Origin of the sequence: Cribrihabitans pelagius (assembly GCF_048820915.1) — a bacterium.
Lineage (GTDB): Bacteria > Pseudomonadota > Alphaproteobacteria > Rhodobacterales > Rhodobacteraceae > Cribrihabitans_A > Cribrihabitans_A pelagius.
Window position 1 is genome coordinate 157,112 of record NZ_JBMERR010000004.1, and the last position, 55,129, is coordinate 212,240.

Annotated in this window: 52 protein-coding genes, 2 tRNA genes, 1 pseudogene and 1 riboswitch (1 of these 56 only partly in view); of the genes and pseudogenes, 32 read left to right on the top strand and 23 right to left on the bottom strand. The window is 68.5% G+C overall.

Going from position 1 to position 55,129, the window contains the following annotated elements; all coding sequences use genetic code 11:
* The 4 genes in view from cobG to cobJ are tightly spaced (at most 3 nt apart) and all read left to right on the top strand, a layout consistent with a single transcriptional unit that may run on beyond the window.
* On the top strand, positions 1–313 hold the end of the coding sequence (gene cobG, locus ACOHX0_RS05420) for a precorrin-3B synthase (RefSeq protein ID WP_420675667.1). Its footprint begins 854 nt before the window's first position; the window shows 313 of its 1,167 coding nt (coding positions 855–1,167); its start codon lies beyond the left edge, outside the window; it ends in the stop codon at positions 311–313.
* 1 nt (position 314) lies between these two features.
* On the top strand, positions 315–944 hold the full coding sequence (locus ACOHX0_RS05425; protein WP_420675668.1) for a precorrin-8X methylmutase: 630 nt from the start codon (positions 315–317) through the stop codon (positions 942–944).
* Positions 945–947: 3 nt separating this feature from the next.
* Entirely contained in the window at positions 948–1,664 is a 717-nt protein-coding gene (cobI, locus tag ACOHX0_RS05430) for a precorrin-2 C(20)-methyltransferase (protein WP_420675669.1), read from the top strand.
* Positions 1,661–2,428, top strand: coding sequence for a precorrin-3B C(17)-methyltransferase (cobJ, locus tag ACOHX0_RS05435; RefSeq protein WP_420675670.1), 768 nt, complete (start codon positions 1,661–1,663; stop codon positions 2,426–2,428). Before cobI ends, cobJ begins: the two co-directional genes overlap by 4 nt.
* Here cobJ and ACOHX0_RS05440 read toward each other — a convergent pair.
* The gene (locus tag ACOHX0_RS05440; protein WP_420675671.1) at positions 2,425–3,165 is read right to left on the bottom strand and encodes a cobalt-precorrin-6A reductase; all 741 of its coding nucleotides are present in this window, start codon (positions 3,163–3,165) and stop codon (positions 2,425–2,427) included. The two genes, cobJ and ACOHX0_RS05440, sit on opposite strands and share 4 nt — an antisense overlap.
* Between ACOHX0_RS05440 and cbiE the strand changes: the two genes are divergently transcribed.
* The 10 genes from cbiE (at position 3,164) to cobF (ending at position 10,600) form a co-directional block, all read left to right on the top strand.
* On the top strand, positions 3,164–4,363 hold the full coding sequence (cbiE, locus tag ACOHX0_RS05445) for a precorrin-6y C5,15-methyltransferase (decarboxylating) subunit CbiE (protein WP_420675672.1): 1,200 nt from the start codon (positions 3,164–3,166) through the stop codon (positions 4,361–4,363). The two genes, ACOHX0_RS05440 and cbiE, sit on opposite strands and share 2 nt — an antisense overlap.
* Positions 4,360–4,737 (top strand): cobalamin biosynthesis protein, encoded by a 378-nt coding sequence (locus ACOHX0_RS05450; RefSeq protein ID WP_420675673.1) that lies wholly within the window; start codon positions 4,360–4,362, stop codon positions 4,735–4,737. Before cbiE ends, ACOHX0_RS05450 begins: the two co-directional genes overlap by 4 nt.
* A complete protein-coding gene (gene cobM, locus ACOHX0_RS05455) occupies positions 4,734–5,528 on the top strand; it encodes a precorrin-4 C(11)-methyltransferase (protein WP_420675674.1) in 795 nt (264 codons plus the stop codon). The genes ACOHX0_RS05450 and cobM overlap by 4 nt, the downstream gene beginning before the upstream one ends.
* 16 nt (positions 5,529–5,544) lie before the next feature.
* Positions 5,545–6,861 carry a cobyrinic acid a,c-diamide synthase CobB gene (locus tag ACOHX0_RS05460; protein ID WP_420675675.1) on the top strand — a complete coding sequence of 439 codons (1,317 nt, stop codon included), beginning with the start codon at positions 5,545–5,547 and terminating at the stop codon, positions 6,859–6,861.
* Positions 6,858–7,616 (top strand): uroporphyrinogen-III C-methyltransferase, encoded by a 759-nt coding sequence (gene cobA / locus ACOHX0_RS05465; RefSeq protein WP_420675676.1) that lies wholly within the window; start codon positions 6,858–6,860, stop codon positions 7,614–7,616. Before ACOHX0_RS05460 ends, cobA begins: the two co-directional genes overlap by 4 nt.
* Complete coding sequence (locus ACOHX0_RS05470) at positions 7,613–7,948, top strand: DUF1636 family protein (RefSeq protein WP_420675677.1); 336 nt, start codon at positions 7,613–7,615, stop codon at positions 7,946–7,948. Before cobA ends, ACOHX0_RS05470 begins: the two co-directional genes overlap by 4 nt.
* A 136-nt stretch (positions 7,949–8,084) precedes the next feature.
* Positions 8,085–8,291: riboswitch (cobalamin riboswitch) on the top strand.
* A gap of 35 nt (positions 8,292–8,326) precedes the next feature.
* Positions 8,327–8,497 (top strand): CbtB domain-containing protein, encoded by a 171-nt coding sequence (locus ACOHX0_RS05475; protein ID WP_420675678.1) that lies wholly within the window; start codon positions 8,327–8,329, stop codon positions 8,495–8,497.
* A gap of 4 nt (positions 8,498–8,501) precedes the next feature.
* The gene (locus ACOHX0_RS05480) at positions 8,502–9,194 is read left to right on the top strand and encodes a CbtA family protein (protein ID WP_420675679.1); all 693 of its coding nucleotides are present in this window, start codon (positions 8,502–8,504) and stop codon (positions 9,192–9,194) included.
* A gap of 64 nt (positions 9,195–9,258) precedes the next feature.
* Entirely contained in the window at positions 9,259–9,765 is a 507-nt protein-coding gene (locus ACOHX0_RS05485) for a hypothetical protein (RefSeq protein ID WP_420675680.1), read from the top strand.
* Between the two features lie 76 nt (positions 9,766–9,841).
* The gene (cobF, locus tag ACOHX0_RS05490; RefSeq protein ID WP_420675681.1) at positions 9,842–10,600 is read left to right on the top strand and encodes a precorrin-6A synthase (deacetylating); all 759 of its coding nucleotides are present in this window, start codon (positions 9,842–9,844) and stop codon (positions 10,598–10,600) included.
* Here cobF and ACOHX0_RS05495 read toward each other — a convergent pair.
* The 5 genes and pseudogenes from ACOHX0_RS05495 to ACOHX0_RS05515 form a co-directional block, all read right to left on the bottom strand.
* Positions 10,573–12,111 (bottom strand): CHAD domain-containing protein, encoded by a 1,539-nt coding sequence (locus ACOHX0_RS05495; protein ID WP_420675682.1) that lies wholly within the window; start codon positions 12,109–12,111, stop codon positions 10,573–10,575. The two genes, cobF and ACOHX0_RS05495, sit on opposite strands and share 28 nt — an antisense overlap.
* A gap of 1,094 nt (positions 12,112–13,205) precedes the next feature.
* Positions 13,206–13,946, bottom strand: a complete 741-nt coding sequence (locus tag ACOHX0_RS05500) for a protein NO VEIN domain-containing protein (protein WP_420675683.1) — start codon at positions 13,944–13,946, stop codon at positions 13,206–13,208.
* Positions 13,947–13,988: 42 nt separating this feature from the next.
* On the bottom strand, positions 13,989–14,588 hold the full coding sequence (locus ACOHX0_RS05505) for an alkaline phosphatase PhoX (protein ID WP_420675684.1): 600 nt from the start codon (positions 14,586–14,588) through the stop codon (positions 13,989–13,991).
* Positions 14,491–15,225, bottom strand: a pseudogene (locus ACOHX0_RS05510) (PhoX family protein); the annotation flags it as partial. The pseudogene ACOHX0_RS05510 and the gene ACOHX0_RS05505, both read right to left, overlap by 98 nt.
* Positions 15,226–15,687: 462 nt before the next feature.
* Positions 15,688–15,777, bottom strand: a tRNA-Ser gene (locus ACOHX0_RS05515).
* Between the two features lie 252 nt (positions 15,778–16,029).
* On the opposite strand from ACOHX0_RS05515, the gene ACOHX0_RS05520 reads away from it, so the two are divergent.
* From ACOHX0_RS05520 to ACOHX0_RS05555, 8 genes are all read left to right on the top strand, one after another.
* Positions 16,030–16,986, top strand: coding sequence for an SPOR domain-containing protein (locus ACOHX0_RS05520; RefSeq protein WP_420675685.1), 957 nt, complete (start codon positions 16,030–16,032; stop codon positions 16,984–16,986).
* Positions 16,970–18,238: a D-alanyl-D-alanine carboxypeptidase family protein gene (locus tag ACOHX0_RS05525; protein WP_420675686.1), complete on the top strand. Its 1,269-nt coding sequence runs from the start codon at positions 16,970–16,972 to the stop codon at positions 18,236–18,238. Before ACOHX0_RS05520 ends, ACOHX0_RS05525 begins: the two co-directional genes overlap by 17 nt.
* Complete coding sequence (tmk, locus tag ACOHX0_RS05530) at positions 18,235–18,906, top strand: dTMP kinase (RefSeq protein WP_420675687.1); 672 nt, start codon at positions 18,235–18,237, stop codon at positions 18,904–18,906. Before ACOHX0_RS05525 ends, tmk begins: the two co-directional genes overlap by 4 nt.
* Positions 18,903–20,021 carry a DNA polymerase III subunit delta' gene (locus tag ACOHX0_RS05535; RefSeq protein ID WP_420675688.1) on the top strand — a complete coding sequence of 373 codons (1,119 nt, stop codon included), beginning with the start codon at positions 18,903–18,905 and terminating at the stop codon, positions 20,019–20,021. Before tmk ends, ACOHX0_RS05535 begins: the two co-directional genes overlap by 4 nt.
* Before the next feature lie 56 nt (positions 20,022–20,077).
* Complete coding sequence (locus tag ACOHX0_RS05540; protein WP_420675689.1) at positions 20,078–20,911, top strand: TatD family hydrolase; 834 nt, start codon at positions 20,078–20,080, stop codon at positions 20,909–20,911.
* The gene (locus ACOHX0_RS05545; protein ID WP_420675690.1) at positions 20,911–21,708 is read left to right on the top strand and encodes an MBL fold metallo-hydrolase; all 798 of its coding nucleotides are present in this window, start codon (positions 20,911–20,913) and stop codon (positions 21,706–21,708) included. Before ACOHX0_RS05540 ends, ACOHX0_RS05545 begins: the two co-directional genes overlap by 1 nt.
* Positions 21,709–21,821: 113 nt before the next feature.
* Positions 21,822–22,754 carry an AEC family transporter gene (locus ACOHX0_RS05550; protein ID WP_420675691.1) on the top strand — a complete coding sequence of 311 codons (933 nt, stop codon included), beginning with the start codon at positions 21,822–21,824 and terminating at the stop codon, positions 22,752–22,754.
* 127 nt (positions 22,755–22,881) lie between these two features.
* The gene (locus ACOHX0_RS05555) at positions 22,882–24,123 is read left to right on the top strand and encodes an NAD(P)/FAD-dependent oxidoreductase (protein WP_420675692.1); all 1,242 of its coding nucleotides are present in this window, start codon (positions 22,882–22,884) and stop codon (positions 24,121–24,123) included.
* 158 nt (positions 24,124–24,281) lie between these two features.
* Here the strand turns inward: ACOHX0_RS05555 and ACOHX0_RS05560 are convergent.
* Positions 24,282–24,368: transfer RNA gene (locus tag ACOHX0_RS05560), tRNA-Leu, on the bottom strand.
* Between the two features lie 289 nt (positions 24,369–24,657).
* A complete protein-coding gene (locus ACOHX0_RS05565) occupies positions 24,658–26,607 on the bottom strand; it encodes a peptidoglycan-binding domain-containing protein (protein ID WP_420675693.1) in 1,950 nt (649 codons plus the stop codon).
* 147 nt (positions 26,608–26,754) lie between these two features.
* Here ACOHX0_RS05565 and lipB point away from each other — a divergent pair, with 147 nt between their 5' ends.
* Positions 26,755–27,408 carry a lipoyl(octanoyl) transferase LipB gene (lipB, locus tag ACOHX0_RS05570; RefSeq protein ID WP_420675694.1) on the top strand — a complete coding sequence of 218 codons (654 nt, stop codon included), beginning with the start codon at positions 26,755–26,757 and terminating at the stop codon, positions 27,406–27,408.
* A 45-nt stretch (positions 27,409–27,453) separates the two neighbouring features.
* On the opposite strand, the gene ACOHX0_RS05575 is transcribed toward lipB, so the two are convergent.
* The gene (locus ACOHX0_RS05575) at positions 27,454–29,145 is read right to left on the bottom strand and encodes an alpha/beta fold hydrolase (protein WP_420675695.1); all 1,692 of its coding nucleotides are present in this window, start codon (positions 29,143–29,145) and stop codon (positions 27,454–27,456) included.
* Between the two features lie 355 nt (positions 29,146–29,500).
* Positions 29,501–29,935 carry an HIT family protein gene (locus ACOHX0_RS05580; protein WP_420675696.1) on the bottom strand — a complete coding sequence of 145 codons (435 nt, stop codon included), beginning with the start codon at positions 29,933–29,935 and terminating at the stop codon, positions 29,501–29,503.
* A gap of 318 nt (positions 29,936–30,253) precedes the next feature.
* On the opposite strand from ACOHX0_RS05580, the gene ctaD reads away from it, so the two are divergent.
* A complete protein-coding gene (gene ctaD, locus ACOHX0_RS05585; RefSeq protein WP_420675697.1) occupies positions 30,254–31,927 on the top strand; it encodes a cytochrome c oxidase subunit I in 1,674 nt (557 codons plus the stop codon).
* A 150-nt stretch (positions 31,928–32,077) separates the two neighbouring features.
* Positions 32,078–32,557 carry a DUF2244 domain-containing protein gene (locus ACOHX0_RS05590; protein WP_420675698.1) on the top strand — a complete coding sequence of 160 codons (480 nt, stop codon included), beginning with the start codon at positions 32,078–32,080 and terminating at the stop codon, positions 32,555–32,557.
* Positions 32,558–32,823: 266 nt separating this feature from the next.
* On the opposite strand, the gene ACOHX0_RS05595 is transcribed toward ACOHX0_RS05590, so the two are convergent.
* Positions 32,824–33,297: a GatB/YqeY domain-containing protein gene (locus ACOHX0_RS05595; protein ID WP_420675699.1), complete on the bottom strand. Its 474-nt coding sequence runs from the start codon at positions 33,295–33,297 to the stop codon at positions 32,824–32,826.
* A gap of 252 nt (positions 33,298–33,549) precedes the next feature.
* Here ACOHX0_RS05595 and carA point away from each other — a divergent pair, with 252 nt between their 5' ends.
* Positions 33,550–34,710, top strand: a complete 1,161-nt coding sequence (carA, locus tag ACOHX0_RS05600; RefSeq protein WP_420675700.1) for a glutamine-hydrolyzing carbamoyl-phosphate synthase small subunit — start codon at positions 33,550–33,552, stop codon at positions 34,708–34,710.
* A 172-nt stretch (positions 34,711–34,882) separates the two neighbouring features.
* Positions 34,883–36,763: a glycosyltransferase gene (locus ACOHX0_RS05605; protein WP_420675701.1), complete on the top strand. Its 1,881-nt coding sequence runs from the start codon at positions 34,883–34,885 to the stop codon at positions 36,761–36,763.
* Here the strand turns inward: ACOHX0_RS05605 and ACOHX0_RS05610 are convergent.
* A complete protein-coding gene (locus tag ACOHX0_RS05610; protein ID WP_420675730.1) occupies positions 36,717–37,367 on the bottom strand; it encodes a GntR family transcriptional regulator in 651 nt (216 codons plus the stop codon). The two genes, ACOHX0_RS05605 and ACOHX0_RS05610, sit on opposite strands and share 47 nt — an antisense overlap.
* A gap of 155 nt (positions 37,368–37,522) precedes the next feature.
* Here ACOHX0_RS05610 and ACOHX0_RS05615 point away from each other — a divergent pair, with 155 nt between their 5' ends.
* The 3 genes from ACOHX0_RS05615 to ACOHX0_RS05625 all read left to right on the top strand — a co-directional run bounded on the left by ACOHX0_RS05615 (position 37,523) and on the right by ACOHX0_RS05625 (position 39,833).
* A complete protein-coding gene (locus ACOHX0_RS05615) occupies positions 37,523–38,167 on the top strand; it encodes a pyrimidine 5'-nucleotidase (protein ID WP_420675702.1) in 645 nt (214 codons plus the stop codon).
* A 129-nt stretch (positions 38,168–38,296) separates the two neighbouring features.
* Positions 38,297–38,545, top strand: coding sequence for a hypothetical protein (locus tag ACOHX0_RS05620; RefSeq protein ID WP_420675703.1), 249 nt, complete (start codon positions 38,297–38,299; stop codon positions 38,543–38,545).
* Positions 38,546–38,636: 91 nt separating this feature from the next.
* A complete protein-coding gene (locus ACOHX0_RS05625; RefSeq protein ID WP_420675704.1) occupies positions 38,637–39,833 on the top strand; it encodes a UbiH/UbiF family hydroxylase in 1,197 nt (398 codons plus the stop codon).
* A gap of 87 nt (positions 39,834–39,920) precedes the next feature.
* Here the strand turns inward: ACOHX0_RS05625 and ACOHX0_RS05630 are convergent, their stop codons facing one another.
* The 3 genes from ACOHX0_RS05630 to ACOHX0_RS05640 form a co-directional block, all read right to left on the bottom strand.
* Complete coding sequence (locus tag ACOHX0_RS05630; RefSeq protein WP_420675705.1) at positions 39,921–41,045, bottom strand: aminotransferase class V-fold PLP-dependent enzyme; 1,125 nt, start codon at positions 41,043–41,045, stop codon at positions 39,921–39,923.
* A gap of 155 nt (positions 41,046–41,200) precedes the next feature.
* Positions 41,201–41,659, bottom strand: coding sequence for an Lrp/AsnC family transcriptional regulator (locus ACOHX0_RS05635; RefSeq protein ID WP_420675706.1), 459 nt, complete (start codon positions 41,657–41,659; stop codon positions 41,201–41,203).
* On the bottom strand, positions 41,656–42,111 hold the full coding sequence (locus ACOHX0_RS05640) for an Lrp/AsnC family transcriptional regulator (protein WP_420675707.1): 456 nt from the start codon (positions 42,109–42,111) through the stop codon (positions 41,656–41,658). The genes ACOHX0_RS05635 and ACOHX0_RS05640 overlap by 4 nt, the downstream gene beginning before the upstream one ends.
* A 132-nt stretch (positions 42,112–42,243) precedes the next feature.
* Between ACOHX0_RS05640 and ilvC the strand changes: the two genes are divergently transcribed.
* A complete protein-coding gene (gene ilvC / locus ACOHX0_RS05645) occupies positions 42,244–43,266 on the top strand; it encodes a ketol-acid reductoisomerase (RefSeq protein WP_420675708.1) in 1,023 nt (340 codons plus the stop codon).
* 99 nt (positions 43,267–43,365) lie between these two features.
* Positions 43,366–44,274 (top strand): DMT family transporter, encoded by a 909-nt coding sequence (locus ACOHX0_RS05650; protein WP_420675709.1) that lies wholly within the window; start codon positions 43,366–43,368, stop codon positions 44,272–44,274.
* A gap of 9 nt (positions 44,275–44,283) precedes the next feature.
* Here ACOHX0_RS05650 and glmM read toward each other — a convergent pair whose 3' ends face one another.
* From glmM to ACOHX0_RS05690, 8 genes are all read right to left on the bottom strand, one after another.
* Entirely contained in the window at positions 44,284–45,630 is a 1,347-nt protein-coding gene (gene glmM, locus ACOHX0_RS05655; protein ID WP_420675710.1) for a phosphoglucosamine mutase, read from the bottom strand.
* A gap of 93 nt (positions 45,631–45,723) precedes the next feature.
* Positions 45,724–46,719: a dihydropteroate synthase gene (gene folP / locus ACOHX0_RS05660; protein WP_420675711.1), complete on the bottom strand. Its 996-nt coding sequence runs from the start codon at positions 46,717–46,719 to the stop codon at positions 45,724–45,726.
* A complete protein-coding gene (locus ACOHX0_RS05665) occupies positions 46,716–47,636 on the bottom strand; it encodes a dihydroneopterin aldolase (RefSeq protein ID WP_420675712.1) in 921 nt (306 codons plus the stop codon). Before ACOHX0_RS05665 ends, folP begins: the two co-directional genes overlap by 4 nt.
* Positions 47,637–47,767: 131 nt before the next feature.
* Complete coding sequence (locus ACOHX0_RS05670; protein ID WP_420675713.1) at positions 47,768–48,415, bottom strand: cell wall hydrolase; 648 nt, start codon at positions 48,413–48,415, stop codon at positions 47,768–47,770.
* Between the two features lie 171 nt (positions 48,416–48,586).
* Positions 48,587–51,163: a putative PEP-binding protein gene (locus tag ACOHX0_RS05675; RefSeq protein WP_420675714.1), complete on the bottom strand. Its 2,577-nt coding sequence runs from the start codon at positions 51,161–51,163 to the stop codon at positions 48,587–48,589.
* 175 nt (positions 51,164–51,338) lie between these two features.
* Positions 51,339–53,462 carry a glycine--tRNA ligase subunit beta gene (gene glyS / locus ACOHX0_RS05680; protein WP_420675715.1) on the bottom strand — a complete coding sequence of 708 codons (2,124 nt, stop codon included), beginning with the start codon at positions 53,460–53,462 and terminating at the stop codon, positions 51,339–51,341.
* A gap of 75 nt (positions 53,463–53,537) precedes the next feature.
* Complete coding sequence (locus ACOHX0_RS05685) at positions 53,538–54,071, bottom strand: DUF6446 family protein (protein WP_420675716.1); 534 nt, start codon at positions 54,069–54,071, stop codon at positions 53,538–53,540.
* Between the two features lie 16 nt (positions 54,072–54,087).
* Positions 54,088–55,029: a glycine--tRNA ligase subunit alpha gene (locus ACOHX0_RS05690; protein WP_420675717.1), complete on the bottom strand. Its 942-nt coding sequence runs from the start codon at positions 55,027–55,029 to the stop codon at positions 54,088–54,090.
* Positions 55,030–55,129 lie beyond the last annotated feature (100 nt).

The window sequence follows — 55,129 nt, forward strand, 5'->3', positions numbered from 1 at the left end:
CCTGGATGCCACGGATCCGCGCCTGCTGGTGAGTGTGTGCACAGGAGCGCCCGGGTGCCTGCAGGCGCTTTCGGCCACAAGGGCTCTGGCCCGCGATCTGGCGCCGTCCCTGCCTGCGGGCGCACGGCTGCATGTCTCCGGCTGCGCCAAGGGCTGCGCTCATCCCGGTCCCGCGCCGCTCACCCTCACCGCGACCGGCAGGGACGAGTTTGCCCTGATCCGCAACGGCTCCGCCGCGGACGCTCCGCTGAAGTCTCACCTGAGCGCGCGCCAATTGCGCGCCGCACCCACCATCCTGACAGAGGGCAGCTGACATGCTCCACACCTATGAAACCGACGGCGCCGCGATCTATGCCGAGAGCTTTGCCACCATCCGCCGCGAAGCCGATCTTGCCCGCTTCAGCAAGGACGAGGAAAGCGTGGTGGTGCGGATGATCCACGCGGCCGGAATGGTGGGGCTGGAGGAGCACGTGCGCTTCTCGGACGGCATGGCCAAGACCGCCCGCGCCGCGCTGGCGGATGGCGCGCCGATCCTGTGTGACGCTTACATGGTGAGCGAAGGCATCACCCGCCCGCGGCTGCCCGCCGAGAACGAGGTGATCTGCACCCTGCGCGACCCGCAAGTGCCGGAGCTGGCCAAGGAGATGGGCAACACCCGCTCGGCCGCGGCGCTGGAGCTGTGGCGGCCCAAGCTGGCGGGTGCTGTGGTGGCGATCGGCAATGCGCCAACCGCGCTGTTTCACCTGCTGAACATGCTGAAGGACCCCGCTTGCCCGCGCCCCGCCGCCATCATCGGCTGCCCGGTGGGCTTTGTCGGCGCGATGGAATCGAAGGAGGCCTTGATGCAGGACCTGCCGGTGCCGTCGATGATCGTGAAGGGGCGCCTCGGCGGCTCGGCCATCACCGTGGCGGCGGTCAACGCGCTTGCCAGCTGGAAAGAGTGAGCGATGGGCAAGGTTATCTGCACAGGGCTCGGCCCCGGGGATCCCGACCTGATGAGCGTGCGGTCGCACCGGCTGATCGGGTCGGCGCGCCACATCGCTTATTTCCGCAAGGCGGGCCGCCAGGGCCAGGCCCGCGCCATCGTCGAGGGGATGCTTGCGGAGGGCGTGACCGAACACGCGATGGAATATCCGGTGACGACCGAGATCCATTTTTCCGACCCCGAGTACAACCGGCTGCTGGCGGAGTTCTATGACCGCTGGGCGGAGACGCTGGCCGAGATCGCGCAGACCGAGGACGTGGTGGTCTTGTGCGAGGGCGACCCGTTCCTCTATGGCTCCTACATGCACCTTTACACCCGCCTCCAGGGCCGCGCAGAGCAGGAGATCGTGCCCGGCATCACCGGCATGTCCGGGTGCTGGACCGCCTCGGGCCGGCCGATCACTTGGGGCGACGATGTGCTGACCGTGGCGATGGCGACTCTCGGCGAAGAGGAACTGGCCGAGCGCGCGGCCTCCACGGACGCGCTGGTGGTGATGAAAATAGGCCGCAACCTGCCCAAGCTGCGCCGGGCGCTGGAACGTGCGGGGCGGGCCGAAGACGCCTGGCTCGTGGAGCGCGGCACCATGCCGGGGGAAAGCGTGCGGCGGCTGTCGGAGGTGAATGGCGAGGTGCCCTATTTCTCCATCGTGCTGGTGCATGGACAGGGGCGGCGGCCATGAGTGTTTCGCAAGGCGGCTGGCTGGTGATTGCGGGGCTGGGCCCCGGCGACGAGGCGCTGGTGACGCAGGAGGTGCGCGACGCCATCGGGGACGCCACGGATATCGTTGGCTATTTCCCTTACGTGAAACGCATCGCGCCGCGCGCGGGGCTGACCCTGCACGCCAGCGACAACCGGGTCGAGGTGGACCGCGCGACCCATGCGCTGGAAATGGCGGCGGCGGGCCAGCGCGTTGTGGTGGTGTCCTCGGGTGATCCCGGGGTGTTTGCCATGGCCTCGGCGGTGTTCGAGGCGCTGGAGACGGGCGCGCAAGCCAATCCGGCGTGGCTGGATCTGGAGATCCGGGTGCTGCCGGGCATCACCGCGATGCTGGCGGCGGCGGCAGCCATTGGCGCGCCCCTGGGCCATGACTTTGCCGCCATCAACCTCTCCGACAACCTCAAGCCCTGGAGTCTCATCGAAAAACGCCTGCGGCTGGTGGGCGAGGCGGGGCTGGCGATGGCCTTCTACAACCCGCGCTCCAAGTCGCGGCCGCATCAGTTTGCCCGCGCGCTGGAGATCCTGCGGGAGGCCTGCGGCGAAGACACCCTCATCACCTTTGCCCGCGACGTGACCAAGCCGGGGCAGGAGCTGCTGACCGTGCCCCTGCGCGACGCAACCCCCGAGATGGCGGACATGCGCACGGTGGTGATTGTCGGCAACCGCGACACCCGGCGGGTTGGCAACTACGTCTACACCCCCCGCTATGCGCAGGACGAGGCCTAGTCCGCGGGATGAGCGATCCAGTCCATAACCTCTGCCACGCTGGCCTTGACGGGCCGGGCGGGCACCTCTGGGCGGGCGATCATGATCACCGGCAGGCCGAGCGTGCGCGCGGCGGTCAGCTTGGCCGCGGCACCGGCGCCGCCTGCGTTCTTCGCCACGATGTGGGTGATGCGGTGGCGCTGCATGAGCGCGGTGTCGCCGGCCGCATCAAACGGGCCGCGGGCGATTTCCACCGCAGTACCGGGCAGCGGCAAGGGCGCCTCGGGCGCGTCCACCAGCCGCAAGAGGTAGTGGTGCTGCGGTTTCACGGCGAAGGCCGGGAGGTTCTGCTTGCCGATCGCGAGGAACACCCGCGCCGGGGTGTCCGGCAGGGCATCGGCCGCCTCCGTAACGCTGTCCACATGCAGCCAGTCATCGCCCTCGCCCGCCTGCCAGGCCGGGCGTTCGAAGGCGCAGAGCGGCACCCCCGCCAGCTCGCAGGCGTAGGCCGCGTTGGCGCTCATCTGCGCGGCGAAAGGGTGGGTCGCGTCGACCACATGGGTGATTCCCCCGGCCTGGATGTAAGCCGCAAGCCCCTCCGCCCCGCCGAAGCCGCCCACCCGGGTCGGCAGCGGCTGGCTGACGGGCTGCGCGGTGCGGCCCGCGTAGGAGAACACCGCGTCGAGGCCGGATTCCGCGAGGGCGCCCGCCAGCCGCGAAGCTTCGGTGGTGCCGCCCAGAAGCAGGATGCGTGTCATGTCTGAATGTCCTTCCAAGCCCTGGCTCACGATCATCGGTCTTGGCGAAAATGGACTGGAATCCTTGAGCGGCGCAAGCCGGAAGGCGCTGGCGGAGGCCGAGGTGATCTTTGGCGGGCCGAGGCATCTGGCGCTGGCGGAGGCGGGCAGCCGGGGCGCGCCCTGGCCGGTGCCCTTCTCGGTCGCGCCGGTGCTGGAGCTGCGCGGGGGCAAAGTGGTTGTGCTGGCCTCGGGCGATCCGTTTTGGCACGGCGCGGGCGGCTCGCTGGCGCGGCACTTGGAGGATGGCGAGTGGGTGTCGCACCCGGCGCCGCCGGCCTTCGCGCTGGCGGCGAACCTTTTGGGCTGGAAGCTGGAAGACGTGCTGTGCCTCGGGCTGCATGCGGCACCTTATGCGCGGTTGCGGGTTTTGCTCGGGGCCGGGACACGCGTAATTTGCACCATGCGCGACGGCGGCGCACCGGCGGAGCTGGCGGCGTGGCTCACGGCGCAGGGCTTTGGCGCTTCGCAGCTCACCGTGGCGGAATGCCTCGGCGGGCCGCGGCAGCGGGTGCGGGTGACCGGGGCGAAAGACTTCGATTTGCAGGACGTTCAGGCGCCTGTTGCCGTGGCCATCGAGGCCGCGGGCAGCAGGGGCCTGCCGCGCGCCTCGGGGCTTGCGGATGAACTGTTTTCCAGCGACGGGCAGATCACCAAGCGGCCTGTCCGCGCGCTGACGCTTTCGGCGCTGGCGCCGCGCGCGGGCGAGCTGTTGTGGGATATCGGCGGCGGCTCCGGCTCGGTCTCGGTCGAGTGGTGCCTGGCCGCGCCCGGCGCGCGGGCCATGACGTTTGAGCCGAGGGAAAGCCGGCTGGAGAACATCCGCGCCAATGCCGCGGCCTTCGGCATCGAGCACCGGATGACAGCGGTTCTGGGCAAGGCGCCGGAGGTGCTGGCGGGCCAGCCCCTGCCCGATTGCGTCTTCATCGGCGGCGGCGGCAGCCAAGCCTTGCTGGACCACCTGTGGGAGGTGCTGCCCGCAGGTGCGCGGATCGTGGCAAACGGCGTGACGCTGGAGACCGAGACCCTGCTGATGCAGGCCCACGCGGCGCGCGGCGGGCATCTGTTGAAGGTGGAGATTGCCGAGGCCGGGCCATTGGGCACAATGCGCGGCTGGGAGCGGGCGCGGCCGGTCATTCAGTGGAGCGTCACGCGATGAAGGTGGCAGGCATCGGGTTTCGCGCCTCTGCCACCGCGGCGGATTTGCAGGCGGCGCTGGCGCTGACCGGAGCGCGGGTGGATGCGCTGGCCTCGGTCGCGGAGAAAGCCGCAGCACCTGCCATGCTGGCGTTTGCAGACGCGGCCGGCCTGCCGGTGATCGCGCTGGAAGAACACGAAATTGCCGGGGAGCGGACGCTGACCTGCTCGCCCCGGATCAAGGCGCGGTTCGGCACCGGATCGCTGGCCGAAGCGGCGGCGCTGGCAGGCGCGCGCCATGGGGCGCCGGGCAGCACTTCGCGCCTTCTCGCCCCCCGAGTTGTCACCGCGGATGGGCTTGCCACCGCGGCCATAGCAGAAAGACTTGAGCCATGACCGTTCACTTCATTGGCGCCGGACCGGGCGCTGCCGACCTTCTGACCCTGCGCGGGCGCGACATCATCGCGTCCTGCCCGGTGTGCCTTTATGCAGGCTCGCTGGTGCCGGAGGAAATCCTGAGCCACTGCCCGGCGGACGCGAAGGTGGTGAACACTGCCGCGATGGATCTCGATGCCATCGTGGCGGAAATCAAGGCGGCGCATGAAGCGGGTCAGGATGTGGCGCGGCTGCACTCCGGCGATCTGTCGGTGTGGTCGGCAATGGGCGAGCAGATCCGGCGGCTGAAGGCGGAGAGCATCCCGGTGTCCGTCACCCCCGGCGTGCCATCGTTTGCGGCCGCCGCCGCGGCGCTGGGGACCGAGCTGACGCTGCCTGGCCTTGGCCAGTCCGTGGTGCTGACACGGACGCCGGGGCGCGCGTCCTCGATGCCCGAAGGCGAAACGCTGGAGAACTTCGCGCGGACCGGCGCGACGCTGGCGATCCACCTGTCGATCGGCAACCTGGATCACGTGGTGGAGAGCCTGACGCCCCACTATGGCGGCGACTGCCCGGTGGCCGTGGTCTACCGCGCCAGCTGGCCGGACCAGCAGATCATCCGGGCCACGCTTGCGACGCTGAAGGCCTCGCTGGACGAGAAGATCTCCCGCACCGCGCTGATCCTGGTGGGGCCGGTTCTGAAGGGCGAAGGCTTTGACGAGAGCTGTCTTTATTCCACCGAATACGACCGCCGCTACCGCCCGCAAAGCGCGGACAGCCCGTGGTCGAGCTGGAGCCACGGGGATGACTGAGGCGATGACTGGACCGATGACTATGCCCCCTCCCGGACTGATGATCTCGGCGCCCTCCTCGAGCACCGGCAAGACCACGGTGATGCTGGGCCTGTTGCGGGCCTTGGCGGAGGACGGTCTGACCGTGCAGCCTTACAAGAGCGGGCCGGACTATATTGACCCCGCCTTCCACCTGGCTGCGGCGGGGCGGCCGTCCTTCAACCTCGACACCTGGGCGATGGACGGCAAGCTGCTGGACGCGGTCGCGGGCCAGGCGTCAGGGGCGGAGATTTGCGTCGGCGAGGGCTCGATGGGGCTCTACGACGGGGTGGCGACGCGCGGGCAATCGGGCTTCGGCTCCTCGGCCGAGACGGCGAAGCGCATGGGCTGGCCGGTGGTGCTGGTGGTCGACGTCGGCGGCCAGGCGCAGTCGGCGGCGGCCACGGCGCTGGGATTCAGGGCCTATGATCCGGAACTGCCCTTTGCCGGGGTGATCCTGAACCGCGTTGCCAGCCCGCGCCACGAGCGTCTGACCCGGCTGGGCATGGAGAAGGCGGGCATCAGGGTTCTGGGCTCCCTGCCCCGGCGCGGCGATCTGACTTTGCCGGAGCGGCATCTGGGCCTGATCCAGGCGGTTGAGCATCCCGATCTGGAAGCCGCCATTGCAGGCTATGCCGCCTTCCTGCGCGAGCATGTCGATCTGGAGGCGATCAAGGCTGCGGCGCTGGCCGGCCAGGCGCCCGCCCCGGCCAGCCTGCCCGCGCCGCCGGCCCAGCGGATTGCGCTTGCACGGGATGCGGCATTTTCCTTCACCTACCCGCACCTGCTGGAAGGCTGGCGCGCGGCGGGCGCGGAGATCCTGCCGTTTTCGCCCCTTGCCGACGAGGCGCCCGCGCAGGACGCCGATCTGGTCTGGCTGCCCGGCGGCTACCCGGAGCTGCATGGCGGTACGCTGGCGGCGGCGGAAACCTTCCGCGCGGGCCTGCGCAGGCACGCGGAAACCAGGCCGGTGCATGGCGAATGCGGCGGCTACATGGCGCTGGGCGAGGCGCTGATCGACAAGGCGGGCAACCGCCACCGGATGGCGGGGCTATTGGGGCTGGTGACCTCCTACGAGAAGCGCAAGTTCCATCTCGGCTACCGCCGTGCGGTGCTGCAATCGGCGATGCCGGGCTTTGCCGCGGGCCAAGCCTTGCGCGGGCATGAGTTCCACTATTCCACCATCCTGGACGAACCCGACGCGCCGCTCGCGCAGGTGATGGACGCCGACGGCAGGCCGGTGCCCGAGACCGGCTCGGTCAAGGGGCATGTCACCGGCACCTTCTTCCACCTCATCACCGGAGAGCGGACATGAGCGGTTTTGTCAGCTTCGTCTCCTCCGGCCCGGGCGATCCGGAGCTGTTGACCATCAAGGCGGTGAAGCGGCTGGAGACGGCGGACGCGGTGCTGTTCGATGATCTGTCTTCGGGGCCGATCCTGTCCCATGCCCGTCCGGATGCCGATCTGGTCGGCGTCGGCAAGCGCGCCGGCCGCCCCTCGCCCAGGCAGGACCACGTGAGCCAGCTCCTGGTGGAATACGCATCATCGGGTGCGCATGTGGTGCGGCTGAAATCCGGTGACTCGGGCGTCTTCGGGCGGCTGGAGGAGGAGATCACCGCCCTGCGCGCGGCCGGAATCGGTTTTGAGATCGTGCCCGGTGTGACCGCGGCCTCGGCGGCGGCGGCGGCGGCGAACATCCCGCTCACCCGGCGGATGACGGCACGGCGGCTGCAGTTCATCACCGGCCATGACGTGACCGGCGGGCTCCCGGACAACCTGAACCTCGCGGCGCTGGCGGATCCGGAGGCGACCACCGTGGTCTACATGGGCAAGCGCACCTTCGCAGCCCTGGCGGAGAAGCTGATGCAGGCCGGGCTGCCGCCGGAAACCCGCGCGCTGCTGGCGCTGGGTGTCTCGACGCCTGCGCAGTCGCTGCATTGCCACACGGTGGGCGAGCTGCCGCAGGTGCTGCGCAAGATGGAGACCGGCGCGCCGGTGCTGATCCTCTACGGGCCGCTGGCCGGCAGCGATCTGCCCGCTGCGCCTGCAAACCCGCCACCAGGCGCATGAGCACACCCGCGATCACCCTCTGCCGCACCTGCCGGGACGCCGACCCGCAGCTGCCGGATCAGCTCGCGGCGGCCTTGCAGGACGCCGGGCTGAGGGCGGAACTGGCGCAGGCGGACTGCATGTCCGGCTGCCGCCGTCCGCAAACGCTGGCGGTGCGGCAGAGCGGCAAGACCGCCTATCTGTTTGGCGAGATCACTGCCGCCGACCTGCCGGACCTGATGACCTTCCTGCAGATGTATGGCGCGAGTCCCGACGGCAATTTCGCCGATGCGCGCCCGCTCGGGGCGTTGCGCTTCAAGGCGCTGGCCCGAATTCCGGCGCAAAACAGCTGAGCCCGCGCATGCGGCGGGCGGAACAAAATTCCCGCACGGAATTTTGGCCGGAAAATCTCCATTTTCCGGTTCCCTGCCGCGAAGCTTGCGCAACAGGACGGTTTCAGCCTTGACCGGAGCGGCCCGCGCCGGGCACAACAAAGCGATACGGTGTCCAGTGGTGCCAAGCGCCAGGACTGAAACGGGAATGAGGAACGGCGGACCAAATCGCGGCGCCGAAGCTTCAACCGCCCCCGCGACTGTGAGCGGCGAGCGGCCGTCCAATGCCACTGGCGCAAGCCGGGAAGGAGGACAGCCGCAGCGACCCGCGAGTCAGGAGACCGGCCGTGTCGGAACAGAAAACTTGTGCCGTCGGGTGTGACGGCTAGGAGGAAAGACATGACGACGAAAACGCATCTGGCATCTGCCGCCGGCACCAGCCTGATTCCGGCCCTGTTTGCCGTGGTCCTGGGACTGGGCATTGTCACGCTGACCGGCCACGTGCAGGCCTCTGCCCTGCATGACGCGGCGCATGACGTGCGCCACGCCACCGGCTTCCCCTGCCACTAGGGCCATGTTCAGCCGCATTCTGACCAGCGGGTTGTTCGCTGGCGCTGCAGCAGGGTTGATTACCGCCCTGCTGCAGCTCGTTTTCGTGCAGCCGGTGCTGCTGCATGCGGAGCTCTACGAATCCGGTGAGCTGGTGCATTTCGGCGGTGCCGCGATCTCGGCGCATCCCGAGCTGCCCGGCATCGACGTGATGCGCGACGGGCTGAGCATCATCTTCACCATGCTGACCTACACCGGCTATGCGCTGGTGATGGTGGCGCTGATGTCGCTGGCCGAGCGCCAGGGCCATGCCGTCACCGCGCGCACCGGGCTGTTGTGGGGGCTCGCGGGATTCATCACCTTCCACTTCGCGCCCGGCCTGTCGCTGGCGCCCGAGGTGCCGGGAGTGGCGGCGGCCGATGTCGGCCTGCGCCAGGTCTGGTGGACGCTGACGGTCGCGGCGGCGGGGGTTGCCATGTGGCTCATTGCCTTTGGCGGCGGGCTGACCGCCTATCTGATCGCCGCGCTGCTGCTGCTCGCACCGCATGTGGCGGGCGCGCCCGAGCCCGAGAGCTTCTCCGGCCCGGTGCCGACCGAAATCGGCGCGCTGTTCGCCGCCCGCGCCTTTGGCGTGGGGATGGCGGCCTGGGTGCTCTTGGGCACCTTCGCAGGCCACTTCTGGCAAGCCGAAGGCAAACGCGAAGCGGCCGCGGCCTGACCCGCAGCACTTCCCGCCCCGCCGGTGCAGACCGGCGGGGCGCTCTTTTGACGAGGATAAGAAGATGTCCCGCTCTCTTGCTCTTTTTGCCATCGGGCTGGTCTTCGGCGGCGGCGCGGGCTTTGTGACTGCGGCCGGGAATGGCGTGACCTTCGACGGCCACGACCACGGCAGCGCGGCGCTTCACGGCGGCGGCCATGCGGAAATGGCAGGCCACGCCCATGAGGCGGTGCTGGACCTTCCCGCGGGCAGCGATGCGCCCCGGGTTGCGCTCAAACTGCTGAAGGACCCGATGTCCGGATGGAACCTGCAGGTCACGCCGGAGAACTTCCGCTTTGCCCCGCAGAATGCCTCCGCCGCGGATGTGCCCGGCGAGGGTCATGCGCATGTCTATGTGAACGGCGGAAAGATCGCCCGGCTCTATGCCGAGTGGCTGCATATCCCCTCCCTGCCCGCGGGCGGAGCCGAAGTGACGGTCTCGCTCAACTCCAACAGCCACAGCCCGCTGACGGTCGAGGGTGAGCCGGTCTCGGCCAGCGTCACCGTGCAGGGTGATGGCGAAGGCTCCTGAGCCTGTTCCCAGACGAGCGGAATACACGCGCGCTGCCCTTGTCCGGGGGCCGCGCTTCCAGCGAGAAGGCCCCGGCATGATTGAGCTCTCCCTGATCGGCATCGGCACCGGCAACCCCCAGCACATGACCTTGCAGGCGATTGCGGCGCTGAATGCGCAGGACGTGGTCCTGATCCCCACCAAGGGCGCGGGCAAGGATGACCTCGCTGGCCTGCGCAAGGATATCTGCGCGCAGGCGATCGAGGGGGACGGCCCGCGAATCGTGGAGTTCGCCCTGCCCCGGCGCGACGAGGCAACCCGCGATTACCGCCAGCGGGTGGATGACTGGCACGACGCCATCGCGGAGATCTGGTGGCAGACGCTGTGCGAAGCCCTGCCCGAGGGCGGCAAGGCGGGGTTCCTGGTCTGGGGCGACCCGTCGCTTTACGACAGCACCATGCGGATTGCCGCCCGGCTTAAGGCCCAGGCGGATCTGCGGCTCACGGTGATCCCGGGCATCACTTCGATCCAGGCGCTGACGGCGGCACATGCGGTGCCGCTCAACGACATCGGCGCGCCCTTCACCATCACCACCGGGCGGCAGTTGCGCGAGGGCGGCTGGCCCGGCAGCGCCGATACGCTGGTGGTGATGCTGGATGGCGAATGCTCTTTCCGCGCGATCGCTTCCGAGGGCGTGGATATCTGGTGGAGCGCCTATGCAGGGATGGCAAACGAGATTTCCATTGCCGGGCCGCTGGGCGACGTCGCGGCGGATATCGTGGAGACCCGCGCGGCGGCCCGCGCCGCGCATGGCTGGATCATGGATATCTACCTGTTGCGCCGCGCCGGGGCCTGAGCGGCGCAGCCGCCATTGCACAGCGTAAGGACACGCGCCTGTGCGGCGGAGCTGGTGAAGGCGTCGAGCCGCTCGCCAAGCCGGGCGCGCGCCGCCTGCTGCTCCTTGTGCAGCAGCGCGATCATCGCGCCGGCAGCCAGCGCGGCCTTGGCCTCGGCGGAGTCGGATTTCCCTTTCGGAGTGGTGAGGCCCCGGGCGGCCAGTTCCAGGAGCGTCGCTTGCTGCTGGGCACAATCGTTGAAGCGGCCAAGCCTCTCCTGGAGGCGCTTCAGCGGTTTCAGCGCCTGGCTCAGTTCGGCGGCGGGAAACAGCGGCGCAAAGAGCTCCATCAGGTAGCGCAGCTTCTTGCAGCCGATGCGCAGTGCGTGGATCTCGGCGTCGGGGCTTTGAGCGGTGATGCGCGCGGCGGCGCGGCAGAGCTTGGCGTGGCGGCGCGCGATGAGCTGCCGGGCCAGCGCGCCGGCCGGCAGCGCCGCGCCGGAGCCTTGCGGGCGGGCAGCGGCGGCTTCAGCGGTGAGCCCGGCCATGTGCCAGCGGTAGGCCGCGCCGCCGAGGCGGGCCGCCAGCTCGCGCTGGCAGGCGGCACGCCTGGCGCGGATGGCGGCAAACAGCGCGGAGAGCCCCGGGTGCAGCGATGCGGGCAGCATGGCGCGGAAGCGGTCCTGCTCCAGCAGCCAGACATCGAGGTCGCGCAGCCCGTTAGTCTGGGTCATCAGCGCCTTGAGATCGCGGCGCAGGCGGGCGGCGTCCTCGGCGGGCAGCACATCTTTCAGCCCTGAAAGCAGCGCCCGGATGCGGCGCAGGGCGATGCGGTAGTCATGCAGGAACTCGGTGTCCAGATCGGAGATGATGCCAGGCTCATTCTGCCGCGCGGCGGCCAGATGGGCGGCGAGGATCCGGCCTGCGGCCTCATGCGCGGGCTGCCCGGGGGAAAGCGGCAGCACCGGCTTGGCGCTGTAGCGCGGCCGGTCCGGCACCAGCAGGGCAAATAGCGCGGCGGGCGCCGCAGGCTCTGCGCGCAGCGCCTTGAGGTGGCGGTCCAGCGCGGGCGCCGCTTTGCGGCCCTTGAGCTGGCTGCAGAGAAGGCTGGCCGTGCCGCGCGGTGTCTCGACGCCGTAGACCGTCAGCGCCCCGCGCGGCCTGCCCCGGCGGGCAGCGCGAAGGTTGTGCCGGGTGAGGCGGCCCTCGGCCTGGGTCAGCAGGCGGCGCAGCGGGCAAAGCTGTTTGAGCACCTGCTGCACAGGGCCTTCCGGCAGCTCGCTGACCAGCCCGCCGCCGCCTGCGGGCTGGCTGAGGCTGGCGCGCGGCCCGAACAGGTGGAGCGTGCCCGCGCTCTCCAGCAGAAGGCGGCCGCTGTGGTGCAGGGTGCCGTCGAAACTGTCCAGCAGCCGCACCGGCACCGGGTTGCGGGTTGATGTGATGGAGAGCGTGAGCGCCGCGCTGCCGCAACCCAAGTCCTGCGGGCCGGGGATTCGGCCGGGGAGGAGGTGGTGGCGGAGGGAATTCGGCATGGGGCTGCGGGCCGGGATTGGGAAACGGCTGGGCCGCGGCTGGGCCGCGATCGCGGCGCCGGCGGGCGGCGGATGGGTTTAAGGGCAACCTAGGCCGCCTGCCCGCCCCGGCCAGCGCAGGCCCCTCCCCCACCCCGGCCGGCCCGCCCCGCGCAGCCCTCCAGCACGGCGGCGATCCGCGCGGCGGGCCAGTCCCAGGGCAGAGCCCCGGCCGCGCGGCGGCGGCGGTTAAGGCTGGTGGTGAAACGGCGCGCGGGCAGTGGCTGCGGGCAAAAGGCGAGCCCGTGCAGCCCTGCCCCCGCCGCCGCCCTCCGCGGCGGCGGGCGGGCGAAGCAGCCACCCGGCGGCGGCGGCCCCGACCGCCCCGCTGCTCATCGGCCCGGCCTTCGAAACCGCCGGCCAGCGAGACCAGGCGGGGACCGGCACCGCAGAAGACATCGGGCGTTTGCGGCGGGCTGTCCAAGGGGGCGGGCGCAAAGAATGTGACGCAATCGTCCTCGAACAGCGGCGTCTCCGGCAGCCATGGCGCGGGGGGACGAGCGCGGCGAGGATGTCCAGCCGGCCGGTTTCGAGCGCCGTGAGCGCCTCCTCCCGGTCGAAGCTATTGATGCGGACGCGCGGCCCGGCGCATTGCGGTTGCCGGGTCCGGCGGGCGGGCCGGGGCCGCAGGCTTGGCCGTGGCGGAGGCGGCGCGTTTGCACGGGCTGGCGTGGGGTATGATGGATGAGGCTTCGCTGGCCGCCAGGGTCGAGAAGTTTCCTGAGGGCCTGGACCATTTTGCAGTCAGTGCTTCGCAAGCGGCGTCTTGCGGCTTTGCCGGCCTGCCGGCGGCACGCGCCGCGGCGATGATGGAGAGCAGGTTCCTTGCCCCTGCCGCGCGGCCAGGGCGCTGCTGCCGGTCCTGCGGCCGGGGGGCCTTGAGGACGTCTTCACCAAGATCGGCATCGGCCGCAAGCACTGCAAGGCGGTGGGATTGGCGGAGGACAGCGTGGGGCAGCTCACCCGCAGAGAGCTGCCTGCCCCCGGGCGCCAAGGCGGCCAGGGTGCAGGATCAGGCTGGGGCGTGATCAGGCGGGGCGGGCTGCTGCTGTCTGTTATTGAAAGCTCGCCTGAAAGGACGCCGCCGTCAGCGGGACATGCGCGTCCAGCGGCGGGTGCAGTTCGAACGCTTTCGGCGCCCGGGAGAAGTTCCAGATCCGGAACAGGCACCATTCCGGCCGCCGTGCCTCGGCCACTGCCAGCTCGTTGCGGCTGATGCGGAAGGGCGTGCGCTCCCAGCCGTTTGTCGTTTTCACTTCGATCAGGCGGGGACGGCCATCGGGCGCAAAGCTGGCGACGTCATAACCCGCACCGTCGCCGTCTTCTTCAGAGACCCAGCGCACCTTGCGCGCGAGGTCGCCGCGGCCGGCGGATCGCAGCGACGCCCGCTCCTGCGCCAGCACGCATTCTTCACCCGCGCGGCCCAAGGCGCGGTTGCGCTCGTCCCGGCCTGCGACGTCGAATTTGCGGGCGACGTGTTGCATCTGCTCCAGCTCCTGCGGTGGCGGCTGGTTCGACAGCGCAGGCGGCGGCCCGATCCAGATTTGCGCTGTTTCCCGCAGGCCGCCCGCTCGTCCCAGTCCTGGGCTGCGGGCGAGCCAAGCGGGGTTCAGCGCCAGCCAGCGCGCTACCGCGTCTGCCAATGACATCTGGAAGTTGAAAGCAGGTTTATAGCCGGGAATCCAATCCTCACCGAGCGCTTTCAAGACCGCACTGATGTTCTGGTGCTTGAATTCGACCGATCCCCCGGACCGGTTCAGGCCGTTCTCTTGGTCTGTCCAGGGCCCATTCGGCATCCGGCCAGGCTATGCGGGAAAAGTCCTTTTGTCATCAGGGTTTTATTGCAAAAGTCCGACCGCAGGTATTGTTGCAGCGACCCTATCCGGAGTGGCGGACCCGTTCGGGAAGCGCCGGATCCCGCCGGTTTCCGGGTCGCCGGCGGGGATCTGGTTGTTGCCCATGCCCTCGAAATCGCCCGCGATGCTGCCGCCGCCGCCGGTCTGGATCCAGACCAGGCCGGTGCTGTCCGCGTGCAACCCGTCGGGCGAGTTGAAAAGGCTGCCGGAGTTGATGTTGCCGGGCCCGGCACAGGGCGTGCCGGAATGCGCGCCCGGGTTGCCCGCCAAAACGTGGAGATCCCACGCGAAGGCCTCCGCGCCGTCGTCCCCGCCCGACGGACGCAAGCGCACGATCTGGCCGTACTTGTCGGTCTCCCGCGGGTTGGGTGCGTTCGCGGTCATCGGATCGCCCCCGGCATTGGCCTTGACCGTGCCGCCGTTGCCCGAAACGCCGCGGCGGCTGTTGCTGGTCAGGCAGCAACAGGCCTCGGGCGCGGTGTGCTTAACGGGTGTGCTCCTGGGATCCGGGGGATCTATCTCGGCGATATAGCCCGCGTTGCGGCTCGTTGGGATTGCGGGACACGCCGAAGCGCGGATCATGGATGCGGTAGTTGTAATCCCAGCCCGCCTCGGAGAGGCCGCAGCGCGCGTAGCCGCCGGCATGCGGCTCGGTCTCCGGCAGGCCTTCGGCGGCGCCGGAACAGCCGTGGAAGTTTTCCTCGCAGGTCAGATGGGTGCCCCGCGGCGTGCTGCCTGAGCCGCAGTTGCTGAAGGGGCCCAGCGACTGCGTCCCGGACGGACCGGCACCGGTCTGCAGCAGCGCGCTCCCTGCCGCGTGCCCGTCGAATGCCATCACCGTATTGCGGGTGATGCGGCGGTTGCAGGGGCTGTCCGCCACGACCGACCAGCCGGTCTCACCTTCCGCGATCTCCATGACCGCCACGCCCTGAAAATTCTGCAGCCGCAGAACCTCATCACCCGGGGCCGGGACCACGTCGTCCCCGTTCTCCGCGGGCGGGGGGCCAAGGTCGATGCCGTTGTTGCTGTATTCGCTGGTGACCACCAGGATCTCGCGGCCGCCGATGGCGAACAGCTCCATCCCGTCGGTGTTCTCGCCGAAGACGCGGTCAGACCATTCGGTCGAGACGGGTGCCGCATCGAACTCCGGCGCGCCGGAGAACAGCGGATCGCCCCAGCGCAGCAGCACGCCCCAGGTGCAGCCCTCGGGGACATGGACCGTGCCCGTCCGTCTGAATGGCGGTCTGCCCGAAGGGAAACCGCGCGGCGCCCTGCGCGAGGGTTGTGCCGCCCTTGAGCATCCCGGAGCCCATCACCGCCGCGCCGGACCTGAAGGCGAGGGTGCCGCCGAGAAATCCGCTGCCTGCGATCGCGCGCTCTACGGCCCGGTCGAAGTCCTGCGTCTTGGGGCGCGGGAAGTTCTCCTCGTCCCACTCGCCCGACGGCATTCTCCGTATTCGAGCGGTTTCTCGCAGGGTCATCGCTGGCTCCCTGCCGGCCCGGTCCGGCCGCAGCGATCACGCGCCGCGGCCAACGCGGGCACCCTGCAGTATCGAGCGCAACACTTAGATGACGGCTGACCGCCGGCCGCGCGATGGCCCGGGACACCGCCAATCATGCGGCCGCATATACTGCTGGAAATCATCGGACACGTGGCACGTTCCGTCCAGGTCGCGAAAAGTGGCGGGGAGACAGGGATTCGAACCCTGGGAACGCTCTCACGTTCAACGGTTTTCAAGACCGCCGCATTCGACCACTCTGCCACCTCCCCGGTCCGCCTGCGGTTTAGGACGCATGCCGCGGGCTGGCAAGGGGAAATAAGGAGGCAAGACCGGGCGCGCCGTCCCGTGCAGGCGCGCGGATTCATGCCGCCCGCTGCACAGGCTCCTCTGCCGGGGCCGGTCAGGGTTTTCATGCTCAAGCGGGCAGGCTATGATCCGCGCAAGCGAAAAAGGACCGGAAAATCCGGACGCTTGCGCGCAGCGGCGCGGCGGGTGCAGGCGAGACAGGCAAGGAAGACAGCATGACGAACCCCAATCCTGCCCGAAATCAGGCTGGAAAACAGGACGGAAACCTGGCGGACGGCCAGGGCCGGCAATCCTCCGCCGCCGGGCGCGGGCGCAATGCGCGGCGTGTGGCCGCCGTTGCCGGGCTGCTGCTGGCGGCGGGCTGCGCGGACGGCCCGCAGCTGCCGTTCCTGCAAGCCAAGGACAAACCCGTCACCCAATCCAGCAGCACCCGGCTGGTGGAGCGCGACGTGGAGGCGCCGGAGGTGTTCCAGGTGACCGAAGCGGGGCTCTGGGACGGGCGGCCCTCGGTGGGCGGCGTCTGGGTTGCGCATCCCGGCACCAAGGAACCCGAGCGGGTGATCATCCGCAACAACGCCAACGGCCAGTTCGTGATCGGCGCCCTGTTCCGCCGGGAGCGGGAAATCCCGGGGCCGCGGATTCAGGCGTCCTCGGACGCGGCGGCAGCGCTTGGCATGCTGGCGGGGGCGCCGGTGGAGCTGAACGTGACCGCGCTGCGCCGGGAGGCCGTGGAGGACTCGCCGCCCGGGGAGGCGCTCGACGCCTCCGCAGCTGCAGATACGGCGGAGGAGAGCGATGCCGCCCTCGCGGCGGAAGCTGCAGCTGCGGTCACCGCGACCGCGCTCGACCCCGCCCCCGCGGCCGCCCCGGCAGAGGCCGCAGCCGCAGCTCCGGTCCCGGCCGCCGCCCCGGCCCCGCCGAAACCGCAGGCCTCCGGCCTGGACAAACCCTATATTCAGATCGGGATCTTCAGCATCGAGGCCAATGCCGAACGCACCGCGGACATGATGCGCGGCGCGGGCATGGTGCCTTCGGTGCTGGAACAGAGCTCGAGCGGGAAGACCTTCTGGCGCGTGCTGGTCGGTCCCGCACAAAATAAATCCGAACGCAGCCAATTGCTCAACAGCGTAAAGGACACCGGATTTTCGGATGCCTATGCCGTCTCCAACTAAGACCGTCTCCGCCCGCGCCCGTGGCGCGCTCTTTCCTGCCCGCCTGCGCGGCGCGATTGCCCCTGCCCGCCTGGGCGGCGCTCTGGCCCCTGTGCTGCGGCTGAGCCTGGCCGCGAGCCTGTCGCTTGGCCTCTCTGCCCTGGCCGCCGCCGCCTTCGAGACCAAGGCGCGGGCCGCTTTCGTGCTGGACCAGGGCACCGACACGGTGCTCTTGTCGAAAAACGCCGAGGAGCCGCTGCCGCCCGCCTCGATGTCCAAGCTGATGACGCTTTATGTCGCCTTCGAGGCGCTGCGCGACGGGCGGCTGACGCTGGACGAGCGGCTGCCGGTGAGCGAGCATGCAATGAGCTATGGCGGCTCCACCATGTTCCTGGACACCACCGACCGGGTCCGGGTCGAGGATCTGCTGCGCGGCATCATCGTGCTGTCGGGCAACGACGCCTGCGTGGTGATCGCCGAGGCGCTGAGCCCGGATGGCTCCGAGGCGGGCTTTGCCCGCTACATGACCAAGCGCGCCGAGGACATGGGCATGGAGAACTCCAACTTCGCCAATTCCAACGGCTGGCCCGCGGCCGGGCACCGGATGTCGGTGGAGGATCTGGCGATCCTGGCCGAGCGGCTGATCGAGGATTTTCCGGAATATTACCCGCTGTTTGCCGAGAGCAGGTTTGAATTCGACGGCCGCGCGCCCTCAAATACCCGCAACCGCAACCCGCTTTTGAAGCTGGGGATCGGCGCGGACGGGCTGAAGACGGGGCATACCGAGGAAGCGGGTTACGGCCTTGTCGGCTCGGCCAAGCAGGGTGACCGGCGGGTGATTTTCGTGATCTCCGGCATGCCCAGCACCGCCGCCCGCGCCGAGGAGGCGGAGGCAATGGTCAACTGGTCGTTTCGCCAATTTGCCAAGAAGACCGTCGCCAAGGCAGGCGTCGCCGTCGCGGAGGCCGAGATCTGGCGCGGCGCCCAGCAATCGGTAGGACTGGTGCCGACCGAGGACCTGGAGATCCTGCTCCCCGCGCTGTCCGATGACAAGATCGAGGCCGAGGTGGTCTATACCGGCCCGGTGGATGCGCCGGTGACCAAGGGGCAGCCGCTGGCCGAACTGGTGCTGAAGCCCGAGGAGCTGCCCGAGGTGCGCCTGCCGCTGGTGGCCGAGAAGGACGTGCCAGCGGGCGGCTTTGCGGTGCGGGTGAAGACCGCGGCACAGGTGCTGGTGAAACGCTTCCTGCAGGGTCCCGGGGACGCTTCGTGAGCACGCAAGATCCTGGCGGCACGGCGGCACCGCTGCCGCGCGGCCTGTTCATCACCTTCGAGGGCATCGACGGCTCCGGCAAGTCGACCCAGTGCCGGATGCTGGCCGAGGCCCTGCACGCGGGCGGCCGCGACGTGGTGCTGACGCGCGAGCCCGGCGGCTCGCCCGGGGCGGAGGAAATCCGCCGCCTGGTGCTGGAAGGCGACCCGGACCGCTGGTCGGCGGAAACCGAGCTGTTGCTGTTCACCGCGGCGCGGCGCGACCACTTGGAGCGCACCATCGAACCTGCCCTCGCGGCGGGCAAGGTGGTGATCTGCGACCGCTTTGCCGACAGCACCCGGATGTATCAGGGGCTGTCGCGCGGGAACTTGCGCGCCGCGGTGGACCAGCTGCACGCGCTGATGATCGGGCGCGAGCCGGATCTGACCATCCTGATCGACATGGACCCGGCCGCGGGCCTGGCCCGAGCCAAGGGCCGCCAGGGCCATGAGGAGCGGTTCGAGGATTTCGGCGTGGAGCTGCAGGAAAAGATGCGCGCGGGTTTCCTGGCGCTGGCGCAGGAGTTTGCGCCCCGCTTCCGCACCGTCGATGGCGCCCGCCCGGCCGAGGCGGTGGCCGCGGACGTGCGCGCGCTGGCGGATCGGGCATTGAAGGACATGGCTGGATGAGCACCCCCGACGAGCTGCCCCGCGCCGATCAGGCCGAAGGCGCGCCGCACCCGCGCGAAACGCAGCGCCTGTTCGGGCAAGCGCAGGCGGAGCGTGATTTCCTGACCGCCTACAACTCGGACCGGCTGCACCATGCCTGGCTGCTGACCGGCCCGCAGGGCGTCGGCAAGGCGACGCTGGCCTGGCGCATCGCGCGCTTCCTGCTGGCAACGCCTCCGGCGGAGGACGGTCTGTTTGGCGCGCCGCCGCCGCCCGTCACGCTGGAGATCAGCCCCGAGCACCCGGTTTCCCACCGCATCCAGGCTCTGGCGGAACCGGGGCTGGCGGTGATCACCCGCAGCTACAACGACAAGGAAAGGCTGCGCGGCGAAATCGTGGTGGAGGATATTCGCGCGCTCAATCGGTTCTTTGGCCTCTCGGCCACCGACGGGGGGCGCCGGGTGGTGATTGTCGATGCCGCCAACGAGATGAACGTGAGCGCGGCCAACGCGCTTCTGAAGATGCTGGAGGAGCCGCCCGCGCGCACCACGCTCCTGCTGATCTCGCACCAGCCCTCGCGGCTGCTGCCGACGATCCGCTCGCGCTGCCGCACCCTGCGGCTGGGGCCGCTTTCGCCCGCCGACATGCAGGCGGCGCTGGTGCAATCGGGTGTCGAGATGCCTGCCGAGATGGAACATCTCGCGGCGCTGGCGGGCGGGTCGGTCGGGGCGGCGCTCAGGCTCATAAACCTCGGCGGGCTGAAGATCTACGCCGAGCTGGTGCAGATACTGGAGTCACTGCCGCGGCTGGACCGGCAACGGGCGATGGCGCTGGCCGAGGCCGCCGCCCAGCGCGGCCAGGCGGCGCGCTTCGAGCTTCTGCTGTCGCTGGTGGAGATGGCGCTGGCCCGGCTCGCGCGCACAGGGGCCACCGGTGCTCCGCCAGCGCCCGAGGCGGCAGCGGGGGAGGCCGCCGTTCTGGCCCGCCTGGCGCCCGATCCGCAGAAGGGGCGGGCCTGGGCGGACTTGTCGGCCGAGGCTACGGCGCGCGCGCGTCATGGCCAGGCGGTGAACCTTGACCCCGCAGCACTTGTCCTAGATACGGTTTTCAAGATGCAGGACACCGCGTCGCGCTGACAGGCGCCGGACGCCGGTGCCCCACGCCGCGCAAGTGCAAGGCCAGCAGAGGACCCATGACCGAGACTTCCCCCCAGACTTCTTCCCAGACACCGCCCCGGATCACCGACAGCCATTGCCACCTGGACTTCCCCGATTTCGAGGGCCAGCTGGAGCAGGTGATCGCCCGCGCCGCCGAGGCCGGGGTGACGCGGATGGTGACGATCTGCACCAAGCTGAGGAACGAGCCGTCGGTGCGCGCCATCGCCGAGGCGCATGCGCCGGTGTTCTACGCCGCGGGCACCCACCCGATGAGCGCCGCTGACGAACCGCTGGCGACGGTGGACGAGCTGATGGCACTGGCGAAACACCCGAAGTTTGTCGGCATCGGCGAGACCGGGCTGGACTACCACTACACCGCCGACAGCGCTTCGGTGCAGCAAAAGTCCCTGCGCGTCCATATCGAGGCCGCGCGGGAGACCGGCCTGCCGCTCATCATTCACGCCCGCGCCGCCGATGACGACATGGCGCGCATCCTGGCGGAGGAAATGAAGAACGGCGCCTATTCCTGCGTCATGCATTGCTTTTCGTCCTCCGCCGAACTGGCGCGGGCAGCGTTGGACCTTGGGTTCTACCTGTCGATGTCGGGCATTGCGGCCTTCCCCAAGAGCCGCGAGCTGCGCGAGATCTTTGCCGCCGCGCCCGCGGACCGCATCCTGGTGGAGACCGACGCGCCCTACCTCGCCCCGCCGCCCTACCGCGGCAAGCGCAACGAACCGGCCTATACCGCCCATACCGCCAGGGCGGGCGCCGAGGCTTTGGGCATGGAGTATGCCGCCTTTGCCGCCCAGACCCAGGCCAATTTCGACCGGCTGTTCCGGAAGGCCGCGCAGTACGAGGCCGCCGCCTGATGGGAGAGCTGCGCTTCACCATCCTTGGCTCGGGGTCCTCGGGCGGGGTGCCGCGGATCGGCGGGCACTGGGGCGATTGCGACCCGGAGAACCCCAAGAACCAGCGCCGCCGCTGCTCCATGCTGGTCGAGCGCGAAGGGCCGAAGGGTACCACCAAGGTGCTGATCGACACCACGCCCGACATGCGCAGCCAGCTTCTGGACAGCGGCACCGGCGAGCTGGACGCCGTTGTCTACACCCATTCGCACGCCGACCACATGCACGGGCTGGACGATCTGCGGATGGTCTATTTCAACACCCGCACCCGCATCCCCGTTTATGCCGACGGCGATACCCAGAACGACCTGTTGTCGCGCTTTGGCTATGCTTTCGTGCAGCCCGAGGGCTCGCCCTACCCGCCGATCCTGGAACTGCGCAGCATCGACGGCCCCTTCACGGTGAGCGGTGTCGGCGGCAAGATCGGCTTCCGCCCCTTCGAGGTCGAACATGGCTCGATCGGCGCGCTGGGGTTCCGCATCGGCGGACTCGCCTATTTGCCGGATGTTTCGAAAATCCCCGACAGCGCCCTGCCCGCGCTGCGCGGCCTGGACTGCTGGATTCTCGACGCGCTGCGGCGCACCCCGCATCCGACCCATTTCAGTTACCCCGAAGCGATGGAGTGGTTCCGCCGCATGGCGCCCAAGCGCGGGGTGCTGACCAACATGCATATCGACATGGATTACGCCACCGTCGAGGCAGAGACCCCGGACCACATCACGCCCGCCTATGACGGCATGGTGATCCGCTACAAGATCTGAGCCGCCTCCGCCCGCGCCCGCGCCCGGGCGGAGGCCACTTCTACTGAGTGAATTTCCTTGCCGGCGCCCCTGCCCCGCGCGCCCTCCCGGCGGCTGCCGCATTTTGAGGCCCCATGTTTCAAAGCCTGATCGACGTCATCCTGCCGGTGTTCCTCGTGATTGGCGCCGGCTATCTTTCGACGCTGAAGGGCGTGTTCAGCGAAAGCCACATCGACGGGCTGGCCAAGTTCACCCAGGGCTTTGCCATCCCCTGCCTGCTGTTCCGGGCGATTGCCACGCTGGACCTGTCGGCGGGCTTCCACCCGGCGCTGCTGGCGAGCTTCTATACCGGTGCCTTCACCTGCTTCCTGATCGGCCTGTTCGGCGCGCGCTATTTCTTCCGCCGCGACTGGGAGGATTGCGTCGCCATCGGCTTCTGCTGCCTGTTCTCCAACTCGGTCCTGCTGGGCCTGCCAATCACCGAGCGCGCCTTTGGCGAGGGGAACCTCACCGGCAATTACGCGATCATCGCCTTCCACTCGCCGTTCTGCTACGGCATCGGCATCACCGTGATGGAGATCGTGCGCAACCGCGGCGCGGGCGGGGTGCGGATGGTATCCTCGGTGCTGACGGCGATGTTCCGCAACGTGCTGATCCTCGGCATCGCGCTGGGGTTTGCGGTGAACCTTTCCGGCCTCACGATCCCGCTGGTGGTGGACGAGGCGCTGGAGCTGGTGATCCGCGCAGCACTTCCCGGCGCGCTGTTTGCGCTTGGCGGCGTCCTGGTGCGCTACCGGCCCGAGGGCGATTTGCGCGCGATCCTGTTTGTGTGCCTGACTTCGCTGATGATTCACCCCGCGATCGTCTGGAGCATGGGCACGGCGCTGGCGCTGCCGCAGGACCTGTTCCGCTCGGGGGTTTTGAACGCAGCGATGGCGACGGGGTTTAACGGCTATATCTTTGCGAACATGTACGGGCGGGCCAAGCGGGTTGCGGCGTCGTCGGTGCTGATCGCCACCGGGGCCAGCATCTTCACCGTGTGGTTCTGGCTGCTGCTGCTGGCGTGAGCCGGGCGCTGGCTTCGTGCACCGCAACTCCAGCGTTGAAATGCGCCGCGGGGCTGTGCATGGTCAGCGCAAGCATCACGCAGGAGCGCCGCATGACCGCCCTCACCCTTCGCAAAGGCCGCCCGGCATGAGCGTGCCGCAGACCGTTGTCATCGGCGCCGGCATCAATGGCGCCGCCGCCGCGATCTGGCTTGCCCGCGCGGGCCATCAGGTGACGCTGATCGACAAGGGCACGCCGGGCATGGGCACGTCTTATGGCAACGCGTGCCTGCTGGCGAGCTGCGCGATGGTGCCAGTGACCGTGCCGGGGCTGGCGTTGAAGGGGCCGAAATACCTGCTCGACCGGGAGTTCCCGCTGTTCCTGCGCTGGCCTTATGCGCCGCGGCTGCTGCCCTGGCTGGCACGCTACCTCTCCCACGCGAACGACCGCGACACCCGCCGCATCGCCCGCGCGCTGATCGATATCACCGCCGACAGCCTGGAGCAGCACCAGGCGCTGACCGCCGGCACCCCGGCCGCGAAATGGGTGCGGCCGTGCGAGTACAACTTCGCCTACACCAGCCGCGCCGCCTTTGAGGCCGACGCCTATGGCTGGGCTCTGCGGCGCGAGGCCGGCTTCATCCCCGAGATTATCGAAGGCCCGGCGGTGCAGGAGAAGGAGCCGATCCTGTCGGAGACGATCCAGCTGCTCGCGGTCAACAAGAACCACGGCTTCATCCTCAATCCTGCGGCTTACGTGCAGGACCTGGTGCAGCTGCTGCAGGAGATGGGCGGGCGGTTCGTGCAGGGCGAGGTCAAGGATTTCGACCTTTCCGGCGGCCGCCTTGCCGCGGTGGAGACCAGCGGGGGCCGGTTCGAATGCTCCGCCGCGGTGCTGGCTGCCGGGGTCTGGTCGAAGCCGCTGATGCGGAAGCTGGGCCTCAAGGTGCCGCTCGAGGCCGAGCGCGGTTACCACCTCACCTTCCGCAGCCCCAGCCAGCTGCCGCGGAACCCGATGATGCTGGCCTCCGCCAAGTTCGTGGCGACGCCGATGGACCAGGGCCTGCGCTGCGCCGGTGTTGTGGAGTTCGGCGGGCTGACCGAGGAACGCTCCAAGGCGCCCTTGGAGTTCCTGCGCCGCAAGGTGGCCGAGGTCTTCCCGCAGATGCAGGCGGAGGGGTGCGAGGAATGGATGGGCCACCGCCCCGCCCCCGCCGACAGCCTGCCGCTGATCGGAGAGGTCGCGTCGACCGGCGTCTTTGCCGCCTTCGGGCACCACCATATCGGTCTCACCGGCGGCGCCAAGACCGGGCGGATGGTGGCCGGGCTGATCGCTGGCCACCCCATGAACACCGACATGCGCCCCTTCACCCCGAACCGCTTTGCCTGACGCGGCCCGCGAGCGGGAAGCAGCGGAACCGCCCCGGTATCCGGCCAGCCGCCAAGCCCGCACTTTCATGCAGGAACGGCGGGCACGGATATCCGTCCGGCGCTAGACGCCGCGGGACTGCTTGTCTTGTGGGATAATCTCTTGGCCCGGGGGCCAGATGGTGCGGTCGAGAAGACTCGAACTTCCACTCCGGTTAAGGAACAGCGACCTCAACGCTGCGCGTCTACCAATTCCGCCACGACCGCACTGTCTTAGGCTTGGTGTAGCGGCGTATAGACCAGCGCGCAGGGGATGTGAAGCCGAAAATAACATTTTTTTCAAGAATGCCGGCAGCGCCGCCGCCATTGGTGCGAAGCTGGGAAAACCAGCGGGATTCCCGCCGGTTACGTGCCGGGAAGCGGCGGGCGGATCAACGCGGCCAATGCGGCATTCCGGCCGGGAGCTGGCCGGGGCAGACACGCCAGCCCGATGCCCCGCTTCCTCTTGAACGGAAGCGGGACGCAGGGGCGCCTGTGGCGCACCTGGCCCGGCGGTTCAGTCGGCCGCGAAAGACGGCAGCCCGGTGGCCGGCGCCGGGCCGGCGGCGGGGAAGTCAGCCGGCGCTGCGCCGGGATTTGCACCGGCAGGCTGGCCGGGCGCCGGAATGGCGGCCTGGCTTGCGGCCGGGACCGGCTGCACCGGCACTGTGCCCGCCAGCGCCGCCGTGGCGGCCCGGATCACACCGCTGCGCTCAGGCTGGCCGGGGGCGAAGACGGGCCGGGCTCCGCCGTCCAGGGCGTCCTGAGCCATGGCGTACCACTCCCCTGCCCGTGCGGCGGATCCCGGCGTGCCGAAGCCCAGCGCCAGGTGATGGCCGACCAGTTCGCCATAGGGGCGCTGGCCGCTGACCGTCAGCAGCAGGGCTGCAGCCAGCGCCACGTCCATGTCGTCGCGCCGGTAGCCGGAGAACAGGCAGATCGCGGCAGTATGCGCAAGCTGCTGCGCCGGTATCCGGGCCCGCTGCACGATGACCTGCACGTCCTGCATCACCGCTGCGCTTTCTGCGCTGTGAAGCCTTGCCAGCACCGGCTCCAGGGCCGGGCCGAAGGCGTCGCATTGGGTATCGGTATGGGCCTGATCCAGCCCCAGGACCTTTGCGGCCAGCGCTTCGCCCCGGCTCAGCGCGTAAGAGCGGGCAAGGCAGAACTGCTCGCCCAGCGCCAGTTCCGGATCGGTCATGGCGGCCGCCGTCACGAAGCCGCCGTTGGTGGCCGTGACCAGGTTCACCTTGCCGCAATGGCTGGTGAGCGAGGCGGCGGGTGCGGACTGGGTAGCGGGCGGCGCAAAAAGAGTGATGCCGCTCAGGCTGCCGGAGGGGGCGGTTGCCGCCGGGCCAGTGCTGGCCTCCTGGAGACCGCCCTGCCCGCTGGTATCCTCTCCGGCGCCGGACGGTTCTGCCGGTCCGGGGAGCGGAACGCCAAGCGCCGGAGCGTTCAGAGCCGCCGCGTTCAGGGCCGGCGCGTTCAAGGCCGGCGCGCCCAGCGCGGGCGCGCTCGGGAAGGCACCGGCCTGGGGTGCAGCCGCGGCCATCGTGTCCGCAGGGCCGGGCTGCAGCGAGCCTGCAGGGGCGCCCGGCGCGGCAAAGGCAAACTGCCCTTCACCCGCGCCGGCCCGCTGCATCCGGCAATTGCCGCGCTCGCAGGTGAAATCAGCCAGCGTCACCCCGTGGCCAAGGAAGTCGTTGCGCTGATAGCCCTGCGGGGTGGAGGCAAAGACCATCACCGAGCATTTCGACGCCCCGCACCAGAACGCACTGCCGGAGGCGGAAGTGTCGATCAGATAGTCGTTGCGGCCGTCGCCGTTGAGGTCGGCAAGCTGCAGGAACCCGCTGCGCTGCAACAGCTGCTGGGCGGAGGGTTCGCTGCTGGCGGCGATCTCGTCCACCGCCTGGCTGACCTCCTGCGGCAGCCCGCCATAGCCCGCCCCGGCGCCATAGCCCGCCACAACGCCGCCGTGGCCGCCCGTGGCCTCGTTGCGCCAGCGGTGCAGCAGGCCGCGCACGCCCGAAGGGGCCTGCATCGCCTGCATCACCTGCGGGCCGCCGATCTGGGCCCGGCTGTAGGAGGTGACAAGGAAATCGCGCTCGTAAGGCGAAAGCCGCCCGGTGGCGGGGAAGCCCATGTGCCCCTGGTATTGCGCGATGGCCGCGCGCGAGCGCCGCCCAAGGATGCCGTCGGCGGTGCCGGCCGGGAAGCCGAAATAATTCAGCGCCACCTGGGTTTCGCGGTTTTCGGCCCGGGCGGCGGAATAAGCCGGCGCCTTGCGGTAGGTCCGCTTGACGGGCGCGCGCTGACGCTGCTTGTTCTTGTGGATCTCATTGACGATGACGCCGCCAATGACGCCCCCGACGATGGCGGCGCCGAGATCGTCCGCAACGGCAGGACCTGCGGCCGAGGATGCCAGGAAAGCGGCAGCCACGGCCGGCTTGAGCGGCTTGGTAAACATGATACTCGCTCCTATGGAAACAGACTGCGGAATCAGGATACTCCACGGGGGCGGCCGGGACCTAGGGTTTTTACGGTAGCTTGCACCCAGCAGCGCCCGCAGGGATAGAACCTGTGCCCGCAGGCATAGAAGAGGACAGCATCTGCCATGGTGGAATGGATCACGTCGGAGGCGCCGGTCGGCTATGAGGAGTCGGTCGCCTTCATGGAGGCGCGCGCCGCCGCCATCGCGGCAGGCACCGCGCCGGAGTGCATCTGGCTGCTGGAGCATCCGCCGCTCTATACCGCCGGCACCTCGGCCCGGCGCGAGGATCTGACCGATCCGGACCGTTTCCCGGTCTATGAGTCCAAACGCGGCGGCCAGTATACCTATCACGGGCCGGGACAGCGGGTGGTCTATGTAATGCTCAACGCGGGCGCGCGCGGGCGCGACGTGCGGCAATTCGTGGCGCAGCTGGAGCAATGGGTGATCGCGGCGCTGGCGGAGTTCAACGTGCAGGGCCGCATCCGCGAAGGCCGGGTCGGCGTCTGGGTGGAACGGCCCGAAAAGCCGCGCGCGCCCTCCGGCGCGGTGGCCGAGGACAAGATCGCCGCGATCGGCATCCGCCTGCGCAAATGGGTGAGCTTCCACGGCATCTCGATCAACGTGGAGCCGGATTTGTCGCATTTCTCCGGCATCGTGCCGTGCGGCATCCGCGAGCACGGGGTGACCAGCCTCGTCGACCTCGGCCTGCCGGTGACAATGGCGGATGTCGACGTGGCGCTGAAGCGCAGCTTTGCGCAGGTCTTCGGAGCGGAGTGATCTTCGGGGCGGAGCGCGGGGGCCGCGGCGCCGCGCGGGCGCGCCTTAGCTCCGCCCCGGCGCGGCAAAACCGCTGAGCGCCTCCAGCACCAGTTCCGGGAAGGTATAGAGCAGCAGCGTGCCCGCGTCGCGGCAGACCCGCAGCTGGCTTCCGTCCTCCCCCGGTATTACCGCGCGCAGCCGGTCCAGCGGCGTGGTGCGGTCGTCGCCGCCGTGCAGGTAGACAGAGCGCACCCCGGCGCCCGGCCCCGCACCGTTGCCCTTGCCGCCGCCGGCGCCGTGCCGCAACACGGGCAAATCGGCGGCGAACCCGGCCCCCTTCTGGGCCAGGAAGAGCTCCTGGCTCAGGTTCATAACGCCGCGCAGGTCGAGCTGTTCGAGCAGGTGCCGCTCGTGGCTGCCCTCGGCCGATTGCGCGTAGAGCAGGGCCTCGTAGCCGCCGGGCCAGCCGGTCACCAGCCACGGCAGCAGCCGTGGCGGATGGTCCGCGAGCAGCACCGCCGCACGGCTGAAACCCTTCAGCTTCGGCGGCGGCTGGTCCGGCAGCATCGGCCCGGTCGCTGCCGCCGCCACGACCCCCGGCACCCGGTCGCGCAGCCGCTCGGCCGCGGCGCGGGCAAACAGCGTGCCGCCGCGCTGCGCCAGCAGGATCGGCCGTTGCAGGTTTTCCTCCAGGATCAGAGTCTTGATCTGCTGCATGAAAGCTTCCACCGGGCGCTGGCCTGGCGGCACCGGGCTGGAGCTGCCATAGCCGCCGCGCAGAGGCGCATAGACCCGCAACCCCAGATGCCGCAAGCGCGGCTGCAGCCGCTGCACCGGGGCGATCACGTCCAGCAGCCCGTGCACATAGATCACCGGCCGCCCGGTGTCGGCGCCGAGCCGGAAATACTGAGTGCGCTGGCCGCCGGTGCCCAAAAGCTCCCGGCTGGGAGGCAGGCGTTCGCCGCGGGCAATGGCCAGATCGCCCGCTTGTTCCTGCAGCAGGAACGCCACCAGCCGCACCAGTTCGGCCACGCCCGGCGCCCCGGCCCGGGCCGCGATCCGGTCCAGCGCCGCCAGCGCCTCTGCACCGGGCGCCTCCGCCCCCGCCATCAGCTCCCGCAGCGGCGCCAGGTCGGAGCCGCCAAGGCCAAGGGCGCCGGCCGCCCGCGCCACGGCATCGGAATGCCATTCGAACTCCAGCAGTTCCGCCATCGCGGCCACCGGCACCGCCTCCCCGGCACCGGACCAGACCGGGCGGCACAGAACCTTGCGCGCGGGCTCTGCGGTTTTCAGGACCACGGCATCGTTCCAGTTGAACTCCTTGCCGCGCAGCCGCTCCAGAAAGCCGCCCCAGCGGCGGCGGCTGCCCGGCGTCAGCTGCATGGCGGCGCCGGGGTCCCGGGTCCCGCCCCAGGTGCGCTGCTGCGCCCGGCGCGACATCCGCAGCAGGCGGCCGCGGTTGTCCGCCAGCAGCCAGGCCCGGGTGTTGTCGTCGTAGAAGTCGCGCGGATGCGGCCGCCCGGCGCGCACCCACTGCCCGTCCTGGATTTCCCGCGCGCGGCCGAAATGCGCCTGCAGGCCCGGCGCCGCTTTCGGCAGCTCCGGCGTCACCCGCCAGCCGCCGCAGGCGTTCGATCCGCCGGGCTGCTGGAACGGAGAGAAGCGGTCGAATTGCTCGGGCCGTATCATGGTTTCGTAAATGGCAGCGGCAATCTGGTCATGAGACAGCGCCGGACCGGGATAGAAGAGCGACACAGATGCCCCCAAAGATGTTCAACCGCCTTCCCGGGCGCTCCGCCGGATGCGAGCAGGACAGCACCGCACACCCGCCGCTTGCGGGCGCCGGCCTGCCGCTTCCGCGGGACGGGGCAATTCTGGCTGAAACGTGGACACGGACAAATACACCACCCACCGGCCTTACACATGAGCGTCAAGACCGGTCCGGGCCTGGTCACCTGCGGGTAAAGCCGCCAGCAAGAAGGAATAGCTTTAGAAATTGTAAGTTTAAGGTATTTCAATCACCGATACACAAGGACTTAAATAAATACAACCCTAAATAGAACTCGCAGCGGCGCCAGTCCGCCGCCGCGGGCTGCCCCGACCCTTGCGGTCAGCCCTGGCCGTCACCCGCCAGCGCCGCGCGGACCTGTGCCGCCTGCTGGCGGATCTGCTCCTTGTCGCCCATCTGGCCCGGCGGGCGCAGCTTGTCGCCCTCCCGGCGCGGCAGCACGTGCACATGCAGGTGGAACACCTCCTGGCCGCCGGCCGCCTCGTTGAACTGCTGCACAGTGACGCCCGGCGCGCCAAAGGCCCGCTGCACCGCCCGCGCCAGCTTCTGCACCGTTGCCATCACCGCGGCGATCTGCTCCGGGCTGGCATCGAGCAGATTGCGGCAGGGCGACTTGGGGATCACAAGCAGGTGCCCGTCGGCGCGCGGCATGATGTCCATGAAGGCCAGCGTGGCGCCGTCCTCGTAGACGGTTTCCGAGGGGATCTCGCCGCGCAGGATCTTGGCGAAGATGTTGTCGGGGTCATAGGCGGTCATCACTCTGTCTCCGTTCCGGTCAGCAGGGGCCGGGCTGCGGCGGCCAGCAAGCGCAGGCAAATCCCGCCCGCCCGTTCCGCGCCGCAGCCCGGCGGTTGCCCCAGGTTGTGCGCGGCGGCTGCCCGGAGGTCAAGCCCGGCGGCCGCCCGGAGCCCATTTGCGCCCGCGCTGTCCCGCCCCGCCTGCGGCAATTATTCTTGAGCCAGATCAAACTCCGGCATTGAAGGCATTGGCGCCCCGCTCTAAAACCCGCATGAGTCTAAGGCCGCCCGGAGTTCCTCCCCGTGGCCTTTCGTTTATGCAACAGGAGGCACCTAAATGGCAGACGCAGCCATTCATGGTCACGGCCACGAGGACGACCGCGGCTTTTTCACCCGCTGGTTCATGAGCACGAACCACAAGGATATTGGCATTCTCTACCTGATCGTCTCGGCGATCGCAGGTCTCATTTCCGTCATCTTCACCGTTTACATGCGGCTGGAGCTGATGGACCCCGGCGTCCAGTACATGTGCCAGGAGGGCGCGCGGCTGTTTGCGGATGCCTCTGCGGAATGTACCCCGAACGGGCATCTGTGGAACGTGATGATCACCGCCCACGGCATCCTGATGATGTTCTTCGTGGTGATCCCGGCGCTGTTCGGCGGCTTCGGCAACTACTTCATGCCGCTGCAGATCGGCGCGCCGGACATGGCGTTCCCGCGGATGAACAACCTCAGCTTCTGGATGTATGTCGCAGGCACCTCGCTGGCGGTGCTCTCGGTTGTCTCCCCGGGCGGCAATGACCAGCTGGGCTCCGGCGTCGGCTGGGTTCTCTACCCGCCGCTCAGCGTCAATGAAGGCGGCTACTCGATGGATCTGGCGATCTTCGCCGTGCACGTCTCCGGCGCGTCCTCGATCCTCGGCGCGATCAACATGATCACCACGTTCCTGAACATGCGCGCCCCAGGCATGACCCTGTTCAAGGTGCCGCTGTTCTCCTGGTCGATCTTCGTCACCTCCTGGCTGATCCTGCTGAGCCTGCCGGTGCTGGCCGGCGCCATCACCATGCTGCTGATGGACCGCAACTTCGGCTTCACCTTCTTTGATGCGGCTGGCGGCGGCGACCCGATCCTGTACCAGCACATCCTGTGGTTCTTCGGCCACCCGGAAGTGTACATCGTGATCCTGCCCGGCTTCGGCATCATCAGCCACGTGATCGCCACCTTCGCGCGCAAGCCGGTCTTCGGCTACCTGCCGATGGTCTGGGCGATCATCGCGATTGGCGTGCTGGGCTTCGTGGTCTGGGCGCACCACATGTACACCGTCGGCATGTCGCTGAACCAGCAGGCCTACTTCATGCTCGCCACCATGGTGATCGCGGTGCCCACCGGCGTGAAGGTGTTCTCCTGGATCGCCACTATGTGGGGCGGCTCGATCGAGTTCAAGGCGCCGATGATGTTCGCCTTCGGCTTCCTGTTCCTGTTCACCGTCGGCGGCGTGACCGGCGTGGTGCTGAGCCAGGCCGCCGTGGACCGTGCTTACCACGACACCTATTACGTGGTTGCCCACTTCCACTACGTGATGTCGCTTGGCGCCGTGTTTGCGATCTTTGCGGGCGTCTACTACTACTTCGGCAAGATGACCGGCCGCCAGTACAACGAACTGGGCGCCCAGATCCACTTCTGGCTGTTCTTCATCGGCGCCAACCTGACGTTCTTCCCGCAGCACTTCCTGGGCCGCCAGGGCATGCCGCGCCGCTACATCGACTACCCGGACGGCTTTGCCTTCTGGAACAAGATCTCGTCGATCGGTGCGTTCATCTCCTTCGCCTCCTTCCTGTTGTTCTTTGGTGTGGTGATCTACTCGCTGCTGCGCGGCGCACGCGTCACCCAGAACAACTACTGGAACGAATACGCGGACACGCTGGAATGGACCCTGCCCTCGCCGCCGCCCGAGCACACCTTCGAAATCCTGCCCAAGCAGGAAGAATGGGACCGCTCGCACTCGCATTGAGCAGCGTGAGATACTGAGATCAGGAAAGGCCCCGGCGCAGCTGCTCCGGGGCCTTTTTTCTTCGGAACCCGCCATCACCGCAGGCAGTGGACACGGCCGCGCGCTGCCACATCTTTAAGGACAGGACCTACCTTCCGGACACAGCCCGCCATGCCCTACAGCTGGACCCGACCGCAGCCCGGCAGCGAACGTGAACTGCACCTTTGGCCGCATCAGTCGCTGGCGCCGCAGGGCTATGTGCGCTTCCTCGGCGCCACCGCGGCGCTGATCTGCGTGCCGCTGATCGCGGTGCTGGGGTCATTGGTGCTGTGGGGGCTGCTGCCCTTCGTGCTGCTGGCGCTGTTCGGCATGAAGTTCGCGCTCGACCGCAGCCGCCGCGACCGGCAGATCCTGGAAGTGCTCACGCTCGGCCCAATCGACGCGCGGCTGGAGCGCTCAACTGCCCGCGGCACCCAGAATTGGCAGTGCAACCGCTACTGGACCAGTGTCGAGCTGCACCGGGACGACGGTCCGGTGCCCAATTACGTGACACTGAAAGGCGGCGGCCGCGAGGTCGAGATCGGCGCCTTCCTCTGCGAGGCGGAACGCCTGGCCCTCTACGGCGACCTCAAGGCCGCCTTCGCCCGCTGAACCCGACACCGGCGACCGCACCGCGGCGGCGAATGCCCCGCGCAATAGGCGCAGGATCCGCGGGCAGTTCCCGTCGCTATGGGTATTTGCAGTCAGAAAGTGGCTGCGGACCGTGCGGGTTCCCCATGGAGGAAACCCCGCCGCGCGGGACCAGCGGGCACCCGCTGCCCCGCAACAGTAAAAAAACCCCGCGCGCGGGGCGCGGCGCATGTGCCACTTTCGGACTGAAAATACCCGCGCCGCAGGCAACCAAAATCTACACGGCGTCAGCAGCCGCCCTGGGCGCAGAGCTGGTCTTTGACCAGCGGGCCCGCTTTGGCGAAATCCATCTGGCCGGTGTACTTCGCCTTCAGCGCCGCCATCACCTTGCCCATGTCGCGAATCGACTCGGCGCCGGTGTCCGCCACCGCCGCCTTCACCGCACCTTCGACTTCCTCGTCGCTCAGCTGCTTGGGCAGGAACTCCTCGATGATGGCGATTTCGCCCAGTTCCTGCTCGGCCAGGTCCAGCCGCCCGCCCTCTTCATAGGCGCGCGCGCTTTCCTTGCGCTGCTTGGTCATCTTGCCAAGGATGGCAAGGATTTCCTCATCCCCGATGCCGCCCTCCTCGCCATCGGCGCGGGCGGCGATTTCCCGGTCCTTGATCGCTGCGTTGATCAGCCGCAGCGTACACAGCCGGTCTGCCGCCTTGTCCTTCATCGCCAGCTTCAGGGCCTGGTTGACCCGGGTTTGCGTATCCATCTTTCTGAGCATCCTTGTGGTTGCCGGACACCGATGGTTAGCCATTTTGCCCCCCCAGCGCAAGCTCACCGCCCCGGCAGCGCCGCGCCGACCCCGCGTCAAGCCAGTGCCGCCCCCAGCGCCGGCCCCGGCGTTACCCCCCGGCGCCAGCCGATGTTCAGCCCCGCCCCTGCCCGGCACGGCGGCAGGCTTGACCCGCGCCACCCCGCCCCCTAAAAGCCGATGGATTTCACCCGCATGGAGACTCGCGCAATGGCCGCATCTGCCCCGTCCAAGCCCACCGCCTGCCTGGCGCTCGCCGATGGCACCGTCTTTTACGGCACCGGCTTCGGCGCCACCGGCGAGACCGTGGCCGAGCTCTGCTTCAACACCGCGATGACCGGCTATCAGGAGATCATGACCGATCCCTCTTATGCGGGCCAGATCGTCACCTTCACCTTCCCGCATATCGGCAACACCGGCACGACGCCGGAGGATGACGAGACCGGCGATCCGAAAGCGGCGGGCATGGTGGTGAAATGGGATCCGGCGCCGGCCTCGAACTGGCGCGCGGCGGAAGAGCTGAAGGCCTGGCTGGCGCGCACCGGCCGCATCGCCATCGGCGGCATCGACACCCGCCGCCTGACCCGGGCGATCCGCCAGCAGGGCGCGCCGCATGTGGCGCTGGCGCATGACCCGGAGGGCAATTTCGACATCGAGGCGCTGGTCGCCAAGGCCCGCGCCTGGCCGGGGCTGGAGGGCATGGACCTGGCCAAGGATGTCTCCTGCGCCCAAAGTTACCGCTGGGACGAGATGCGCTGGGCCTGGCCGGAGGGCTTTAGCCGCCAGGAGGCGCCCCAGCACAAGGTGGTCGCGGTCGACTACGGCGCCAAGCGCAATATTCTGCGCTGTCTGGCCTCGGCGGGCTGTGATGTGACCGTGCTGCCCGCCACCGCCACCGCCGAGGAGGTGCTGGCGCATAACCCCGACGGGCTGTTCCTCTCCAACGGGCCCGGCGACCCGGCGGCGACTGGCGCATATGCGGTGCCGATGATCCAGGACATCCTGAAGACCGGCATCCCAGTCTTCGGCATCTGCCTTGGCCATCAGATGCTGGCGCTGGCGCTGGGGGCCAAGACTGTGAAGATGAACCACGGCCACCACGGCGCCAACCACCCGGTGAAGGAGCACGCCACCGGCAAGGTGGAGATCACCTCGATGAACCACGGCTTCGCTGTGGATGCCCAGAGCCTGCCGGAGGGCGTCGAAGAGACCCATGTCTCCCTGTTCGACGGCTCCAACTGCGGCATCCGCCTCTCCGGCCGCCCGGTTTATTCGGTGCAGCACCACCCGGAAGCCAGCCCCGGCCCGCAGGACAGCTTCTACCTGTTCGAACGCTTCGCCGAGGCGATGGCGGAGCGCAAATCCGCGTGAAAATCCCCGGCCCGAGGTACTTTGACGGGTGGTTAACAGCGCGTTAACCACTTCTTAAGCCGCGCCCGCAAGCCTGCCCTCCAAGAGTATTTTTCCGGGGCGGACGGGCGGAGGCATGCAGCAAAAGGATCAGGGCAAATACCCGCCGCTCCGGCCGCCGGATCCCGGCGGAGTGAGCAGGGCCGGCCGCGCCCGCAGCAGCCCCGGCGCCGGTGCGGGTGCCGGCGGCAGCGCCGCCGCAGTCCGGGCGCTGGTGCTGCGCCAGCATCAAACGGCAGCCGCGGGCCGGGGCCCGGCCGCCGAAAGCCAGGCCGGCGCCGAACAGCGGCGCGCCGGCCAGTCCCGGCAGAACGGGCTGCGGCACGCCGATCTCTCCGGCCGGACCCCGCCGCAGCGGCTGCTGGCACGCCGGCCGCCGCAGTTCTGGCTCCGTCACTGCGCCCTGCCCCTTGCTCAGTTTGGCCCGGCCGTGACCATCGCCACGGCCCGCCCGGACCGCTTTGCGGCGCTGCAGGCCGAGCTCAAGGAGAGTTTCGCCGAAGTGGTGCCGGTGCTGGCCAGCGAAGCCCAGATCACCGCGCTGCTGACCCGGCAGTTCGGCTCCGGACTGGCGCGGCAGGCCAATTGCCGGGTGCCGCCGCGGCTCAGCTGCCGCAGCCTGCCCCTGCCGCGCTGGCAGCCCGTGGCGGCGGCAAGCCTGATGCCCGCGCTGCTGGCGGCCTGGCAATTCCCGGCTCTTGTGTTCACCGGGTTTAGCGCCTTCGCGCTGCTCTCGGTGCTGCTGTTTTCGCTCCTGAAAGCCGCGGGACTCGCCGCCGCCCGGCCGCGCAAGCCGCGCCCCATCGCCCCGCGCGCGCCGGTCAGAGACGATGCGCTGCCGCTGATCTCGGTCCTGGTGCCGCTCTATGAGGAGGCCCGCATCAGCAAGGCGCTCTTGGCACGGCTCAGGCGGCTCGACTATCCGCGCGCGCTACTGGACGTGATCCTGGTGCTGGAGGCGCATGACGCCATCACCCGCGGGGCGCTGGAGGGGGCCGAGCTGCCGTCCTGGGTGCGGGTGATCGAGGTGCCGGGCTGCGGCGGGCTGACCACCAAGCCGCGGGCGATGAACTATGCGCTGGATTTCTGCCGCGGCAGCCTCATCGGGGTCTGGGACGCCGAAGACGCGCCCGAGCCCGGACAGCTGCGCGAGGTGGCGCGCGCCTTTGCAGCGGCGCCGCCGCAGACCGCCTGTTTTCAGGGCGTGCTCGACTATTACAACCCGCACGCCAATTGGATCGCGCGCTGTTTCACGCTGGAATATGCAAGCTGGTTCCGCATCGTGCTGCAAGGCATCGCGCGGCTCGGGCTGGTAGTGCCGCTCGGCGGCACCACAATGTTCATCCGCCGCGCGGTGCTGGAGGATCTCGGCGGCTGGGACGCCCACAACGTGACCGAGGACGCCGACCTTGGCGTGCGGCTTTGCCGCGCGGGCTACCGCACCGAAATGCTGGCATCCACCACTTACGAGGAAGCCAATTGCCGCCTCTGGCCGTGGATCAAGCAGCGCTCGCGCTGGCTGAAGGGCTTCATGATCACCTATCTGGTGCACATGCGCGCGCCGGGCCGCCTGCTGGCGGATCTGGGCTGGCGCCGCTTCCTGGGGTTTCAGGCGTTTTTCCTCGGCACGGTGGGGCAGTTCCTGTTCGCGCCCTTCCTGTGGTCCTTCTGGCTGATCGCGGCCGGGCTGCCGCACCCGAGCGCCGGGCTGCTGCCGCCTGCCTTCCTGGCGCTGGCGGCGCTGGCGCTTGTCGCCTTCGAGCTTTTGGGCATGGCCATTGCGGTCACTGCCGCCTTTGTCTCGGGACGGCCGGGGCTGGCGCTCTGGGCGCCGGCGCTGCTGTTTTATTTCCCGCTCGGCGCGGTGGCGGTGCTGAAGGCAGCGTACGAGCTGCTGGCCTGCCCCTTCTTCTGGGACAAGACCGCGCATGGGCTGCCGCCGCCGGTGAAGCGGCGGCGGCGGCGCTTCAGCGCCGTCCGCGCCCGCCTGCGTCCTGCTTCAGCCGGGTCATGAAGGCAATCGAGATATGCTCCTTCAGCGCCTGGCTCGCCGCCTCCTCGTCGCGGCGGGTGATGGCGTCGACGATGCCCTTGTGCTCGGACTGGGCAATCTCGCTGCGCCCCTCGGCGGCAAGCGAGGTGGTCGCCATCAGCGCCATGGTCCGGTGCACGAGGTCCAGCTGCTGCACCAGGTAGCGGTTGTGCGATGCCAGGTGGATCTGCTCGTGAAAGCGGCGGTTCGCCTTCGACAGCTCCGCCGGGTTGCCGACCAGCGCATCATCTGCCTCCACCATCTCCTGCAGCACCCGGATCTCCTCCTCGGTGGCGTGGCGCGCTGCCAGCCGCGCCGCCAGCCCTTCGAGCTCGCGCCGCACCACGTAGAGCTCGGCCATCTGGTTGTGGTCGAGCGAGGCCACGATCAGCGAGCGCCCGTCGCGCTCCAGCAGCGATTGCGTCTCCAGCCGCTGCAGCGCCTCCCGGATCGGTGTGCGCGAGACCCCGAAGCGCTCTGCCAGGTCGCTTTCCACCAGCCGGTCGCCCGGTTTGTAGACCCCGGAGTCGATCGCTTCGAGGATCAGGGCATAGGCGTCGGTCTGGCTGTTGCGGCTCTGGTTCATAAAAGGTCCTGTCATCTTGCGTCTGCCCATCTCTACAGGCTGGTTTCCGCCAATCAAGCCCGCCGGGGCAATTGCGCGCGCTTCGCGCGCCGGAGCCGCGCCGCGGCCCGTGCTTTGCATTGCCAATCCGCCGCCGCGCCCTTACACCGCTCACCATGGTCAAACAGTCTTTCTCGCATGTCAGCCAATGGGTTTTCGATCTCGACAACACCCTCTATCCGCCGTCGGCCCGCCTCTTCGACCAGATCGAGGTGAAGATGACGGCTTACGTGATGGAGGCGCTGGCGGTGGACCGGGTTGAGGCCGACCGGCTGCGCGGCCATTACTGGCGCGAGCATGGCACCACCCTGGCCGGGCTGATGCGCGAGCACGGGCTGGACCCGGTGCCCTACATGGAGGCGGTGCACGACATCACCCTCGACCACCTGGAAGCGGATCTGGCCCTCGCCTCGGGGATCCGCAGCCTGCCGGGCCGGAAGATCGTCTATACCAACGGCTCCGCCCCTTACGCGCGCCGGGTACTGAAGGCGCGCGGGCTGGAGGGGCTGTTCGACGGCATCTTCGGGGTGGAACACGCGGATTACCACCCCAAGCCCGAGCGGCGCGCCTTTGACCGGGTGTTTGCGCAGGCCGGGATCACCCCGGGCAAGGCCGCGATGTTCGAGGATGACCCGCGCAACCTCGCCGCCCCGCATGCAATGGGGATGCGCACGGTGCACGTGGCGCCGGAACCGTTCGAGGCGCCGCACATCCACCATCATTCCGACGATCTGGCGGGTTTTCTGGCCAAGATCATCTGAGGCCAGAGGCTCCGCGGCGGCGGGTGTCTGCCGCTTGCGCAGCCCGCCTGTGCCGCTGCGGCGAAATGCGCCTTTTGGCGGCATCTCAGACTGCCTATATGCCCCGCGACAGCAACCGTGGAGCCTTCTATGCCTGCCTATACCCTGCCCCGGCGCCTGAGCCCGGCCCAGCGCTTCCTGTTTTCGGTGCCGCTTCTGGGACGGATGTCCAAGGAGATCGCTTACGGCCCGCGCGAGAACGCCTACTATGCGCTGGCAACCGGCCTGAGCCTCTGGGCCAGCGCGGTGATGCTGTTCGGCCTGCCGGCGCTTTACCTGCCTGCACTGGCTCTGGTGCCGGTGATTTTCGCGCTGCTGATCACCATCACCCGGGGCTGATCCGCCCCCAAGCGCGCAGCGCGGCAGGTTGCCGCTTGTCATTGCCGGGGCTGCGGGCCTATCTCATGACCCGGAACGAAAGGGCAGAGACATGGCCGAAAGCTGCGACATCTTCATTTCCGGCGGCGGTATCGCGGGGCTGACCGCAGCCGCCGCCTTTGCTTCCGCGGGCTTTCGCGTGATCTGCGCCGACCCGGCGGCGCCGGTGACCGCGCGCGATGCCGAGGGCGCCGACCTGCGCACCACAGCCGTGCTGCAACCGGCCCGCGCGCTCTTGGAGCGCTGCGGGCTCTGGACGCGGCTGGCGCCTCATGCCGCGCCCCTGCAGGTGATGCGCATCGGCGATGCCGGCGGTGCGGTGCCGGAGCTGCGGGTGGTGAAGGATTTCAACGCCGCCGACATCTCCGGCCAGCCCTTCGGGTGGAATCTGCCAAATTGGCTGCTCAGGCGGGAGTTGCTGGCACGGCTTGAGGAGCTGCCCAATGCCGGTCTGCGGCTGGGCACCGCCGCCACCGGGCTGTTCACGCGCACCGGGGATGCACGGGTGTCCTTGAGCGATGGCGCCCGGGTGCAAGCGCGGCTGGTGGTGGCCTGCGACGGGCGCAACTCGCCGATGCGCGAGGCCGCGGGCATCCCGGTAAGGACCACGCGCTACGGTCAGAAGGCGCTGGCCTTTGCGGTGACCCACCCGGTGCCGCACGAAAATGTCTCAACCGAGATTCACCGCACCGGCGGACCCTTCACGCTGGTGCCGCTGCCCGATCACGAGGGGCACCCCTCCTCCGCGATTGTCTGGATGGAGCGCAATGCCCGCGCCGAGACGCTGCTGGAGATGCCGGTGGAGGATTTCGAGGCCGCGATGACCCGGCGCAGCTGCGGTGTGCTGGGGGAATTGAAGCTGGCCTCGCGCCGCACTATCTGGCCGATCATCAGCCAGTCGGCGGCGCGCCTCAATGGCGAGCGGCTGGCGCTGATGGCGGAAGCCGCCCATGTGGTGCCGCCGATCGGAGCGCAGGGACTCAATATGTCGCTGAGCGATCTGCGCTGCCTCTTGGAGCTGGCCGAAGCCCGCCCCGAAGGTCTCGGCGATGCGCAGATGCTGGAGGCCTACCACCGCGCCCGCCACCGCGACATCCTGATGCGGGTGAAGGGCATCGACCTTCTGAACCGCACCTCGATGCTGGCCCCGCGGCCCCTGCGCGACCTGCGCGCCTGCGGGCTCAATGCGCTCTATTCGCTGGCACCGGTGCGAAAGTCGCTGATGCAGATGGGGCTGGGGGTGAAGTAAGGAAAACCGGCTTTCCTGTGCAGGAAAGCCGGTGCCTCCGGCGGGGGTATTTATGGTCAGAAAGTAGCCCCGCCCGTTCTGGGAAGGTCAGAGCACCTTGTCGGCGGCGGCCTTGAGGCGGGCCAGCGTGGCGTCCACGTCGTAGAGTTTGTCGAGACCGAAGAGACCGAGGCGGAAGGTGCGGAAATCGGCCGGCTCGCCGCATTGCAGCGGCACGCCCGCAGCGATCTGCAGGCCTTCGGCGGCGAATTTGCTGCCGTTCTGCACATCGGGATCGCTGGTATAGCTCACCACCACGCCCGGCGCGCCGAAGCCGTCGGCGGCGACCGAGGTGACGCCCTTGTTCTTCAGCATCTCGCGCACGCCGTTGCCGAGCTTCCACTGCGCCTCACGCAGGCGTTCGAAGCCGTATTCGCGGGTTTCCAGCATAGTGTCGCGGAAGGCCCGCAGCGCGTCCGTGGGCAAGGTGGCGTGATAGGCGTGGCCGCCGTCCTCGTAGGCCTGCATGATCGCGCGCCATTGCTTGAGGTTGAGGGCAAAGCTGTCGGAGGCGGTTTCGTCCAGGCGTTTCACCGCGCGCCCGGAGAGCATCACGAGGCCTGCCGAGGGGGTGGCGCTCCAGCCCTTTTGCGGCGCCGAGATCAGCACATCGACGCCGGTCGCTGCCATGTCGATCCAGGCGCAGCCGGAGGCGATGCAGTCGAGCACCATCAGCGCGCCCGCCTCGTGCGCGGCCGCGGCCATGGCGGTGACATAATCGTCGGGCAGGATGACGCCCGCGGCGGTTTCCACATGCGGGGCAAAGACAATATCGGGCTTCTGCTCCTTGATGGCAGCCACCACGTCTTCGATCGGCGCAGGGGCGAAGGGGGCCGGGCTGCCGTTGCCAGTCTGGCGCGCCTTCATCACGGTGGAGGACGATGTGAGCCCGCCTGCCTCGAAAATCTGGCTCCAGCGGTAGGAGAACCAGCCGTTGCGCACCACCAGGGCCGATTTGCCGCGGGCGAACTGGCGCGCCACCGCCTCCATCGCGTAGGTGCCGCCGCCGGGCACCAGCGCCACGGCTTGCGCCGTATAGACCTCCTTCAGCATCGTGTTGATGTCGAGCATCACCGCCTGGAAGGCCTTCGACATGTGGTTGAGCGAGCGGTCGGTGAAAACCACCGAGAATTCTTCCAGACCTTCCGGGTCCACGGTGTCCAGCAATGCCATTGCGGCCTCCTTTGTCCTGTCTTTTGGCGGCCGCTGCAGGGACGGCCGGGCGTTCGCCGCGATATTGGCGGAGCCGAGCGGAAAAGACAGCCCCGGAACGGCAGAAAATATCCGGTTTTACGCCAGAGGGCTGCGCCCTGGACCGCTTGGGGACCTTAGCCCAGCGGGCCGGGGCGGCGCTCTTCGCTGAGGAGCACGTTGGCCTCCACGTTGCCGGCACCGGGCAGCGTCATGATGCGGCGGCGCAGGACGCGTTCGAAATCGGAGATGTCGCGGGCTGTCACCCGCAGGCGGTAATCATACATGCCGAGCACATGCTCCACCGTCTGCACCTCCGGGATGGCGGAGACGGCGCGCTCGAAATCCTCGAGACTGACGCGGCCCTTGGCGGCCAGCTTCACCCCGAGGAAGACGGTGACGCCAAAGCCCAGCTTCTCCTTGTCGAGATCCAGCTTGCGGCCCGCGATGATACCTGCGTCCTGCAAACGGCGGATTCGGCGCCAGGCGGCGGGCTGGCTGAGCCCGAGGGCGCGGCCCAAAGCGCCCGCGGATCGGGTGGCATCCTGCGCCAGCGCTTTCAGCAGCGCGAAATCGAGGGCGTCGAGCTGGGTCATAGCGGCAGCGCCTCGTCCGACTTGATGCGGGCGACATGCATCAAGGCCTCGATATCCGAGATATGCGGCAGGGTCAGGATGCGGGCGCGGTAGATGTCCTGGTAGTGCGGCATGTCGCGCGCGATCACCGACAGGCGCACGTCGACCTGGCCGAGGAAGGTCTGGATCTCCAGCACCTCGGGGATCTCGCGGGCGGCGGCGATGAATTCGTCGAAGGCGCGCGGGTTGGTCTTGTCGAGCGTCACCCGGAGCGAAACCTCGACCTCGTAGCCAAGCGCGCGCCAGTTGATCACCGCGCGCTGGCCCAGGATCACGCCGGTGTCGCGCAGCTTCTCCAGCCGCCGGGCCAGACGGGACGCGGTCAGGCCGAGCCGGTCGGCCAGGTCCGGAATCGATTGCGCCGGGTCGCCCTGGAGGTGGCGCAGAATGCGCCTATCGAGGTCATCGAGCATGAATACACCGATATCATAGCAAAGTACGAATGAACAAGGCAAACTTTGGCGAAATTTCGCGCGCAACTCCCGTCCCATTTACCGCCCCTTTGCCTATGATGTCGTCAAACACCAAACGAAAGGACGTGGATCATGCGCGTTTATTACGACCGCGATTGCGATGTGAACCTGATCAAGGACAAGAAAGTGGCGATCCTGGGCTACGGCTCCCAGGGCCATGCCCACGCGCTGAACCTGCGCGACTCGGGCGCCAAGAATCTTGTCGTGGCGCTGCGCGAAGGCTCCGCATCGGCCAAGAAAGCCGAAGGCGAAGGCCTGAAGGTGATGGGCATCGCCGAAGCCGCGGCCTGGTGCGACGTGATCATGTTCACCATGCCCGACGAGCTGCAGGCCGAGACCTACAAGAAATACGTCCACGACAACATCAAGCCCGGCTCGGCCATCGCATTCGCGCACGGTCTGAACGTGCATTTCGGCCTGATCGAGCCGAAGGAAGGCGTTGACGTCATCATGATGGCGCCGAAGGGGCCGGGCCACACTGTGCGCGGCGAATACACCAAAGGCGGCGGCGTGCCCTGCCTGGTGGCGGTGCACAACGACGCCTCCGGCAAGGCGCTGGAAACCGCGCTGTCCTATTGCTCCGCGATCGGCGGCGGCCGCTCCGGCATCATCGAGACCAACTTCCGCGAGGAATGCGAAACCGACCTGTTCGGCGAGCAGGCGGTGCTTTGCGGCGGCCTGGTCGAGCTGATCCGCTGCGGCTTCGAGACCCTGGTGGAAGCCGGCTACGCCCCCGAGATGGCCTATTTCGAGTGCCTGCACGAGGTGAAGCTGATCGTCGACCTGATCTATGAAGGCGGTATCGCCAACATGGACTACTCGATCTCCAACACCGCGGAATACGGCCAGTACGTGACCGGCCCCCGCATCCTGAAGTACGACGAAACCAAGGCCCGCATGAAGGCGGTTCTGGAAGACATCCAGCAGGGCAAGTTCGTGCGTGACTTCATGCTGGAGAACGCCGTTGGCCAGCCCACCATCAAGGCGTCGCGCCGCGCCAACGACGAGCACGCCATCGAGGCAACCGGCGTCAAGCTGCGCGCCATGATGCCCTGGATCTCGGCCGGCAAGATGGTCGACAAAGAGAAGAACTAAGGCGCCCGCGGGACTTGTCCGCAGCCTTCTTCCTCTGCAGGGCGCTCCGCTTCGGGGCGCCCTTTTTCATTGGTGTTTTTTCAAACAGGATGTTTTGCCATGGCCAATTCCCCCGGCACTGCCAATTGGACCAAGCTTCTGCTGCTGGGCGTGATCTGGGGTGCCTCCTTCATGGCGGTCTCGCTGGCGCTTGAAGGCGTCCCGCCGATGACCATTGCCGCGCTCAGGATCACCCTGGCAGCGCTGTGCCTGCTCGCGGTGCTGCGCGCCCTCGGGATCGCCCTGCCCTCGCCCAGGCACCGCGAGGGGCGCATCATCTGGGCCTGCGCCCTTGGCATGGGAGTGTTCTCGGGCGCCCTGCCCTTCACCTTGCTCAGCTGGGGGCAGACCTATGTAGCCAGCGGTTTTGCCGGCGTGTGCATGGCGGTGGTGCCCCTTTTCGTGCTGCCGCTGGCGCATTTGCTGGTGCCGGGCGAGCAAATGACGCCGCGGCGCACCCTCGGCTTCCTGACCGGCTTTGCCGGGGTGGTGGTGCTGATCGGGCTGGATGCGCTGCGGACGGCGGGCAGCGATCTGGAATCCCTGGCACGGCTGGCCTGCCTGGGGGCGGCGCTGTGTTATGCGGCGGGCTCGATCATCACCCGGTTGTGCCCGGCGGTGAACCTCCTGGCGCTGTCGGCGGCAGCGCTCATCTGCGGTGCGGCGCTGATGCTGCCGCTGGCGCTCTGGGCCGAAGGCGTGCCCGCGATGCCCGGGCCGGTGCCGCTGGCGGCTGTGGTCTATCTCGGGCTGCTGCCGACGGCCCTGGCGCAGGTGCTGCTGGTGCAGATTGCCCGCAGCGCCGGGCCTGCCTTCCTGTCGACGGTGAACTACCAGGTGCCGGTCTGGTCGGTGGTGTTCGGCGCCGCGCTTTTGGGCGAGGCGCTGCCGCCGCAGCTGTTTGCGGCGCTGGCGCTGATCCTCGCCGGGCTGCTGCTGGGGCGCGGCGCGCGGCGGCGCCCCGCCTGAGCGCGTGCCTCAGTCCGCGACCGCGGCCTCCAGCGCGGCGACCACGCTGTCCACGGTGAGCGTCATCAGCTCTGCGTCCTCGCATTCCGCCATCACCCGCACCAGCGGCTCGGTGCCGGACTTGCGGATCAGCAGCCGTCCCTGCCCCGCCAGCGCGGTCTCGGCGGCGGCGATGGCTTCCTGCACGCGCTCGTCCTCCAGCGGCGCCTGACCGGCCTGATAGCGCACGTTGCGCAAGCGCTGCGGCACGGTGTCGAACTGATGCGCCAGATCCGAGGCCTTGCGGCCGCTCTGCACCATCTCGGCCAGGAACTGCAGCCCCGCCATCAGCCCGTCGCCGGTGGTGGCATAGTCGCTCATCACAATGTGGCCCGACTGCTCGCCGCCGAGGTTGAAGCCGCCGTCGCGCATCCGCTCCACCACGTAGCGGTCGCCCACCGCGGTGCGCTCCAGCCCCAGGCCCTTGCCGTTGAGATAACGTTCCAGCCCGAGGTTCGACATCACTGTCGCCACCAGCGCGCCGCCGGTGAGGCGGCCGTCCTCGGCCCAGCGCGCCGCCAGGAGCGCCATCAGCTGGTCGCCATCGGCAACCGTGCCGGTCTCGTCGATCAGGATCACCCGGTCGGCGTCGCCGTCAAGACAGATGCCGACGTGGGCGCCATGCGCCACTACTGTCTCCGCCGCATGCTGCGGCTGGGTGGAGCCGCAGCCGCGGTTGATGTTGAGCCCGTCCGGCGAGGTGCCGACCGGGATCACATCGGCGCCCAGCTCCCACAGGACCTCGGGCGCGGCGCGGTGGGCGGCGCCGTTGGCGCAGTCGATCACCACCTTCAGCCCGTTGAGCCGCAGGTTGCGCGGCAGCGAGCTTTTCACCCGCTCGCCATAGCGGAAGCGGGCATCGTCGATGCGCTTGGCGCGGCCGATATTGTCCGCCTGGGCGGGTTCCACGCCGGCCTCGACCAGCGCCTCGATCTCGGCCTCGGCGCTATCGGAGAGCTTGAAGCCGTCGGGGCCGAAAAACTTGATGCCATTGTCCTCGGAGGGATTGTGGCTGGCCGAGATCATCACACCCAGATCCGCCCGCATCGAGCGCGTCATCAGCCCCACCGCCGGTGTCGGCACCGGGCCCAGGAGCAGCACGTTCATGCCGGTGGAGGTCAGCCCCGCCGTCAGCGCGTTTTCGAACATGTAGCCCGACAGCCGCGTGTCCTTGCCGATCACGACCCGGTGCACGCCGGTGCCATCGCGGCGGAAATAGCGCCCGGCGGCGGTGCCGATGCGCAGCGCCATTTCCGCGGTCATGGGGTGAATATTGGCGGTGCCGCGCACGCCATCAGTGCCGAAGAGTTTACGCATTGTGCCCCGTTCCTGCCGGTCCAGCCGGTCCTGTCCAGTTGATTCAGCGCGCATGCCGCAATGCCCCGCGAGGGGCCGCGCCGCCTGCGGGCCTCAGCGGACAGCCTGCCAGAGGCGCAGCGCCTGCACCGTCTCGGCCACGTCATGCACCCTGAGAAATTGCACGCCTTGGGACACGGCTGCAAGCCCCACCGCGATGGAGCCGGGGGTCCGGTCCTCCGCCTTGGGCGCGTTGCCGAGCGTGCCGATGAAGCCCTTGCGCGAAACGCCCAGCAGGACCGGGCAGCCGAGCGCGTGGAACAGGCTGATGTTGCGCAACAGCGTGAGGTTGTGCTCCAGCGTCTTGCCGAAGCCGATGCCGGGGTCGATCACGATCTGCTCGCGCACGACGCCGGTGGCTTCCAGCCTGTCGATCTGCGCCGAGAGGTGGTCGTAGACATCGAGCAGCACGTTATCGTACTGCGGATCGTCCTGCATGGTGGCGGGGCTGCCCTGGGCATGCATCACGCAGACCGGCACGCTGGCCTGGGCCGCCAGCGGCGCCAGCGCCGCGTCGAAGGTGAAGCCAGAGACATCGTTGAGCAGGTCTGCCCCCGCCTCCAGCGCCTCAAGGCCGACCGTCGCCTTGCGGGTATCGATGGAGACCGGCACGCTGCTGGCGGCACGGATCGCTTCGATCACCGGCGCGGTGCGGGCGATTTCCTCCGCCTCCTCCACCGTATCGGCGCCGGGGCGGGTGGACTCGCCGCCCACGTCGATGATGGCGGCGCCTTCGGCCACCATCCGCAGCGCCGCATCGCGCGCGGCCTCGACACCGGCATGGCGGCCGCCGTCGGAGAAACTGTCGGGGGTGACGTTGAGGATGCCCATGATCTGCGGCTGGGTCATGTCCAGCCCGGCAATGGTGGCGCGGCGCGCGCTCAGCCGCCGCCGCTCCAGTTCCGGCAGCAGGCCCGCGGGCTGGCGCCGGGGCGGCGCATCGCGGCTCAGAACTTCGACCTGGGTAAACCACAAAGGCCCGCCCGCCAGCGCCAGGGCGCCTTCGGGGCGGGTCTCTCCATGCTGAACCAGTGGCCGGTAATATGTCACAGCTGCGATTGCTCCACGTCGATTGCCCGCAGGGGCACGCCGGGATTATCGGGCAGCTCGCCGCCGATCACAACCATTTCGCCGGCTTCGAAGGTGGCGGCAAACCAGGCCGCCAGCGCGATCGAGTTCGACGGCGGCGCCGAGGGGCCTTCGACCGCGTCGAGCACGATCTTGGAGGGTGCCCAGACGCAGATCTGGCGGTTTTTCATCGCCCAGTCCAGCTCGGTCCTTGTGGAGACCACGACGCAGCGGTCGTCCTTGGCCGCAAGCCGCCAGGCGTTCTGCTCGATCGCCAGGAGGTCGATGCGGCGCTGGGTCCATTTGTGGCCGGTAGAGGGCACCGCCAGCGGGTGGGTGCCGACGCAGAGGATCAGCGGCCGCTTGCGGCATTCCATCTGGTCGATCCAGCCGGCGAGGCAGGCGCTGTCGATCGCCTCGTTCGAGAGATACATCAGCCGCGGATGCGGCCGCTCGCCGTTTTCCGCGCCCGGGCTCACCTGGTCCTTGGAGCGCACGATCTCCACCCCCAGCGCGCCGGGGCCGCGGTCCAGCTTCTCGATGCGCACGAAGGCGCGTACCGCCTGGGGCTCCAGCAGTATGCGCTCGGCCACCCGTTCGGCGAGGGTTTCCAGGAGGTTCAGCCGCTCCGCCGACAGCTCGTAGGCGATGGCTTCGCTGACCTTGTCATAAGACAGGATGCGGTCAACATCATCGTCCAGATCCTTCGGCAGCGGCGCGATCTCGACCACCACGTTGAAGCAGATCCGCTGGGTGGTGCCGCGTTCGGCCTGGAAGGCGCCGATCTCGACCTCGACGGTGTGGTCGCGCAGGGAAATACGGTCCAGCGGGCCGGGCCCGGCAGTGGCGGCGGAGCGTTCGGAGGGATGCGCAAAGGCAAGTCGGATTTCTGTCGGCATGGCGGTCTTGACCTTGGCTGGCGGTTGGCAGGTTCTGGACACCCACCATACTGTCTGCCCCTCCGCATAACAGGCCCGCATACGCCACGCCAGAGGCAGAAAACGGCGCCCAAAGCGCCGCATTCGAACCGTCAATCGTTGAGCGCAGTGCGGTAGCGATCGTCCCGGTAGAACAGATGCGTTCCGATGCGCGTGGTGTTTGTGAAAGTCCGGCTCCAGCGCGGCTTCACCGCGGTGGTGTGGTAGTAGGTCGCGCCGGCCGTCAGCTCGGTCTTGAGCCCGTCCAGCATCGCGCGCGCCACCTTTGAGACCCGCTGATAGGCGCGCTTCTCGTTGATGACTTCCTTGTAGCCGTCGCAGGTATAGGTGAACTGGCACTGGTACTTGCGGCCGGTGCCCTGCTTGATGACGCCGCAGAGCGAATTCGGAAACTGGGCGCTCTTCACCCGGTTCAGGATCACCTCAGCCACCGCGAACTGGCCTTTTACAGTTTCGCCGCGCGCCTCGAAGTAGAGCGCTTCGGCCAGGCATTCGAACTGCGCCCCGCCCGAGGCCGCGGGCCGCGCGTCCAGCCAGTCCCTTGTATAGGCAATTTCCAGCGCACGCTCTTTCGGGCGTTTCGAGCCGAAGTTGAAGTAGCCGTTCATCTTCCGCGATGAGACCGCATTCAGCCCCGCCTGTTCCTGCTGGATCAGCTCGTCCAAACCGGTGTCGGCAGCAACACCCTTACCGACCGTAATGGAGGTGGCCATCACGGCAAACAACGTCAACAATTTCATCCAGGGTTCCCTCGTCCTAAAGCTTGCGCCCGGCCTCCCCATTCTCACGCGGGGGCATCCCATAAAGGAAATGGCTCATTGCGTCCAGTTACGGGGGCGTGCTCCCCGCCCGCCGGGACCCGAACCGGGCTTCCGCGGCGTACTGAATGCGCCGCAGAAACCATTAATTTCTTAATATTTTGCGTATGTTGGCGCGACCTGCCCGGTTTGTTCCGCGATCGCCAGCTGGGCGGCGGCTAACCGCGCAACCGGAACCCGGAACGGTGAGCAGGACACGTAGTCAAAGCCCGCATCACGGCAGAATGCTATCGATTCGGGGTTGCCGCCGTGCTCGCCGCAGATCGACAAAGTGATATCGCCGTTCTCGGCCCGGCCGCGCTGCACCCCCAGTTTCAGCAGCTCCCCCACCCCGTCGGTGTCGAGCACGTGGAAGGGATCCTCCGGGAAGACGCCCTGGTTCACATAGACCGACATGAACCGCCCGGCATCGTCGCGCGACATGCCGTAGGTCATCTGGGTGAGGTCGTTGGTGCCGAAGCTGAGAAAGGCGGTATGGGGCGAGATCTCCCCTGCCCTCAGCGCCGCCCGGGGGGTTTCGACCATCACCCCCAGCCGGTAGGTGAAGCTGCAGCCGCGCTCGTATTTCACCGCTGCCGCCACCGCGTCGATGCGGGACTTGACCAGCTCCACCTCGCGTTTCGCCGACACCAGCGGGATCATGATCTCCGGCACCACCGGGTCGCCCTCCTGCGAGGCGTCCAGCGTGGCCTCGAAGATGGCGCGCGCCTGCATGTCGTAGATTTCAGGCACTGTCACCCCCAGCCGCACGCCGCGCAGGCCCAGCATGGGGTTGTATTCCGCCATCTCCTCGACCCGGCGGGTCACGTCGCTCACAGGGATGCCCAGCGCCTCGGACAGCTCGCGCTGGCCGCTGGTGGAGGTCGGCAGGAACTCGTGCAGCGGCGGATCGAAGAGGCGGATGCAGACCGGCAGCCCTTCCATGATGCGGAACAGCGCGTGGAAGTCGGCGCGCTGCATCGGCAAGAGCCGCGCCAGCACCGCCGCCCGGCCCTCCGAGGTCTCGGCAAAGATCATCTCCCGCATCACCGTCAGGCGGCCGGGATCGAAGAACATGTGCTCGGTGCGGCAGAGCCCGATGCCCTCGGCGTTGAAGGTGCGCGCGGTCTCGGCATCCTCGGGGGTGTCGGCATTGGCGCGGATGCCGATGTCGCGGGCTTCATCGGCCCAGGTCAAAAGCGTCTGCACCGCGCCGTCCTGTGCGGCCTCCAGCATCTCCGGCTCGCCCGCCAGCACCTCGCCGCTGCTGCCGTCGATGGTAATGATGTCGCCGCGCTTGAAGACCCGCTCGCCCGGGGCAACCAGCATCCGCCGCTTGCTGTGGAACTTCAGGTTGGTGGCGCCGACGATGCAGGGCAGGCCCAGGCCGCGGCCGATCACCGCGGCGTGGCTGGTGATGCCGCCGCGCTCGGTCAGCACCCCGGCCGCCGCGTGCATGCCGCGCACGTCCTCGGGCGAGGTTTCCCGCCGCACCAGAATGCAAGGCTCGCCGCGCGCGGCACTGGCCTGGGCCTCGGCGGCGGTGAAGACCAGCCGCCCGGTGGCGGCACCCGGGCTGGCGGCGATGCCGCGGCCGATCACGTCGCGCTTGGCGCCGGGGGCGACCTGGCGGTGCAGAAGCTCATTCAGGATATGGGCATCGACCCGCATCACCGCTTCCTGGCGCGGGATGATGCCATCCTCGGCCAGGGCCACCGCGATGCGCACCGCCGCCTGCGCCGAGCGCGTGACGCGCACCCCGTCGAGGATATGCACGCGGCCGTTCTCGACCACGAATTCGACCTGCATCTCCTCGCGCAGGCGCTGGCGCATCAGGGCGGCGTGGGTCTTGAGATCGGCAAAGGCCTGCGGGGCGCAGTCCTCCAGCGAGGGGCCGCGCGGGTCCTTTTCCAGAAACAGCGCGCCGGTGTTCGCGCCCAGCGCATCGCGGCCCTGGCTCTGGCTCAGGTAGCGCCCGGTGAGCTGCGGCTCGCCGGTGGTGGAGTTCACCAGCTGCAGCACGCCCGAGCCGCATTCGCCCTGGCCGACGCCGGGGATCATCTCCTGCACCACGAGGCCGAGACCGGCATCGGCAGGCGCCCCCTTGGCCTGGCGCAGGAGCCGCGCCGAGGTGCCCTCCCAGGCTCGCGCCATCGAGCGCAGCACCTCGGCCAGCTGCTCTTCGGGGTCCTGCGGGAAGGGCTCGTCGGTTTCGGCCTCATAGGCGTGCAGGATCTCGCTCAGCGCCTCCGGGCCGCCGTCCTCGACGTCGTCGAAGACATCCGGGTCGAGCCGCGCCACATGCACGGCGTAGGCCTGCACGAAGCGCAGATAGAGCGCCGCCGCCGCGTCCCGGCCCAGGCTGTCGCAGAGCTCGACGTAGCGGGCATCGTTCATGCCGATGTTGAGGACCGCCCCCGGCCCGCCCCAGTCCGGGTCTTCCGAGGACGGCCGCACACAAAGCAGCGCATCGGGGGTGAACTCGCCCAGCACGGAGGCGAGGCCGGGCATCCTGCCCTCGGCGATCCCATGCACCGCGTCGAAGGACAGGGCCACGGTGCGCGGCACCGGCATCTCCAGCCGCACCAGCCGCTGCAGGCATTTTGCGCGCCCGCCGTGGCTCGCGTTGGTAATCGGCGCGGTGGCGGTAATCAGCGCGGCGGGCGGGATCGGTCCAAAGTCTTTCTGCACTGCAGCGTCCTTTCTTTGCCCCGGCAGAATAAGCCGATGTTACAGCGGCGCAAGCATCTTGTCGCGGAAGTTGCGGCTCAAGTGGCCTGCGGGAAAGAAAAAACCGGCCTTTCCGGGGGAAAGGCCGGTGCCTCCGGCGGGGGTATTTCGCGGTCAGAACGTGGCGCCGGGCGGGTCAGCCCTCGACCCGGGAAAGGTCGGCGGCCTGGCCGCAGGTTTGGCGGATCTGGCTCAGGAGGTTCAGCCGGTTGCGGCGCAGAACCGCGTTATCGGAGTTCACCTGCACCGCTTCGAAGAAGGCGTCCAAGGGGGCGCGCAGCGCCGCCATGCCGCCCATGGCGGCCGCGAAATCTTCCGCCTCGATGGCGGAAGAGATCGCTCCCCGGCCGGTCTCCAGCGCGTCGAACAGCGCGGTTTCCGTGTCGTCCTCGGCAAACTTGCGGTCGGCGCCGAAGGAATATTCCACGCCGTCCTTCTCCTCGGCCTGGGTGAGGATGTTGTTGGCGCGCTTGAAGCCTAGAAGGAGGTTTTCGCCGTCTTCGGTCTTCAGGAAGTCCTCCAGCGCGCGGGCGCGTTTGACCAGCAGCGTCAGGTCGTCGCTGCCCGGCATCGCGATGCAGGCGTCGATCACGTCATGGCGGATGCCCTGATCGCGCAGGAAGACCTTCAGGCGGTCGTGGAAGAAATCCATCAAGCTAACAATCGCAACACGATCATCAAGTTCTTTCAAAGAAAGGTCGTCACGATTTGGTGAAGTAGCTTCTTTTACCCGCCGCAGAGCACGATCAAAGAGCTGCAGCATACTCCCGCGCACATTATTCTCCAGCACCAGCCGGATCACCCCAAGTGCGGCGCGGCGCAGAGCGAAGGGGTCCTTGGAGCCGGTGGGCTTTTCGTCAATCGCCCAGAAGCCGGTGAGCGTGTCCAGCTTGTCGGCAAGAGCCACCGCAACCGAAACCTTCTCCGACGGCACATCGTCCGAGGGGCCGAGCGGCGAGTAGTGCTGTTCGCAGGCGTTGGCGACTTCCTGCGGCAGGCCCGCAGCTTGCGCGTAGTAGCGGCCCATCAGCCCCTGCAACTCGGGGAATTCATAGACCATTTCCGACGAGAGGTCGGCCTTCGCGACCTTTGCCGCCTGCTCCGCCAGATCCGCGTCCGCGCCGGCGATGGGCGCGATTTCGCGGGCGAGTGCGGCGATGCGGGCGATGCGTTCGGCCTGGGTGCCGAGCTTGTTGTGGAAGGTGACGTTGCCGAGGTGCTCGACCCAGGCCGCCATGCCGGTGTCGGACTTGGCGGTGCGCAGATCGTTCTCCCAGAAGAACTTGGCGTCGGCCAGACGCGCGCTCAGCACCTTCTGGTTGCCTGCGAGGATCGTCGCGCCATCGTCCGCGGTCTCCCGGTTGGCGACGGTGATGAAGCCCTCGATGCGGCCGGTCTTGGGGTTCTTCACCGAGAAGAACTTCTGGTGCTCCTTCATCGAGGTCTGCAGCACCTCCGGCGGCAGGCCGAGGAATTCGTCATCGATGGTGCCCATCAGCACCACCGGCCATTCGGTGAGCCCCGCGACCTCGGCCAGCAGGCCCTTGTCCTCGACCACTTCCAGCCCGCTCGCGAAGGCCTGGTTGGTCGCCTCCTGCCAGATCGCGGCCTGGCGCTCGGCCGGGTCCAGCAGCACGTTGGCGCGCTTCAGCTTGGCGGCGTAATCGTCAAAGCCGGTTACGGAGATCTCGTCCGGCGCCATGAAGCGGTGGCCGCGGGTGGTGTTGCCTGCCTTGATGCCGTCCACTTCCATGTCCACGACCGAAGCGCCGTTCTCGTCCGAGAGGATGCAGAGGATCGCATGCAGCGGCCGCACCCAGCGCAAGGTCCCGCCCCCCCAGCGCATGGATTTGGGCCAGGGGAAGTTGCGGATGGTGTCTTCGAGCACCTCGGCAATGATTTCCGCGGCCGGGCGGCCCGGTTTCTCGATCATCGCGAAATAGACCGCGCCCTTCGGCGTCTCGCGCTCTTCCAGCTGATCGCGGGTGAGCCCGGCGCCGCGCAGGAAGCCTTCGATGGCCTTGTCGGGCGCGCCCACCTTGGGGCCCTTGCGCTCCTCGCGGATGGTGGGGCTTTCGGCCAAGAGGCCCTCGACCGCCAGCGTCAGCCGCCGGGGGCCTGCCAGCGCGTGGGCGCCGGCATAGGTCAGCCCCGCCTCCACCAGGCCGCCGGTGATGCGTTTCTTCAGGTCTTCGGCCGCGCGCGCCTGCATGCGGGCGGGGATTTCCTCGGAGAAGAGTTCAATCAGCAGATCGGGCATCGGGGGTCCTCAAGCGGGGGCCGCGGACGGATGCCGCGGCGGGAAATTCGAAACAGGCGGCATGGAGCGCGGGCGTCATCCGTCCCCGCCGCTTTCCGGACGGGGCGGGCATTCCTCGCCCACCACGGTGCCGTCATAGGCTTTCTTGCCGCAGTTGTTCAGCTCGTGCCAGACATAGCCGCGGCCGTCGTTGGTGATGGCGGCGATGCGGTCGACGCCATAGGAGATGTTCTTTTCCGAAAGGAACGTCCTGGCGGAGCCGTCGGCGAGCTTGGCGGCGATTGCTTCGGCGTCGAAACAGTCGAACCAGCCGGGCGCGTTGCGCGGCTCCACCTTGTCCGACAGCGTGAAGACCTGCGCCAGCTGATCGGGCTTCAGCGCGGTCAGGAAACAAGCGCGGTAGCGGATCGGCGAGCTGCCGGCGTCGATCGCCTCGAAGCTGGTGTAGGCGATGGGCCGCGGCGCGCCGCCATCCAGCGGCACCAGGCGCACGTCCTGGCCGGGCTGCGCCGCCACGTCTTCGTAGTAGCCGTAGACCTGCAGGTAATACATCGCCGCCCCGGCCGCGAGGCCGGAGAGCACCAGGACGAGCGCGAGAAACTTGCCCATGCCGCCTCTCCCCCGCTCAGGCGCCTGCCGCGGCGGTGTGGCCGCCCGCATCGGTCTGCACGAAGGCATCGGCGCATTGCTTGGCAAGCGCGCGGACTCGGCCGATGTAGGCCTGCCGCTCGGTGACCGAGATCACCCCGCGGGCATCGAGCAGGTTGAAGATGTGGCTGGCCTTGATGCACTGGTCATAGGCGGGATGCGCCATGATGATGCGCTTGCCGGTCTTCGGGTCCTCGTGCTCCTGTGCCAGGATCACGGCACACTCGGCCTCGGCTTCCTCGAAGTGCCTGAGCAGCACCTCGGTGTTCGCCACGTCGAAGTTCCAGCGTGCGTATTCTTCCTCGGTCTGCTTGAAGACGTCGCCATAGGTCATCGGGATCGGCGCGTCCGGGTCGTTGAAGGGCATCTCCATCACGTGGTCGGCGCCCAGCACGTACATCGCCAGACGCTCCAGCCCGTAGGTCAGTTCACCCGACACAGGGTGGCAGTCATGGCCGCCGACCTGCTGGAAATAGGTGAACTGGCTGACTTCCATGCCGTCGCACCAGACTTCCCAGCCCAGCCCCCAGGCGCCTAGCGTCGGGCTTTCCCAGTCGTCCTCGACAAAGCGGATGTCGTGCATTTCCATGTCGATGCCGATCGCTTCCAGCGAGCCTAGGTACAGCTCCTGCAGGTTGGGCGGGCTCGGCTTGATCAGCACCTGGTACTGGTAATAATGCTGCAGACGGTTGGGGTTCTCGCCATAGCGCCCGTCGGTGGGCCGGCGCGAGGGCTGCACATAGGCCGCGGCCCAGGGCTTGCTGCCCAGCGCCCTCAGCGTGGTTGCGGGATGGAAGGTGCCCGCCCCCACTTCCATGTCGTAGGGCTGCATCACCGCGCAGCCCTTGGATGCCCAATAGCTCTGAAGCCTCAGGATAATCTCTTGGAAGGAGCGCGGCGCGCCATTGGTCTGGGTCATATCTCATCCCTCTTGGGGCAGCGTTTACGGGCATCGGTTGCGGGCCGTCCCAAGGGCGGCGCACACCGGCAGCATATGCGGGCATCTTCCTATGCAAGGC

Bases quoted from the DNA above. Each gene is read 5' to 3' on its own strand.
- ACOHX0_RS05425 (WP_420675668.1), top strand. From the start codon at position 315: ATGCTCCACACCTATGAAACCGACGGCGCCGCGATCTATGCCGAGAGC.
- cobI (WP_420675669.1), top strand. From the start codon at position 948: ATGGGCAAGGTTATCTGCACAGGGCTCGGCCCCGGGGATCCCGACCTG.
- cobJ (WP_420675670.1), top strand. From the start codon at position 1,661: ATGAGTGTTTCGCAAGGCGGCTGGCTGGTGATTGCGGGGCTGGGCCCC.
- cbiE (WP_420675672.1), top strand. From the start codon at position 3,164: ATGTCTGAATGTCCTTCCAAGCCCTGGCTCACGATCATCGGTCTTGGC.
- ACOHX0_RS05440 (WP_420675671.1), bottom strand. From the start codon at position 3,165: ATGACACGCATCCTGCTTCTGGGCGGCACCACCGAAGCTTCGCGGCTG.
- ACOHX0_RS05450 (WP_420675673.1), top strand. From the start codon at position 4,360: ATGAAGGTGGCAGGCATCGGGTTTCGCGCCTCTGCCACCGCGGCGGAT.
- cobM (WP_420675674.1), top strand. From the start codon at position 4,734: ATGACCGTTCACTTCATTGGCGCCGGACCGGGCGCTGCCGACCTTCTG.
- ACOHX0_RS05460 (WP_420675675.1), top strand. From the start codon at position 5,545: ATGACTATGCCCCCTCCCGGACTGATGATCTCGGCGCCCTCCTCGAGC.
- cobA (WP_420675676.1), top strand. From the start codon at position 6,858: ATGAGCGGTTTTGTCAGCTTCGTCTCCTCCGGCCCGGGCGATCCGGAG.
- ACOHX0_RS05470 (WP_420675677.1), top strand. From the start codon at position 7,613: ATGAGCACACCCGCGATCACCCTCTGCCGCACCTGCCGGGACGCCGAC.
- ACOHX0_RS05475 (WP_420675678.1), top strand. From the start codon at position 8,327: ATGACGACGAAAACGCATCTGGCATCTGCCGCCGGCACCAGCCTGATT.
- ACOHX0_RS05480 (WP_420675679.1), top strand. From the start codon at position 8,502: ATGTTCAGCCGCATTCTGACCAGCGGGTTGTTCGCTGGCGCTGCAGCA.
- ACOHX0_RS05485 (WP_420675680.1), top strand. From the start codon at position 9,259: ATGTCCCGCTCTCTTGCTCTTTTTGCCATCGGGCTGGTCTTCGGCGGC.
- cobF (WP_420675681.1), top strand. From the start codon at position 9,842: ATGATTGAGCTCTCCCTGATCGGCATCGGCACCGGCAACCCCCAGCAC.
- ACOHX0_RS05495 (WP_420675682.1), bottom strand. From the start codon at position 12,111: ATGCCGAATTCCCTCCGCCACCACCTCCTCCCCGGCCGAATCCCCGGC.
- ACOHX0_RS05500 (WP_420675683.1), bottom strand. From the start codon at position 13,946: ATGCCGAATGGGCCCTGGACAGACCAAGAGAACGGCCTGAACCGGTCC.
- ACOHX0_RS05505 (WP_420675684.1), bottom strand. From the start codon at position 14,588: ATGATCCGCGCTTCGGCGTGTCCCGCAATCCCAACGAGCCGCAACGCG.
- ACOHX0_RS05520 (WP_420675685.1), top strand. From the start codon at position 16,030: ATGACGAACCCCAATCCTGCCCGAAATCAGGCTGGAAAACAGGACGGA.
- ACOHX0_RS05525 (WP_420675686.1), top strand. From the start codon at position 16,970: ATGCCGTCTCCAACTAAGACCGTCTCCGCCCGCGCCCGTGGCGCGCTC.
- ACOHX0_RS05535 (WP_420675688.1), top strand. From the start codon at position 18,903: ATGAGCACCCCCGACGAGCTGCCCCGCGCCGATCAGGCCGAAGGCGCG.
- ACOHX0_RS05540 (WP_420675689.1), top strand. From the start codon at position 20,078: ATGACCGAGACTTCCCCCCAGACTTCTTCCCAGACACCGCCCCGGATC.
- ACOHX0_RS05545 (WP_420675690.1), top strand. From the start codon at position 20,911: ATGGGAGAGCTGCGCTTCACCATCCTTGGCTCGGGGTCCTCGGGCGGG.
- ACOHX0_RS05550 (WP_420675691.1), top strand. From the start codon at position 21,822: ATGTTTCAAAGCCTGATCGACGTCATCCTGCCGGTGTTCCTCGTGATT.
- ACOHX0_RS05555 (WP_420675692.1), top strand. From the start codon at position 22,882: ATGAGCGTGCCGCAGACCGTTGTCATCGGCGCCGGCATCAATGGCGCC.
- ACOHX0_RS05565 (WP_420675693.1), bottom strand. From the start codon at position 26,607: ATGTTTACCAAGCCGCTCAAGCCGGCCGTGGCTGCCGCTTTCCTGGCA.
- lipB (WP_420675694.1), top strand. From the start codon at position 26,755: ATGGTGGAATGGATCACGTCGGAGGCGCCGGTCGGCTATGAGGAGTCG.
- ACOHX0_RS05580 (WP_420675696.1), bottom strand. From the start codon at position 29,935: ATGACCGCCTATGACCCCGACAACATCTTCGCCAAGATCCTGCGCGGC.
- ctaD (WP_420675697.1), top strand. From the start codon at position 30,254: ATGGCAGACGCAGCCATTCATGGTCACGGCCACGAGGACGACCGCGGC.
- ACOHX0_RS05590 (WP_420675698.1), top strand. From the start codon at position 32,078: ATGCCCTACAGCTGGACCCGACCGCAGCCCGGCAGCGAACGTGAACTG.
- ACOHX0_RS05595 (WP_420675699.1), bottom strand. From the start codon at position 33,297: ATGGATACGCAAACCCGGGTCAACCAGGCCCTGAAGCTGGCGATGAAG.
- carA (WP_420675700.1), top strand. From the start codon at position 33,550: ATGGCCGCATCTGCCCCGTCCAAGCCCACCGCCTGCCTGGCGCTCGCC.
- ACOHX0_RS05610 (WP_420675730.1), bottom strand. From the start codon at position 37,367: ATGAACCAGAGCCGCAACAGCCAGACCGACGCCTATGCCCTGATCCTC.
- ACOHX0_RS05615 (WP_420675702.1), top strand. From the start codon at position 37,523: ATGGTCAAACAGTCTTTCTCGCATGTCAGCCAATGGGTTTTCGATCTC.
- ACOHX0_RS05620 (WP_420675703.1), top strand. From the start codon at position 38,297: ATGCCTGCCTATACCCTGCCCCGGCGCCTGAGCCCGGCCCAGCGCTTC.
- ACOHX0_RS05625 (WP_420675704.1), top strand. From the start codon at position 38,637: ATGGCCGAAAGCTGCGACATCTTCATTTCCGGCGGCGGTATCGCGGGG.
- ACOHX0_RS05630 (WP_420675705.1), bottom strand. From the start codon at position 41,045: ATGGCATTGCTGGACACCGTGGACCCGGAAGGTCTGGAAGAATTCTCG.
- ACOHX0_RS05635 (WP_420675706.1), bottom strand. From the start codon at position 41,659: ATGACCCAGCTCGACGCCCTCGATTTCGCGCTGCTGAAAGCGCTGGCG.
- ACOHX0_RS05640 (WP_420675707.1), bottom strand. From the start codon at position 42,111: ATGCTCGATGACCTCGATAGGCGCATTCTGCGCCACCTCCAGGGCGAC.
- ilvC (WP_420675708.1), top strand. From the start codon at position 42,244: ATGCGCGTTTATTACGACCGCGATTGCGATGTGAACCTGATCAAGGAC.
- ACOHX0_RS05650 (WP_420675709.1), top strand. From the start codon at position 43,366: ATGGCCAATTCCCCCGGCACTGCCAATTGGACCAAGCTTCTGCTGCTG.
- glmM (WP_420675710.1), bottom strand. From the start codon at position 45,630: ATGCGTAAACTCTTCGGCACTGATGGCGTGCGCGGCACCGCCAATATT.
- ACOHX0_RS05665 (WP_420675712.1), bottom strand. From the start codon at position 47,636: ATGCCGACAGAAATCCGACTTGCCTTTGCGCATCCCTCCGAACGCTCC.
- ACOHX0_RS05670 (WP_420675713.1), bottom strand. From the start codon at position 48,415: ATGAAATTGTTGACGTTGTTTGCCGTGATGGCCACCTCCATTACGGTC.
- glyS (WP_420675715.1), bottom strand. From the start codon at position 53,462: ATGCCCGATCTGCTGATTGAACTCTTCTCCGAGGAAATCCCCGCCCGC.
- ACOHX0_RS05685 (WP_420675716.1), bottom strand. From the start codon at position 54,071: ATGGGCAAGTTTCTCGCGCTCGTCCTGGTGCTCTCCGGCCTCGCGGCC.
- ACOHX0_RS05690 (WP_420675717.1), bottom strand. From the start codon at position 55,029: ATGACCCAGACCAATGGCGCGCCGCGCTCCTTCCAAGAGATTATCCTG.